This is a genomic window from Massilia sp. Root133 (assembly GCF_001426525.1).
In the GTDB taxonomy this organism is placed as follows: domain Bacteria; phylum Pseudomonadota; class Gammaproteobacteria; order Burkholderiales; family Burkholderiaceae_D; genus Telluria; species Telluria orientalis.
The window spans coordinates 1-56,137 of the sequence record NZ_LMEW01000016.1 but is presented as its reverse complement, the minus strand read 5'-3'; the positions used below and the strand labels follow the sequence as shown (position 1 = coordinate 56,137).

Genomic DNA, 56,137 nt, shown 5'->3' with positions numbered 1-56,137 from the left:
CAGTTCGTACAGGCCGGCGTACGGCGTTTCCTTGATCGACTCGATCTTGGCGCCGCCAAGGCGCGGTTCGATCGCCTTCTTGATGTTCGCCTCGACCGAATTCTGCGCGCCGACGCACGACGTGATCAGGCCGGTCGCCAGCAGGACGGCGAGCTTCGTTTTACCCATGAATGAATTCCTTAAAGATGTGCCGCGTTACCTGCCCATCGCGTGGGCGATCAGCCGTCGCTTGACCAGAGGCAACTTATCCAGCAAGTTTAATCCTAAATTGCGAACGACGCGCACGGGCTCAAGATTTGCGCCGAACAGGCGCTCCAGGCCATCCGTGGCAAGTTGCATCAGCAATACGTCTTCCTTGCGCGCTCTCGCGTAGCGCGCCAGCAGCCGCTCGTCGCCGAGGCCCTGGTGGTCGTCGCGCGCGGCGAGCGTGTCGAGCAGCCCATTGATGTCGCCGAAGCCCAGGTTCATGCCGTGCCCGGCCAGCGGATGCACGGCGTGGGCCGCGTCGCCGATGAGCGCGACGCGCGGCGCCGTGATCGCGTGCGGGCGCACGAGCGCCAGCGGGATCGCCTTGACGTCTTCCGGCTGCAGCGGCTTCAGCAGGCCCAGCTTGTTCTCCGAATACTCGCCCAGGCGGATCGCCAGCTCGCCCAGCGATTCGTTCATGATCGTGTCCGCCAGCGTATCCGGCGCGGACCACACGAGCGACACTTTATTCCCCGGCAGCGGCAGCAGCGCGACGATGCCTTCCTTGCACGTGAACCATTGATAGGCGACGTTGTGATGCGGCTGTTCGCACGCAAAATTCGCCACGATGGCGCGCTGGTGGTACGAGCGGTAATCGATGCCGATGTCGCACTGCCCGCGCACCCAGGAATCGCGGCCGTCGGCGCCGACCAGCAGCTGGGCCGCGAGTACCTTGCCGTCTTCCAGCTCGACCTCGACGTCTTCCGCGCTGCTCACGATGCGGCAGGCGCGTCCCGTGACGGTCTCGACGTTCTGGGCGAAGCGCAGCGCCGCGTCGAGCGCCTGGTTCAGGTTGCTGTCCTCGACGATCCACGCGAGCGAGCCCGCATGGGCGCCGAACGCATCGAAGCCGAGATGGCCGCCCTGCTCCCCGTCGCCCTGCACGTCCATGGCGTCGACGGGCGCCACGCGCGCCATGTCGAGCGCGCCCCAGACTTTCAGCGACGACAATAACGTATGCGCCGTATGGTTGAGCGCATACACGCGCACGTCCCACGGCTTTTCGCCACCGGCCGGCGCTTCCGGCGCGTCCGGCCGCGCGGGCGGCACGAGCAAGGTGACGCTGTGCCCGGCCTGCGACAGGCCCAGGGCCGCCGTCTTGGCGATGGCGCCATTGCCGACGATGCAGATGTCGCTGCGGCGGTCGACGTTGCGATGATGTGCGGAGGAAGTGGTGTGTGTGCTCATGATGAACATTATAGACCTTCGCAGTGGCCTGCTTCCGGCGAACGGGACGGGCATATCGTCCTGGCCGTTGCCAAAAACTGCTCGACAGGTCTTGCGGCTTCGCAAACCCGTCGCTATAATCATGCCTCCTTTGGCCTGGTAGCTCAGTTGGTAGAGCAGAGGATTGAAAATCCTTGTGTCGGTGGTTCGATTCCGCCCCGGGCCACCAAAGTTTCAAGCGAAAACGCCGACCCTTGCAGGTCGGCGTTTTTGTTTTCAGGCTATCGATAATAAAACGCCATCCGCGGATGGCGTTTTATTCATACCTGCTTTATTTAACCTGCTTGCGACGGCGCGAACGCAGCATTGCGCCGGCACCCAGCAGCATCAGCGCGGCCGATGCCGGTTCCGGAACTTTCACCGGCGGGATAACCGCGCCAAAACCGTCGATATAGGCGTAACCCGTGTGTGCGGACGGCTGGCAATCGGCAGCCAGAATCGACAGCGTGAAATCGTGGCCCGACAGCGACGAATCGATCGCGAGTTGTTCGATTTGCCAGGCCGAGGTATAAAACAGGTCGCCATTCATGGTGAAACGGCTGTCGACGCCGCCGCCGCCGTCGCCGGCATTGTAGACGCGATTGATCAGGACCGTGCCCGTCGTATCGTCGGTCAGCGTGATCAGCAATTCGGCCGATTCATCGGCGGTGTGGCCGCCATTTTCCAGCACGGCTTTCCACGCGAAGAAGATATTCGATTCGGTGTAATTCGTCACTTTCTGGCTGAGGACCGATGCATTACCGCCGTCCGAAGTGTCTTCGACACGATACGAGTACTGGCCCGAATAAACGGTCGAACCCAGCAACGAGCCCAGCAACGGATCGACCGTGCCAGCGGCGTTGACGGCCGAGCGGGTTGCCGGCCCCGTGTACTTGCTGCCGCCCGGCAGGAAAGTGGCGGGCGACAGGCTCGCATTCAGCGTATCCCAACGATACCCTTCCCCAGTCGTCCAGCCGTTTGCATTGCCATCTTCAAAACCACCATTGATAAAGGCGCCGGCGTGTGCGGTACCGGTAACGGCGGTGAATGCGAGGGCAGCGGCCAGCGCGAATTTTAATTTCATCTCTGCGGTCCTTTCAAGTCAATAAGAGTTATAGGTGCGTTTAATGCACTGCGACACCTTAGCAATTCCTGTGCCAAGCACTTATCTACTTGAAAGAAAATGAATTTTTTAAAGCCGCATTGATATATATCCTATAACTGTTAAATACTCCGACATTTAAATCGGGTAAATCGGCGATCAAATATAAAACATATGTATTCGTTATACCCGATACGGTTTCATATTATACGTATCCTTTTATTTAGCCCCGGAAAATATCGATTATCTCGATCAACTCTTGTATTCAAGCGGTACGCCATAATTGCAATACCTCTTCCGCAATTACATCGGGAAATTCCTCCTGAAAAAATAATTTTCCTTTTGGAACTCGATATATTCCCTGCGAGCGCGGGAATATACGGTCAAGATAAGCGGCATCCGCCATCGGAAAGATCATGTCGCTGGCGCCCCATACCATCCGCACCGGCACCGTGGTGCGTTTGAGCGCCGCCTCGATGCCCGCCAGCGGATTCGGCGCGAGCGCGTTGTGGAATGCGTGGTACTGCCTGCGCCGCAACGGCGTGCTCACCATCGGTGCCACGTAGTAGTCGATGATGTCGTCCGTGAGCAGCGCCGGATCGTGGTACGCGGCCGCGCCGAACGTCGCGCGCGCCAGGCTCCCGTCGGCCAGCCACCGCGCGGTGTCGTCGGCCAGCGTGCCCGCACGGGCCATGTTGAGCACCGGCTGGATCAGCGGCGGCGGGCTGCTGGGCTCCGTGTCGCAGTTGGTGAGCACCAGCGTGCGCACCCGTGCCGGAAAGCGGACCAGGAACAGCTGCGCGACCGCGCCGCCGCTGTCGGAAGCGACGATGTCGGCCTGGCCGACGCCCAGCGCGTCCAGCAGCGCCGCCAGCATCGCCACCTGGGCGGCGGGCGCCACCGACTGGTTTTCGGGGACCTGCGAGTAGCCAAGGCCCATGAAATCGGGGGCGATGCAACGCCGGTACGGGGCGAGGCGGTCGAGCGCTCCGCGCCACTGGAAGCCGTTGAGCGGCGCCCCGTGCAGGAACAGCGCCGCCGCGCCCGTGCCACGCTCGACGTACGCGATGCGGCCGCACGGCAGGTCCACGTGGCGCCGCGCGTGGCGATAGCGTTCCACCTCCGTCTGCGCGGCCTGCGCACGGCCGGCCACGACGGCTGCCGCGGTCACATACAAGAAATCCCTGCGTTTCATGCTCGACTCTCCTTCGATGCGTTGGACATGGAAGGATGCTAGCGGCGCGCGCCGGTCCCCGCGCGCACCGGCGGCCGGCGGCGGACACAAACGGATGATTTCCTTGTACATTGGCGGAACGCGTACCGGAGGATACGATGACCGACCGACCCTCTTGCTATCCCAGTCCAGCGACGGCCCCGCTGCCGCTCCTCGACGTGCTGACGTCGCCGGTGCCGTCGGGCCGGTTCGATTCGCCCGTGGACGAACGTCATGTGCTGTGCCTTCACCTGGGCGGGCCGGTACCGGTGTCGTACCGGGCCGGCAAGGCCGAGCGGCAGGGCATGCGCTTGCACGGCCAGTTCTGCGTCGTGCCGGGCGGCTCCAGCACCCGCTGGACCCTGTCCCGGCCGGCCACCTCGCTGCTGCTCCGGCTCGCGCCGGCGCACCTGCGCGCGACGGCCGACGACATGGGACGCGGCGCGCGCGCCTTCGACCTCGCGCCGGCGATCCACGTCCGCGATCCGCAGATCGAGCGCATCGGCTGGATGATGCAGGCCGAAGACCACGACGCCCACCCGGGCGGCCGCCTGTTCGCCGACAGTCTCGCATCGGCGCTCGCCGTGCGCCTCGTCGCGCTGCAGTCGCCTTCGAGGATCGCGCCGGCGCGGGCGCTGCCCGCCTGGCGCCTGCGCCACGTCATCGACTATATCGACGCCCACCTGGACCAGGACCTGACGCTCGCCGAACTGGCCGCCGTCGCGGGGTTCAGTCCTTCGCATTTCAAGGCCTTGTTCCGGCAGGCGACCGGTACGCCGGTCCACCGGTTCGTGCTCGAACGGCGCGTGGAACGGGCGCGGCTGCATCTGCTCGAGGGGCGGCTCAGCGTCACGGAAGTCGCGCTGGAAACCGGCTTCGCGCATCCGAGCCACATGGCGCGCTGGATGCGCCGGCTGCTGGGACTCAGCCCTTCGCAGGTTCGTGCAAGCTAGGGGCGCGCGACAGCAATCACGTGCGCCTGGATCTTTCCATCCACCGGTCCTGGCCCGAACCGCTGCGCGATGGCCGCCGCCGCGTGCGCGGTCGCTTCCGCCAGACTGGAGGCCGCGATCTCGTTGCGCAGCGGCGTGCCCTGGCAATAGGCGATGGCCGGTATGTCCGATGCGGCAGCCCGGCTGCGCGCGGCCAGCGTCGAACACACGGGCGGCGTCGTGAAGCCGGCTCGCGCCAGGTCGTCCGCGATGATGGCCAGGTCGTGGTAGCCATGCGGCGTGCGCGCGAGGAATCCGGGCGGGTCGAGAGGAAACGCCTGTGCCAGCGCGTCCGTGACGACGTGCGCGAAGTCGTTGTCTTCGATGCGGTCCCAGACGTTGAAGATGAATTGCCCGCCGGGACGCAGCACGCGTCGCGCCTCGGCATAGGCGGCCGCCTTATCGGGGAAGAACATGGCGCCGAACTGGCACACGACGGCGTCGAACGCGGCGTCGGGAAACGGCAGGCGCATGGCGTCCGCCTGCTGCCACTGGACGGGCCGCGCCGTGCCGGTGGCGACGGCCTGGTCGAGCATCGCCTGGTTGAGATCGGTCGCGACGATCGTACTGGCCGCCGGCAGGCACGCGGCCAGCGCTCGCGTGACGACGCCCGTGCCGGCCGCGACCTCCAGCACGTGCGCCGGCCGCTCATGTGCGACCCGCGCCGCCAGGTCGTCCGCATAGGGCTGGAAGATGAGCGGCACGAGCAACCGGTCATAGAGCTGCGGAATGGAACCGTCAAACTTCGTATCGGCAAGCGTCATGGGACCTCCCCGGCATCGAAGCGGACAGCTTACGCCGTTTCGCTAGCGTTTGGGCGGCTGTCCGAACATCGAAAAATTCGGCAGCCCGCCGCGCGCCTGCAGGTCGGCCGCGTCGCCGATGCGCAGAATGGTCGCCGGCCGGCCGTCGAACGCGGACCAGGCGGGCAAGCCCTTGCCGTTCGGCGTGCCCGTGCGCGCGAAGTTCGCCCACGTGTCGGCCAGGCGCGCGGCCAGCTGGCGGTCGTACGCGGACCACGGCCGCGGATCCTGGCCGAGATGATCGAACACGTACTGGATCTCCGCGCCATGCCCCGCTCCGCAGCCATAGCCGCACGGCGTCAGGGGTTCGGCCGGCCGGTGCGTGAAATAGTAGAGGTAGGGCCTGGCCTTGCCGTACTGCGCCTGCAGCCCCGCCCAGTACCACGTACGCCAGCCCCACCAGTCGGTCGTGAGCCTGTCGATGGACGCCCTGGCTTCGGCATCCGTCGCAGCGGGATACGCGGCCAGCACGGCGGCGGACGGCGCATGGCCCAGCAGCTTCGCCACGAGCGCCTTGTGGCTGGCGGCCGTGAACTTGTCGGTGCCGAGGATTTCCGGCGCGAGGTCCTTGCCCTCTTCCGCATTCCAGCCCGCGAGCAGCGGCACGTCGTTCTGGCGATGGTTGCGGTACGTCGTCGTCAGGTCTTCGCGCAGCAGATGGCCGTCGACGATGGGATGCGGCGCCCACGCCGGTTTCTGCAGCGCGGCGACGGGCAGCGCGCGCAGGTCCGCCAGGCGCTTCGCGCCGACCGTCCTGGTGAACGCCACGCCCGCCTGTTCCGCGGCCGTGCGGTCGAACAAGGCGTTCTCGCTGGCGTCGATCGGCATCGCGAAGTTGCCGCTCTGCGAGATCGCGCGCTGGAACAGGCCCTTGGCCAGCGGTGACGCGACGAGCACCGCCACCGATTCGCCGCCCGCCGATTCGCCCATGATCGTGACGCGCGCCGGATCGCCGCCGAAGGCCGCGATATTCTGCCGCACCCAGCGCAGCGCCGCGACCTGGTCTTCCATGCCCTGGTTGCCCGACGCCTTGTCCGGCGACTCCGCCGTCAGCTCGGGATGGGCGAAGAAGCCGAAGATGCCGAGGCGGTAGTTGATGGTGACGACGACGACACCGCGCCGCGCCAGGTTGCCGCCGTCATAACCAGGCTGGGCGCCCGTACCGCCGTAATAGCCGCCGCCGTGGATCCAGACGATGACGGGAAGCTTCTGCGCCTGCGCGGGCGCCCACACGTTCAGGTACAGGCAGTCTTCGCTTTTCGGATCCGGGATCCACGCCGCCGTCTGCGCGCAGGCCGGCGCGTAGGCCTGCGCGGTCTTCACGCCCTGCCACGGCACCACCGGCTGCGGCGCCCGCCAGCGCAGTTGGCCGACGGGCGGCGCCGCGAACGGCACGCCCTTGAACGCGTTCACGCCGTCGGCCGCCGTGCCGACGATCCGCCCTCCCGTGACCTGCACCGGGTCCGTCACCTGGGCCGCCTGGGCCATTCCAGCCAGCAGGCATCCGGCGACAACAGCCGCACCTTTCATGTCGTCTCCTCATATTTGTCGAAAAGACATTTTAGCGGGGCCAGTTTCTGGCAGGCCAACGTGTCAAAAATAATTATCGAAATAATGGTTTTCGCGCTTGCAAAGCTTCAAAAGCTCGGATACAGTTATCGACATAATGATTATTACGATAATCAATTTACGGCAGCAGACCATCTGACCAATTACCGGAGAATCGACATGAACCAATCCATCGCCCGCACGCTGCGCAACGTGTTCGGCGCAGCCGCCCTCGCCGTCGCGGCCATCGGCTCGGCCCACGCACAAACGTCCGACGCCTTCTCGTCCGTCAAGCAGATCAAGGCGGGCGTGCTGAACGTCGGCTACGTCGACGCGGGTCCCGCCAATGGTCCCGTCGTGATCCTGCTGCACGGCTGGCCGTACGACATCCACAGCTATGTCGACGTCGTGCCGCTGCTGACGAAGGCCGGCTACCGCGTGATCGTGCCCCATCTGCGCGGCTACGGCACGACCCGCTTCCTGGATCCGAAGGCCGTGCGGAACGGCGAACCGGCCGCGCTGGCGCAGGACGTCGTCGACCTGATGGATGCGCTGAAGATCGACAAGGCTATCCTGGCCGGCTACGACTGGGGTGCGCGCAGCGCCGACATCGTGGCCGCGCTGTGGCCCGAACGTGTCAAAGGGCTGGTGTCCGTGAGCGGCTACCTGATCGGCAGCCAGGAAAGCGGCAAGCAGCCGCTGCCGCCGGCCGCCGAGCTGCAATGGTGGTACCAGTTCTACTTCGCCACCGACCGCGGCGCCGCCGGCTATGCGAAGAACCATCACGATTTCGCCAAGCTGATCTGGAAGACCGCCTCGCCGCAATGGCAGTTCGACGACCGCACGTTCGACCGCAGCGCGGCGTCGCTGGAGAACCCGGACCATGCCGCCATCACGATCTTCAACTACCGCTGGCGCCTCGGCCTCGTCCAGGGCGAAGCGAAATACGACAAACTGGAACAGCGCCTGGCGACCTTCCCGGCGATCACCGTGCCGACGATCACCCTGGAAGGCGACGCCAACGGCGCCCCGCACCCGGAACCGGCCGCGTACGCCAAGCGCTTCACCGGCAAGTACAAGCATGAACTCATCAAAGGGGGCATCGGCCACAACCTGCCGCAGGAAGCACCGCGCGCGTTCGCCGATGCCGTCATCGCCGTCGACCACCTGTAATCACTTTATTCAACGAAAGGACATACCATGAGCAAGATCGACAAGGTTCTCTACACCGGCAAGACCCGCACCACCGGCGGCCGCGAAGGCAGTGCAAAAAGCGACGATGGCCGCCTCGACATCACGCTGTCGCCGCCGGGCAGCCACGGCAAGGGCACGAACCCGGAACAGTTGTTTGCCGCAGGCTGGTCGGCCTGCTTCATCGGCGCGCTGGGCCACGCCGCGCGCGACCGGCACGTGACCCTGCCGGCAGACACGGCAGTCGATGCGGAAGTCGACCTCGGCACGGGCACCGGCGGCTATTCGCTGCAGGCACGGCTGACCGTGAGCCTGCCCGGCGTGCCGCGCGAGGTCGCGCTGGACCTGGTCCATGCCGCGCACCAGACGTGCCCGTATTCGAAAATGTCGCGTGGGAATATCGACGTGAACATCACCGTGGCGTAAGCCTGAGAATGACAACGCCACCGGTTGGTGGCGTTGTCATCAGTGGAAGAACAGGTACAGGATGACCAGCACGATGGCCGGTACGCCCATGATCCAGGCCAGGAAATATTTGCCCATGATCGTACTCCTTTCGTTTGCGATTGATCACGGGTTCAGGATGCCGCAGGCGGGCGCGGGCGTCCGTACGGTAATGCACGAAGCGCGCGTGCCGGCCTAGGGTTGCGCGAACAGCACCTGCAGATCGTCCCGGACGATGGCCGCCGCGAGCCCGCCTTCGGCATCGAGCACGGCATTGGCCAGTTCGCCCTTGCGGCGCTGCATGTCCTGGATTTTTTCTTCGAGCGTGCCCTGCGCGATCAGCTTGTAGACGAACACGGGCTGATCCTGGCCAATGCGCCAGGCGCGATCGGTCGCCTGGTTCTCGCTGGCTGGATTCCACCATGGATCGTAATGAATGACCGTGTCGGCCGCGGTGAGATTCAGGCCGACACCGCCCGCCTTCAGGCTGACCAGGAACACGCTCACGTCCCCCCGCTGGAACGCGCCGACGGGAGCGTCGCGATCGGCCGTGTCGCCTGTCAGTTGGACGAATGTGATACCGCGCGCGTCCAGTGCGGCGCCGATCAGTGCCAGCATGCTCGTGAACTGGGAAAACACGAGGACGCTGCGTCCCTCGCTCAGCAACGTGTCGAGCAGTTCCAGCAGCGTGTCCAGCTTGGCCGACCCCACCCTGGCGGCCGCGTCCAGCAGGCGCGGATCGCAGCAGACCTGGCGCAATTTCAACAAGGCATCGAGAATGATGATCTGGCTGCGCGCGAGGCCCTTGGCATCGATGGCGTCGCGCACCTTCCTGTCCATCGCCACGCGCACGGTCTCGTACAGGTCGCGCTGGGCGCCGTCGAGTTCGATGGGCAGCACGATCTCCGTCTTGGGCGGCAATTCGGTGGCGACCTTGTCCTTGGTCCGGCGCAGCATGAATGGTTTCACGCGGCGTGCCAGCAGGTTCTTGCGCTGGACATCTCCACGCTGCTCGATCGGTTTACGGAACACGGTATTGAACTGTTTGTCGTCACCCAGCAGGCCCGGCATCAGGAAATGGAACTGCGACCACAATTCACCGAGGTGGTTCTGCACCGGCGTACCGGTCAGGCACATGCGGTGACGGGCATCGAGCAGGCGCACGGTCTGCGCCGCCTTCGAGCGGCTATTCTTGATGTACTGGGCTTCGTCGAGGATGAGGAGGTGATAGCGGTGCCTGCGCAGCGCCGGCTCGTCGCGCCCCAGCAGGGCATACGTCGTGAGCACGAGGTCGGCGTCGCCGACCAGGTCGAACGATGCCTTCCTGTCCTTGCCATGCAGGAGCAGCACGCGCAGGCCGGGCGCGAAGCGCGCTGCTTCGGCCTGCCAGTTGCCCATCAGGCTCGTCGGCGCCACGACGAGCGCCGGCGCATCGAGGCGCCCCGCCTCCTTTTCGGCGAGGATGTGGGCGAGCGTCTGGATGGTCTTGCCGAGTCCCATGTCGTCGGCCAGGATGCCGCCGAAGCCGTATTCGCGCAGGAACTGCATCCAGTCCAGGCCCGCACGCTGGTAAGGGCGCAACTGCGCCGTCAGGCCGGCCGGCACGTCCACGGGCCGGATGCCGTCGAAATCGTGCAGCTTGCGGCCCAGTTCACGCAAGCGATCGCCGCCCAGCCAGCGCAGGCGCGCGGCCCGCTCCAGTTCCGCCAGGCGTGCCGCATCCAGCGCCGGCAGCTGGATCTTCGCGCCGATGCGGTCGCCGAAATACAGCTCGCCCAGCGTGGCCAGGATCGGTTTGATCCGTCCCCAGGGCAGGGCCACGCGCCTGGACGGGGTCAGTTCCACCAGCATCTCGTCGGTATCGGGGCGCGCGGCCAGTGCGTCGGCGCCGAACTGCCATGGCGTGTTGCGGATCATGTCCACCAACAGCGGCAGCAGCGGATGGCGTTCGCCATCGACGACGATGCCCAGTTCGAGGTCGAACCAGCCGTTGCCGTCCCCTTCGCCTTCGTCGAGGTCGGCATACCATTCCTGCACTTCCGCGAGGTCGTAGCGGAAATCGTCGCCGATCTCGACCTGCCAGCCAGCCTCGCGCAGGCGCGGCAGCTCGTCGCGCACAAAGGCGAGCCATGCGGCCTCGTCCGCTAATGCCAGGGCGTCCGGCCAGTCGTCGCGCAATGGATCGCCCGGCGGCGGCGAACCGAAGCCGGACGCCGCGAGTCGCGCGGCGGCGGCGGCTTCGGCCGTTGTGTCGCGCACGATCACGTCGACGCCGCCGTCGAGCACGCTGCGCAATACGAGCTCGTCGACGCCTTCCGTGGAGAGACCGTCGTAGTCGAACGTCAGGATGGCAATGTCGCGCCAGTCCCAGTCGCGGCGCGTCGGTATCTGCAGGCTGTCCAGCATGAGGTGGGGTACGGGCGCGATGTCGCGCCGCTCGCGCACCTCGAGCGCTGCCGGCGCGGGCAAGAGGCCGTCCAGGCCCAGGTCGATCATGCGGCCTGCGACGCCGTTGCGCTGTTCCCCGCGCAGCGCAGGCGCCTGCGCGACGAGGTCCAGGAGGATCGCCGGCGGGATGGCCGCCAGCTGTTCCGGCAGCGCCACCTCGCCGACCGCGAGGCCGTCCAGGTAGACGATGGGGTCGGTGGGATACATGTGCTCGGGCAACTGGCCCCCATCCGCACGCCAGCCCAGGCTCACGGCCTCACGGTCGGCGCCATGCTGCAGCCAGTCGAGCGCCAGCGTACGCCGCGGCCCCGGCGCCACCCGTTCCAGGTGGCCGTACCCGGCCGCCTTCAGCGAACGCGCGCGCCACAGCCAGCCTGCGGCACTGAGTTTTTCCAGCAACGCGGCGCCGAGGGCGCCCGCGGGTTCCAGCGTGTGATGGCTTACCTGCATGGCGCCCAGCAGGCGCAGCGGCTCGTCGTGCTCGCGTCCCACGTGGGACGGTCGCATCTTGAGCAGCCGCAGCGGATCTGCCTCGAGCATGGCTTTGTCGATGCTGCCGTCCTGCCGCAGGCGGACCGTGTGCGGATGCAGGCCCGGCACCTGGCCCGCGCGGTCCGGGGCGAGCACATAGATGAGCCCCAGCGGGGCGCCGCGCGTCGCGTCCGCCGCGTCCTGCAGGACGTTCCGGATCGCCGCCATTTGCTGCAGCCAGCGCTCGGCCGCCGCCGGCACATCCAGCGGGCGGTGCGCGAGTTCGGCCAGGAGCACGGCCACGACGTGCTTGCAGTTGCGGGTCATGGGGCAGCTGCAGTCGCCGCGGAAACGCACGCCGCGCTTGTCGCTCGTCACGCGTATTTCCTGGCGGTACGTCTTGCCGCCGCTACCTTCCACCTCGCCGTGGAGCGTGTCGGGAAACTCGATGTCGATGGAGATCACGCGCCCCTTGCGGGCATACTCCTCGCCCCGGGCAAACGTGCCGGGGTCGAACTGGCGCCTGATGTCGTCGTGCGTGAATTCCATGTGAACGTGTGTGTGTCGAACGAATCGAGGCGCCATTATCCCCGATCGCCGCGCCGCTGCCGGCAGGCGGCGTTGACGGACCTCAGGCCGGCTGCGCCACCCGCGCCGCGCGCGCCATGCGCCAGATCGTCGTGCCGTTCACGACCGCCATCACGATCTCGAGCGCCGTGCCGCCGATCGAGCCGGCGATGATGTTGTTCGCGATCCATAGAAAAGTCCCGCACAGCATCGCGAGGCGCATCGGCACGCCGCGCAGGAGAAACAGCGCGAGCGTGCCGATGCAGGACGCGCCCAGGGGCAGCCAGTCCGTCATGCGCGTGGCGAGCGTCAGGCCCAGGGCGAGGTTCATCGCGACGACGCCAACCGCCACCCACACCGAACGCGTGTACAGCGCCAGCACGGAGCGCAGCAGCGACATGGTCGTGCTGGCGACGGGCGTCGGGTTGCCGAGCAGGGCGAAGTGGACGATGTAGGCCAGGCATTCGCCGGCCATGAACAGCTTGAAGCGGCGGTCGTCCTTTTGCAGCGCGCAGGCGACGCCGAGGACGAACGCGATGTAGCCGACGCATTGCGCCGGCGCGAACCAGTCGAGGGACATGGAAAACTCTTCGGGAAGGAGCGGCATTATAGCCCGCATCCTGGACTAGAATGTCCGGGCAGTCCTGACAACCGATGTCTTCCAAGGAGCTACCATGAAAGCACTGAAATTCGGTATCGCCTGTCTGTCCGCCCTCTTCGCCCTCTCTGCCCATGCCGCCGACCAGGCGCCGGTCAAGAAAGTGAACGGCGTCCTCGCCGACGCCCACGGCATGACAGTCTACACGTTCGACAAGGACGTCGCCGGCAGCGGCAAGAGCGCCTGCAACGGCCCATGCGCGGAGAACTGGCCGCCAGTGAAGGCCGGCGACGCGGCCGTGTCCGCGCCGTATTCCACCGTCACGCGCGACGACGGCAGCAAGCAGCTCGCCTACCAGGGCAAGCCGCTGTACACGTTCGTGAAGGACAAGAAGGCGGGCGACCGCGCAGGCGACAAGAAGATGAACGTCTGGCACGCCGTGACGGACTGACGGCCGCGCCGCGGCATCAGGCGGCGGGGTCGTGATTGTCGCGATGGCCCAGCGCCAGTCCGGCGCCCAGGCCGCCGCCGCCGTCCATGCCGCCACCTCCACCACCGCCACCACCGCGACCTCCGCCCTCCCCTTTGCCGCGGCTGCCCGCACCCTGCGTGCGCGTGGGCCCCTGCAGCGGGATCGCGACGCCGTCCGGGACCGGCCCCAGGTCGAGCGCTTCGCGGATGAAGGCGCGCAGCGAGATCACCAGTTCGGCCGTGTGGATCGGCCGTCCCGCCGCGAGGTCGCTCGCGGCCTGGCCCGCGAGGCGGCAATGTTCTTCCGTGCCGAGCAGCAAGATGTCGGCCAGTGCCGCCTCGACGGCGTCGCGGATGCGGCGCGCGCGGTCCGAACCGGCGTCGAGACCGGCGGCGCGCAGGTCGCGCAGATGCTTCGGATCGACCGTCAGCTCGCCCGTGAACGAGCCGCCCAGCGTGCGGTACGCGGCGATCAGGGTGCGCAGGCGCTCGTTGATCTGGCGGTTCATGCGCTCGCGCCGCTGCTGGATCGTCTGCATCATGAGCACGCGGATGCCGACGCCGATCAGGGTGAACACGGCGAGACCGAGGAAGGTCGTCGCCAGCGCCTGCCACGAACTGAAGTCCAGGTAGCGCATCGTTCGCTCAGTTTACGCTGTCGCGCACGACCCGCAGCTTCGTCAGCTGGCCGCGGCGGTAGGTATATAGCGTAAGAGCCGCATCGCGCAGGTCGCCGTTCGCATCGAAGGCGATGGTGCCGGTGATGCCCTGGTACTTGATCTTTGCGAGGGCGGGCAGGAACTTCGCCGGGTCGGACGATCCGGCCGCGCGCATGGCGGCGGCGAAGGTCATCGTCGCGTCGTACGCGTACGGCGCATACGTCTGGAAGCCCATGCCGTAGCGCTTCTTGTAGCGGTCCGCAAAAGCCGCCATGCCCGCCTCCAGCGGCGCATCGACGCCGCCCGCCACCACGCACACCACCTTGTCGTCGCCGAGCGCGCTGCCGGCCAGCTGCGGCAGCTTTTCCGAGCATACGCCGTCGCCCGACACGAACTTCGCGGTCATTCCCAGCGCCTGCATCTGCTTGAGCATCGGGCCGGCTGTCGCGTCCATGCCGCCGTAGAAGATCACGTCCGGCCGGCGCGCGCGGATCTGCGTGAGGATCGCATTGAAATCCGTCGCGCGGTCGTTGGTGAACTGGCGGCTGACGATCTCCGCGCCTTTCAAACGCTTGACGTCTTTCGCGAACTGGTCGGCGAGGCCCTGGCCGAACGCGGTGCGGTCGTCGATGATGGCGATCTTCTTCGCCTTCAGCGTGTTGATGGCGTAGCTGGCCAGCACGCGGCCCACGAGGTCGTCGTTGGCGACGATGCGGAATGCCGTTTTATAGCCCTGGTGCGTGTACAGCGGCGTGGTGGCCGCCGGGGAGATTTGCGGAATGCCGGCGCTGTCGTAGATCTTCGAGGCCGGCACCGTCGTGCCGGAATTCAGGTGGCCGACGACCGCCACGACGCCGCCGTCGACGAGCTTCTGCGCGACGGCCGTGCCGAGCTTCGGATCGCTGCCGTCGTCCTCCGCCTGCAGCCCCCATCTGACCTTCTTGCCGGCTATCGCCGCGCCCTGCGCGTTCAGATCGTCGATCGCGAGGCGCGCGCCGTTCTCGATGTCCTTGCCCTGGTGCGCGCTGGGACCGGACAGCGGCGAGGCGCTGCCGATCTTCACTTGCGATTGGGCGTGGGCGGCCGGCACACAGGCCAGCGACAACAAGGTGGCGAAGCAGATCAGACGCATGGGCTATTCCTTCAGGGTGATGTCTCGATTGTAATGCCCAGCGACCCCGTTTACGACAACCAAAAGTCACACACTATTCTTGACTTCCCGCGCCGTGCGTCTAGGCTGCATGAAGCGGCCCCGCCGCACCACAATCACAAGGAGAAAGAGACATGGACGCACAAGACAACAAACGGCTCGTCCTGGAAGGCTACCGGCTGTTCCAGAGCGGCGACATTCCCGGCATGCTGGCCTATGCACACGACGACGCCGAGTGGATCGGCCCCGACGCCGACGCCGTGCCCTTCGCCGGCAGCTTCCACGGCAAGGCGGAAGTCGGGCGTTTCTTTTCCGAGCTGCTCACGGCCATGCATCCCACGCGCTTCGTCATCAAGGACGTCATCGCCGAGAACGACAAGGTCGTCGTCCTCGGCGAAGCCATGTGGATGGTCAGGGCCACCGGGCACACCTACGACAGCCAGTGGGTCCACGTGTTCACCATGCGTGACGACAAGTTCATCCGCGTCGACTCGCTGTACGACACGGCGTCGGCCGAGCGCGCGTTCCGCCCCGACCGGCCGGACCTGACGGCCGCGGCGAGCGCGCTGCGGCACTGAACCGGACGCGTTACCAGAACACGACGCGGTCCTGCGGCGCCAGGTACATCCGCTCACCCGGCTTGACGGCGAACGCGTCGTAGAAGCCCGGGTGGTTGCGCAGGCTGCCGTTGACGCGGCATTCCGACGGCGCGTGCGGATCGGATTTCACCTGGGCGATCGGCGCCGCATCGCGCGCCTTGCCGCGGCGCGCCGGCGTCCCCATCTGGGTGAGGACCATGCCTGCCCTCACCCGCCTACTCCTGCTCGCCGCCACGCTGGCCGCCGCCGCGCCCGCGCGTGCGGACGAGCTCGCCAATCTGATCAATGCGTACCGTACCGCGCCCGGTACCTGCGACGGCGCGCCGGCAGCGCCGGTTTCCGTGCTGAACGTCGAGCCGGCGCTGTCCCGCATCCGCATCGGCCCCGGCACCTTCCTCGAATCCGCCCTGCAGCGCGCCGGCTACGAGGCCGCGCATGCCGAGGCGATCACGGTCACGGGGCCGCCGGATGCGCGCGCCGCAATGGACGTCATCGCACAAAAATACTGCCGCACCTTGCGCGCCGCGGAATTTGCGGCCGTGGGCACCGCGCACGTGGGCGACGACTGGCAGGTCGTGCTGGCGCGGCCCGTCGTCATTCCGCCGCTGCCCGAATGGCCGGACGCCGGCCGGGACATCCTCGCGCTCGTGAACGCGGCGCGCGCGCAACCGCGCACGTGCGGGACGCAGGCGTTCGGCCCGGCCGGTCCGCTCACGTGGAACCCGCTGCTGGGCCAGGCCGCCCTCATGCACAGTACGGACATGGCACAGAAGCACTACTTCAACCACAAGCAGCCGGACGGCAGCGTGCCGGCCGACCGGGCAACCAGGGCCGGCTACCGCTGGGCGCGCGTCGGGGAAAACATCGCATCGGGCCAGCGCACGCCCGAGGACGCCGTCGCGTCGTGGCTGGACAGCCCCGGCCACTGCGCCAACATCATGAATCCCACGTTCACGGAAATGGGCGCGGCCTACGCGATCAATCCGCAGAACCGCAACCGCACCGCCTACTGGACGCAAGTCTTCGGCACGCCGCGCTGATCATTGAGCCAGGCTATGGCGTTCATAAAAACAAACATATTGCGCACAATTGAATTGCACGCTATAGTTCAACCCATGGAAACGAACGACGCAAACGCAGCTCTCCTGCTCGACAACCAGTTGTGCTTCGCACTCCATTCGGCATCGCTGGCGATGACGAAGGTGTACAAGCCGCACCTGGACAAGCTGGGCGTGACGTATCCGCAGTACCTGGCGCTGCTGGTGCTGTGGGAGCGCGACGGCCTGAGCGTGTCGGACATCGGCGAGCGCCTGTACCTCGATTCCGGGACGTTGACCCCGCTGTTGAAGCGGCTCGAGGCCCAGGGCCTGGTCGACCGGTCTCGCGACCCGCAGGACGAGCGCCGCGTGGTGATCCGGCTGACGGCGGCGGCGCGTGCGCTGAAGGAACAAGCGGCCGGCATCCCGGCCTGCATCCTGGGCGCCACCGGTTGCGACGTGCAGGACGTTGTAAGACTCGTCGGCGAAATCAAAGCGATGCGCGCCAGGCTCGCCGGCGCAATGTAAGACGATTTATGTGCAGTACGAACTCAACCACTGAAAGGATAACGCCATGACCACCAAACTCGATAAAGTCCTGTACACCGCCAAGGCCCACACCACCGGCGGCCGCGAAGGCGCCTCCCGCACCGACGACGGCCTGCTGGACGTCCGCCTGGCACCGCCGAAGGAAATGGGCGGCAAGGGTGATGCCACCAACCCGGAACAACTGTTCGCCGCCGGCTACTCGGCCTGCTTCATGGGCGCCATCAAGTTCGTCGCCGCCCAGAAGAAAGTGGTCGTCCCGGCCGATGCGTCGATCGACGCCAGCGTCTCGATCGGCCCGATCCCGAACGGTTTCGGCCTGGCCGTAGAACTGGCCGTGAGCCTGCCGGGCCTGGACCGCGCCGTGGCGCAGGACCTGGTCGACGCGGCCCACATCGTGTGCCCCTACTCGAACGCGACCCGCGGCAATATCGACGTCACGCTGAGCCTGATCTAAATCAAACCGGGGTCAGAGCCCTGATTTGGGAAATTTACCAAAATCGGGCTCTGACCCCGGTGTTCGAGCAATAGTCCGCTGCTACGAGGATGCTTTTAGGTAATTAATTTTATCTATTAGATCCATATAAACGGATAGTTTGCACGAATGCCCCGCAAGCTCTACCATGGTTATGAATAGATCACAGCTATCGATGAATATTCGTCGATAGCTTAACCATGAAAGAGCCGCCATGACCCAACTGACCACCGCCTCCGGTATTCCCGTCACCGACAACCAGAACTCGATCACGGCCGGTCCGCGCGGCCCCGTGCTGCTGCAGGACTTCCACCTGATCGAGAAGCTGCAGCACTTCAACCGCGAGCGCATCCCGGAGCGCGTCGTGCACGCGAAGGGTTCGGGCGCATACGGCACCTTCACCGTCACCCACGACGTCAGCAAGTACACGAAGGCGAAACTTTTCGCGGCCATCGGCAGGCAGACGGAGACGTTCCTGCGCTTCTCGACCGTCGGCGGCGAAAAAGGCTCGGCCGACACGGAACGCGATCCGCGCGGTTTCGCCGTCCGCTTCTACACCGAGGAAGGCAACTGGGACCTGGTCGGCAACAACACGCCGACGTTCTTCCTGAAGGACGGCATCAAGTTCCCGGACTTCATCCACACGCAGAAACGCGATCCGCAGACGAACCTGAAATCCGCGCAGAACGTGTGGGACTTCTGGAGCAAGGCGCCGGAGAGCCTGCACCAGGTGACGATCCTGTTCTCGGACCGCGGCACGCCGGACGGCTACCGCCACATGGACGGCTTCGGCAGCCACACCTACAGCCTGATCAACGACGCGGGCGAGCGCGTGTGGGTCAAGTGGCACTTCAAGACGCTGCAGGGCATCAGGAACCTGACGGCGGCGGAAGCCCAGCGCCTCGCCGGCGTCGACCCGGACTATGCGCAGCGCGACCTGTTCAACGCGATCGCAACAGGCGACTACCCGCGCTGGAGCGTGGAGATCCAGGTGATGGACGACGCCCGGCGCGCCGCCTGGGAAGCGCAGACCGGCTGGGATGCGTTCGACCTGACCAAGGTGTGGCCGCAGGGCGAATTCCCGCGCATCCCCGTCGGCATCCTGGAGCTGAACCGCAATCCGGACAATTACCACGCCGACGTCGAGCAGGCCGCCCTGTCGCCGTCGAACATCGTGCCGGGCCTGGGCTACAGCCCGGACAAGATGCTGCAGGCGCGCCTGTTCGCCTACCACGACGCCCAGCTGTACCGCGTCGGCACGAACCACCAGCACCTGCCGGTGAACCGTCCGCGCTGCCCGTTCCACAACCAGCAGCGCGACGGCGCGATGGCCGTCGCCAACGGCGGCGCGGCGCCGAACTATGACCCGGTGCATGCGGACGTCCCGGCCGTCGGCGGCTTCGGCCACGGCGACGCCGGCTGGCCGGTGGAAGGCAACGCGGGCCGCTACGACACCCGCGCCACCGACGACCACTTCACGCAGGCGGGCAACCTGTTCCGCCTGCTCACCGAAGAAGGCAAGCGCAACCTCATCGCCAACATCGCCGGTTCGCTGTCCAATGCGGATGCCGCCACGCAGGATCGCCAGATCGGGCATTTCCTGAAAGCGGACACGGCGTACGGCCAGGGCGTGGCGGAGGCGATCCGCGCGCTGCAGAACCAGGCGTAAGCGTCAGCCTTCCGCCTGCGCGGCCAGCCAGGGCACAATGACGTCGAGCAGGCGCTGCGGCGCCTCGATGGGAATCATGTGCCCCGTGTCCTCGATGACGGCGAGCGTGGCGCCGGGGATGGCGGCCGCCATCTCCTGCGCTTCCGCCAGGCTGCGCAACTGGTCGTTTTCCGCCGCCACGACGAGCGTCGGGCAGCGGATCTCGCCTGACCGTTCGAGGTCGCCCGGCCGGTCCAGCAGCGACTGCCGCCGGAACACCTCACCGCCGAGGCGCATGCCCATCGCGCGGATCCGCTCGATCAGCGCGTCGTTGTCGCGCTGCTTCGGATGCAGCGACGTGGCGACGGCCGTGCGACTGAGGCCGCTGAAGGCGATGGACGGCGCCGCGTTGCCGATCGCGCCCTTGCGCTTCTGCAGCGCGGCCGTGTCGCCGCGGGTGGACGTCGACATCAATACGAGCGCGCGCACCCGGTCGGGCGCCTGGCGCGCGATCGCGCGCGCGACATAGCCGCCCATCGAAAAACCCACGAGCAGGAAGGTCGGCGGCGCCGCCGCGAGGACGCGGCGCGCCATCGCCTCGACCGACGTGTCGTGGCGCAGGTCGGCATGGACGACGGGACCGAAGCGCGCCAGCGCCGGCACCATGTCGTCCCATAACGTTTCATCGGCCATGAAGCCGGGCACAAGAAGGATAGCCATGGTGCCATCCTAGCCGATTTCACCCGCGCCGGATGGGCATGCCATCTATCCGGCACTGTCCTGAGTCGCCTCAAGGCGGACCGGCCCCGTTGCGATTTTCATTGACTCTTGTTGCCCGGAAACTCAAGGAGTCCCATGAAATCCATCGCCACCATCGGCGTGCGCAACCAGCTCAGGTTCGCGTTCGCCGTCGTCATCGTGCTGTCGTTCCTCGCGACGGCCATCGCCATCTGGCGCCTGCAGGTCCTGTCGGACGACACCCAGGCGCTCACGCAGCGTCCGCTCGTGAAGGAGCGGCTGATTTCCGGCTGGCTGCTGAACACGTCGGTCGCCGCCAAGCGCACCGGGGCCATCGCCCGCTCCGCCGATCCGGAACTCGCGACCTACTACGCCGCCGAAACGCAGGATTCGACGACGCGCACCACCGCGCTGCAGAAGCAGGTCGGCGACCTGCTCGGCACGCCGGAAGAACGCGCCGTGTTCGAGCGGATCGGCACGGCGCGCCAGCGCTACATCGTCACGCGCGACCGCGTGATGGCGCTCAAGAAGGCGGGCAACGATGCCGAGGCCCGCAAGTTCTTCGACGACGAATTCGTGCCCGCCGTGACCGCGTACCTCGGCCAGGTCAAGGCGCTGCTGGAGCTGCAGCAGAAGGAGATCGATACCCGCGTCGCCACCGTGCTCGCGTCCGCGGACCGCAGCAGCCACGTCCTCACCGCGCTGTGCCTCGCGACGCTCGTCTTCAGCATAGCCGCCGGCACGTTGTGCGCGCGCGTCCTGTTCCGGCGCCTGGGCGGCGAACCGGCCCGCGCCGCGCAGGTGGCGGCCGCGATCGCGGGCGGCAACCTGTGCGTGGCCGTGCCGGTGGCCGCCGGCGACAAGGACAGCCTGATGGCCGCCCTCGAGCGCATGCGCGCGAGCCTCGCCGGCATCGTCGCGGACGTGCGCGCGGGCACCGGCACGATCGTCGTCGCGGCCACGACGATGGCCGGCGAGGCGCAGGACCTGTCGCACCGCACGGAAAGCCAGGCGCAGGCGCTGGAAGAGACGGCGTCGTCGATGGAAGAACTGACGCAGGCGGTCGGCCAGAACGCGACGAGCGCCGAGGAAGCCAACCGCATGGCCGGCGACGCCGCGCGCGTGGCGCAGCAGGGCGGCGCGATGGTCGGGCAACTGGTCGACACGATGGGCGCGATCAATGCGTCGTCCGCGCGCATCGTCGACATCATCGCCGTCATCGACGGCATCGCCTTCCAGACGAATATCCTGGCCCTGAACGCCGCCGTGGAAGCGGCGCGCGCCGGCGAGCAGGGGCGCGGCTTCGCCGTCGTCGCCGCCGAGGTGCGCGCCCTCGCCCAGCGCTCGGGCGCCGCGGCGAAGGAGATCAAGGACCTGATCGACGCTTCCACCCAGCGCGTGGCCGACGGCGCGACCCTGGCGGGGCAGGCCGGCCAGACGATGCGCGACATCGTCGACAGCATCGGCCGCGTCACCGGCATCATGAACGAGATCGTTGCGTCCAGCCGCGAACAGGCCAGCGGCATCGGCCAGGTCAACCAGGCCATCGTGCAGATGGACGGCGTCACGCAGCAGAACGCGGCGCTCGTCGAGGAATCGGCGGCCGCGACGCGGGCGATGCATGAACAGGCGCAGGCGCTGGCCGGGCTGGTGGAAGTGTTCCGGGTCCAGGCGAAGGCCCAACCGGCGCCGAGGCCGGCGCTGCCGTCGGCACGCCGCGCGGCGCCCGCTGCCGCGCCCGCGCCCCCAGCCCGGCCGGCACGGAAGCCCGTTGCCGCCCGCAAGACCCCTGCCACGGTGGAGGCGGACTGGTAAGAGTTCTGACCAAAGGATAGGGGTTGTTGCCGCAACCGGGTTTCTCAGGCAACATCCTCCCTATTCTTCATCTTTACGCTCGACGCCATGAACCTGCCAGCCCACCAACTCACCATGACGGTCCTGATGACGCCGGACACCGCGAACTTTTCCGGTAACGTGCACGGCGGGAACATCCTGAAACTGCTCGACCAGGTGGCCTACGCCTGCGCCAGCCGCTATGCCGGCACCTATGTCGTGACGATGAGCGTCGACCAGGTGACGTTCCGCCAGCCCATCCACGTGGGCGAGCTGGTGACGTTCCTGGCCGCCGTGAACTACACGGGCCGCACGTCGATGGAAATCGGCATCAAGGTCGTGGCCGAGGACATCCGCACGCAGCAGGTGCGCCACGTGAACAGCTGCTTCTTCACGATGGTGGCCGTGGGCGACGACAAGCAGCCCGTCCCCGTGCCGCCGCTGCGCCCGTTCGGACCGGACGAGCTGCGCCGCCACAAGGAAGCGAAGGCCCGCAAGGAGCTGCGCCTGGCGCTCGATCGCCAGCATGAGGAACGTGCCGCAGCAAAAAATTAGGGTTTTTTGTTAAGCCGTGCTATACTGCGCCGCCTTGGCCTGGTAGCTCAGTTGGTAGAGCAGAGGATTGAAAATCCTTGTGTCGGTGGTTCGATTCCGCCCCGGGCCACCAAGAATTCCAGCAACGCCAACCCCTGCGGTTGGCGTTTTGCATTCCACTATCCCTTTCGCACACTGCCATGACGACCTTGCCTCCCTGCCCCACCTGCGGTTCCACGCTGACTTACGAAGACGGCACGGGCAACTACGTTTGCCCGGAATGCGCGCACGAATGGCCCGTCAAGGCCGACGCAGCGGCTGAAGAGACGGCCCGCGTGTGGCGCGATGCGGCCGGCAACGTGCTGCAGGACGGCGATACCGTCACCGTCATCAAGGACCTGAAACTGAAGGGCGGCGGCGGCGTCGTCAAGCAGGGGACCAAGGTCAAGAACATCCGCCTCGTCGACGGCGACCACGACATCGACTGCAAGATCGACGGCTTCGGCGCGATGAGCCTGAAGTCGGAATTCGTCCGCAAGAGCTGAGCGGGCGATATCCGATCCGGTATCGACACCGGAAAAACCGTCATTGGACGGCCATCGTGGATCGGCCTAGCATCATCCCATCGGACCGATCCACGAGAAAAAAATGAAGAGACACCTCGCCGCCCTCCTCCTCGCGGCCTGCGCGCCGCTGCACGCCGCCGAACCTTCCACGCCACAGCCGGTCAGGCTGGCCATCGACGCCACGCAGGTCAAGGGCCCCATGACGCCCATCTGGGCCTGGTTCGGCTACGACGAACCGAACTACACGACGGCGCCCAACGGTAAAAAGCTGCTGAGCGACATCGCCGCGCTGAGCCCCGTCCCCGTGTACGTCCGCGCGCACAACCTCATGACGTCGGGCGACGGCAGCTATGCGCTCAAGTGGGGCTCGACGAATATGTACAGCGAGGACAAGGACGGCAAGCCGGTCTACGACTGGACGATCATCGACGGCATCTTCGACACGTACATCGAACGCGGCATGAAGCCGCTGGCGCAGATCGGCTTCATGCCGGAAGCGCTGTCGCAGCGCCCGCAGCCTTACCGCCACCACTGGAAGCCGGGCACGCCCTACAAGGAAATCATGACGGGCTGGGCCACGCCGCCGAAGGATTACGCCAAGTGGTCCGAGCTGGTCTACCAGTGGGTCAAGCACAGCGTGGCGCGCTATGGCCGGAAGGAAGTCGAGAGCTGGTACTGGGAAGTGTGGAACGAGCCGGACGGCCTCTACCTCATCGCGCCGGACACGAAGCGCGAGTACTTCAAGATGTACGACTACGCGGCCGACGCGGTGAAACGCGCGCTGCCGACGGCGCGCATCGGCGGGCCGCACACGGCCGGTGCGGGCCGCTTCATGGACGACTTCCTGCAGCACTGCCTGCACGAGACCAATTACGCGACCGGCAAGACCGGCACGCCGCTGGACTTCGTCGCCTTCCACGCCAAGGGCGCGCCGAAGGTCGTCGACGGCATCGTGCGCATGGGCATGGACGCGCACTTCCGCCACCTCGACGAAGGCTTCGCGCTCGTCGAAAAATACCCGGAGCTGAAGAACGTCCCCGTCATCATCGGCGAATCCGACCCGGAAGGCTGCGCCGCCTGCGGCATGCAGACCAACCCGGAAAATTCCTACCGCAACGGCACGCTGTACGCCAGCTACACGGCCGCGTCGATCGCACGCGAATACGACCTGGCCGCACGGCGCGGCGTGAACCTGATCGGCGCGGTGAACTGGTCGTTCGAGTTCGAAGACCAGCCGTGGTTCGCGGGCTTCCGCGACCTGGCGACCAACGGCGTCAACAAGCCGGTGCTGAACGTGTTCCGCATGCTCGGCAAGATGCGCGGCGAGCGCGTGGCGGTGACGGGCGACCGCGCCTACGACGCGGCCCGCATCCAGGCCGCCGGCGTGCGCGGCGCGCGCACCGACATCGATGCGCTGGCGGCGAAGGATGCACACAGCGTGTCCGTCCTGGTCTGGAATTACCACGACGACGACATCATCGACGCCGGCTCACCGGTCGAACTGCGGATCGCCGGCATTCCCGCGCAACGGGTGCAGATGCGCCACTACCGCATCGACCAGGAGCACGGCAACTCGTACGCCGCGTGGAAGCGCATGGGCTCGCCCGCAAACCCGACGCCGGCGCAGGTGGCCGAGCTGCAGAAAGCCAGCGAGCTGGCGGAGCTCGCTCCCGCGTCGACGCTGCAGACGACGGACGGCACGGCGACCGTCAGGATGCAGTTGCCGAGGCAGGCGGTGTCGCTGGTGACGCTGACCTACTAACATTACCGGAGGATTAACTTTGTAACGTAATGTGCCGCCAGGCCCTGCTGTCACGAACCTGTCACGCCCCTCGCCCATCCTGCGCTCGATTCCCACCCGACCAGGAGATCCCTCGTGAGGTTAGCAACGACCTTCATTACCCCGCTCGCGCTCGGCATCCTGCTGGCTGCCTGCGGCAGCGACAGCGACGGCGGCACCACGACCGCATCCACCACGCCGAATACCAGCACGACCGCGCCGGCCACGCCGACTGCGACCCGCACCATCGTCATGGTGTGGGACGGCCTGCGCCCCGATTCCGTCAACGCGACGGACACGCCGAACCTGTACGCGCTGCGCCAGAGCGGCGTGAACTTCAGCGACAACCACTCGACCTACCCGACCTTCACGATGATGAATTCGTCGTCGTTCGCGACGGGGTCGTTCCCGAAGACCAGCGGCTTCTACGGCAACACGTTCTGGACGCCGCCGCAGGGCAGCGCCAACACGATCCCGGCCGGCAGCGGCGCGGGCGGCAGTGCCCAGGATTACCAGGACCCCGTGTTCACCGAGGACTACGCGGTGCTGGCCACGCTGAACGATTACTACGGCGGCCAGCTGCTGCTCGTGAAGAGCCTGTTCGCCACCGCGCAGGCGGCCGGCCTGACGACCGCCACCATCGGCAAGTCGGGCGCCGCGTACCTGCAGGACCTCGGCAAGGGCGGCGTCTTCCTCGACGAGAACACCGTGCAGCCGCGCAGCCTCGTCACCGAGCTGCAGGGAGCGGGCTTCGCGCTGCCCTCGAACGTCGTCAAGAATTATTCGGGCAGCGACGCCGTCACGCTCGCCGGCAATAACGGCAACCCGACGGCGCGCGCCGGCTACGTCACGTTCAACACGACGGCGTTCGACCCGGACGGCAAGGTCGCCATCGCGGCGCGCGATTCGGCCGACACGACGCAGGGCGCGCCGGAAGACGCGGCCAACAAGTACATGATGTCGGTGTACACGCAATATATTCTGCCGCAGAAGAAGCCGATGCTGTCGCTGATCTGGTTCCGCACGCCGGACAACGTCGAACACGGCTACGGCCCGGGCAGCGCCAACATGAAGGCCGGCCTGCGCTCGCAGGACGCACGCCTCGGCGAACTGATCGCCGCGCTGCGCGCCAACGGCTTGGACAGCTCGACCAATATCGTCGTCGTGTCCGACCACGGCCACTCCAGCGTTTCCGGTCCGGTGGCGACGTTCCCACTGCGCGCCATCACGGCCTCAAGCACCGTGCCCAACGGCGGCGTGAGCGGCGCGGCAATCGGCGCCGCGGATCCGAACGGCTACTCGTTCTCCGGCGACGTGCGCTCGGCCGACCTGCTGACCTACCGCGGCTTCGCGGCCTATGACGGTTCCGGATGCTCGACGAGCGCGATGTATGGACTCACCGCCGACGGCAAGCCCGTCATCCCCGTCAAGGTCGACACGAGCGGCAGCCTGTGCGGCAGCGCGAACACGAAGTACCAGGCGATCAGCGCGGCGCTCGCGAAGCCGGTGGCCAGCTTCAAGGTGCCCGCGCCGGGCAGCCTGCCGGCCAACGGCATCGTCGTCGCGGCGAACGGCGGGTCCGACTACTTCTACGTGCCGGGCCACGACGCGGCCACCGTCCAGAAGCTCGTGACGTTCCTGCAGCAGCGCGAGGAATACGGGGCGATCTTCGTCGACAGCCGCTACGGCAGCATCCCCGGCACCTTGTCGCTGGCACAGGTGAACCTGGAAAACGCGAAGCGCCAGAACAATGGCCAGCCGGACGTCGTCGTGTCGTTCTCGTGGGACTACAACACGGCGGTGCAGGGCATGCCGGGCATCGAGTTCGAAAGCGTCGGCGGCCAGCGCGGCATGCACGGCAGCTTCGGCATCTCGGACGTGCACAACACGCTGATCGCCAACGGCCCCTCGTTCCTGACGAATAAAGTCGTGACGACGCCGTCCGGCAACGTCGACGTGGCACCGACCGTGGCCTACCTGCTCGGCCTGTCCATGCCGCAGGCCGACGGCCGCGTGCTGAACGAAGGCCTGGCGACGCCCGCCACGAAGGACCAGCCGACGGTGACGCCGTCGACCGTGACCCCGGCCGCCGCCGCGACCGGCCTCACGTTCGAGCTGCCGACGGATCCGACCGGCGCCGCGAAGGACACGGCGCTCGCCAGGGGCATGTACAGCATCGAGCTCTCGGTGAAAGACCTGACCGTGGGCGGCAAGTCGTACCGCTACTTCGACTCGGCCCGCGCGGTGCGCAACTGACATGAAGTACGCCCTTCCTGTCTGCATGGTGGCCGCGGCCGTCTTGTCCGCGCCCCCGTCCAGCGCCGCCACGCTGGACTTCGACCACGTCTTCAGCACGCGCGGCGAGCCGGCGGCCACCCATTTCGAGGCCACCTATCTCGCCGGCGGTGCCGAACACCACGTGGAAGTCTGGCGCGACGGCGAGCGCCGCATCCGCCGCCGCACGGACGACAAGGCCGAGAGTTTCGCGCTGCGTACGCCGGGCAGCCCGGACTACCGGCTGTCCGTGCTGGATCTCGGCAAGAAAATCCGCACGGACATCGACCGCGACAACCTGTACCGCATCGGCCAGTTCACCGACTGGTTCGATCTCGGCCATGGCCTGCGCCACCCGAAGGGCGGCTACCGCCTCGTGCCGGCCGCCTCGCCGCACGAGGCCGCACGCGCCATCGGCGCCTGCGAATGGGTCGCGCTCGTCCAGGGCACGCAGACGACGCACGTGTGCTGGAGCACGACGGCGAAGCTGCCGCTGCTGATCCAGGCCGCGGACGGCCGCACCGTGTGGCGGGTGACGCACGTCGATCACAAGACGATCCCGGACAAGGTGTTCGCCATCCAGGATGCCGGCTTCATCCGCAACGACGCGAACGCGGATATCGAGCGCGATTGAGTTGGATCAGGCGAGCCTGTCGCTCGCCTGGCACCGCCGCAGGCGTTCTGCTGCAATGACAGGGTTGCGCGTTGTGATCGCGCGCCCTTTCACTGCGGAGTCCGCCGATGCGCTGGATCGTCCTGTTGCTGTTCGTCGCCAGCGCGGTGCACGTGCACCTGCGCGGCCGCGTGCGCCATGGCGTGTTCCGGCAGCTGTCCGACCACTCCACGTTCACGGCGCCGCTGAACTGCTTCTGCTATCTGTTTTCCGCCGTGCCGACGACGCCGTTCGTGCCCGCATCCTGCTTTCCCGAACTGGCGGATCTCAAACAGGAATGGCGCACGTTCCGCCAGGAAGCGCTGGCGCTGTACGAGATGCAGCGCATCCGCCCGTCCGACAAATACGACGACATCGGCTTCAATTCCTTTTTCCGGCGCGGCTGGAAGCGCTTCTACCTGAAGTGGTACGACAATCCACATCCATCCGCGGCGACATTGTGTCCGCGCACCGTGGCCATCCTGGAGCGCATCCCATCGGTCAAGGCGGCGATGTTCGCGCTGCTGCCGGCAGGCGGCACCCTGGGCCTGCACCGCGATCCGCTGGCCGTGTCCGTGCGCTACCACCTCGGGCTCGTGACACCCAACGACGACCGCTGCGCCATCGTCGTCGACGGCATCCCGTATGCGTGGCGCGACGGCGAGGACGTCGTGTTCGACGAGACCTATCTGCACGACGCCGCCAACCGGACGGCGCACGACCGCATCATCCTGTTCTGCGACGTCGAGCGTCCGCTGAAATACCGCTGGGCGCAGGCCGTGGGCCGCGCGGTTGGCGGCTTCATCCTGCGCGCGTCGGCGGCGCCGAACGAGATCGGCGACCGCACGGGCGGCCTGAACCGCGCGTTCCGCTACCTGTACGCGTTGCGCCGGTTCGGCAAGCGGTTGAAAGCCTGGAACCGCACCGTCTACTACGTCTTCAAATGGTTCCTGTTCGGCGCGCTCGCGTTCGTGCTGTTCTGGCGCTGATCTGTCATACGCCGGTAACGTGCTGGTGAGTATGATGAGGCAACGGAATCCGGCCACGACGCACATGTACAAATCCAGGAAACGCCTGCTGATCCTTGACGCGGACGGCACCACCATCGACGCCTTTTCCGCCATCGAAGCGGCCTTTTCGCGGCATGGGCTGGACATCGGCGACGAAGCCCGGTTCCAGAAGCGCCACAACCTGTTCAAGTACCTGGGCGGATTGAAGGAATTCCCGGCTATCATCAAGAAGAACCTGCGCAGGAACAGCCGGTCCAGGCTCGTCGACAGCCTCACGGAGGTCTATCGCCAGGAAGCGACGATGTACGAAGGCATCCCCGACCTCGTGCGGGAACTGGTCGCCGCGCCGGACGTCGTGGTCGGCATGGTCACGCGCAACATCACGAACGAACCGCTGGAGACGCTGCGCCAGCTGTTCCAGCGCCACGACATCGACATCAATGCGCTCGACTTCCTCGTCCACATTCCGCTCTCGGAAAAGAAGACGAGCCAGTTCCGCGCCATCCGCGAACAATTCGGCATCAATCCGGCGCGCGCCTACGTGTGCGGCGACGAGCACAAGGATTTCACTGCCGCGATCGGCTCGGGCATGCATCCGTTCATGGTGTCGTACGGCTTCGAGGACTACGACCGGCTGACCGAGAAATTCGAGATTCCCCACGAGCTGATCTCGCGCACGTCCGGCGAACTGTGCCAGCGCATCCGTCACGCGCTGGACCTGGGCAAGGGTCGTGGCGGACCAGTCAGTACGCGTACCAGAACAGCAGCGCGCTGACGACGCCGAACATCCAGTAATCGACGGGCGCACCCGCGAACCAGCGCTTGTGCCAGGGGACCAGTTCGCGCTTGAAGCGGCGCCAGCCGAAAGCAGGATTGACGACGAACCACAGCCAGTCCTCGACGATCCAGAACAGCATCACGGCGCCCAGCGCGCGTGCTTCCAGCGGCAACGACCATCGTCCCACGAAGGCCAGCGGGAAGTGAAAAATGACGCCGATGAAGGAGAACATCCACGCGTGGTAGCCGGTCAGCGCGCGGCCGCCCCAGAAGATGTCGAGCAGCGGATGCTCTTCGATGCGCCAGGTGGGCAGGTTCGCGGCCCAGCCGGCGTCGCCTTCGATCTCCACTTCGACGCGGGCAAAAAAATAAGCGGCAACGACGATGGCGGCCAGCGTCGCGACGAACTGGCCGGCATGGGAAAGTTCAAACACAGGCATCGATGGGTTCGGTCTGCTTCAGGATGGCCGCCAGCACGGCGGCCGCGGCATGGGGACGGCCCAGCGCGAGGGCGCGGGCACGCATGGTGTCGAGTTCGGCCGGATGGGCCATCAGGTAGCGCACGCGGTATTCCAGCGATGGCGCATCGAACGCTTTCATCGCGGCGCCATGTTCGAGCAGGAAATTGGCGTTGCGTTCCTCTTGCCCGGGAATCGACGCATTCACGATCATGGGCAGGCCCAGCGCCAGGCACTCCGCCGTCGTCGCGCCGCCCGGCTTCGTGATGGCCACGTCGGCGCAGGCCATCAGGCGCTCGACCTTGTCCGTAAAACCTTGCGGCACGAGCCGGCCCGGGTATGCGGCCGCCAGTCGCTGCAGCGCGGTCAGTTCGGCGGCATTGCGGCCCGCCAGCGCGATCAACTGGAACTGACCGGGGATCGCCAGCAGGCGCTGCGCCAGCGTCGACAGGCCGCCCAGCCCCGCACCGCCGCCCATCAACAGGAAGGTCATGCGGCCGGGATCGATGCCGAGTTCGCGTGCACACGCGGCGCGATCGGGCCGGCACGTAAAGGTCGGCATGACCGGGATGCCGGTGACGTGGATGCCGTCGCGCGCGATGCCGTGTTTTTCCATCAGGAACGCCACTTCGTCATTGCCCGCGAAATAGCCGGCCATGTGCCGGTGCACCCACATGCGGTGCAGGTCGAAGTCGGTCACTTGCACCCACACGGGGCAGCGCAGCATGCCGTCGGCAACCTCGCGCGACAGGATCTCGGCCGGCAGGAAATGTGTGCAGACGATGGCATCCGGGCGCAGCGCGGCGATTTTCGCCAGCAGCGGCGCGCAATCGCGCTGTTCGATGCGGCGCCGCAGCCGGTGCGCCCAGCCGTCCGGCGCGGCCGTATTCGTGTAATCGTAGACCCAGCTCCACACCGCCGGCGCGCGGCGCACGAGCATGATGTAGAGGTCGGCGTAGACCTGGCGCAGGCGCGGCGTCGCGTAGGCGGTCGCGTCCAGGTGGATCACTTCGGCGATGCCGGGGACGGCGGACGCGCTGGCGCGGATCGCCTCGGCCGCGCGCGTATGGCCGGCGCCCGCGGGCACGCTCAGCACGAGGATGCGCTTGCCTGCCCTGCCTTCGTCCATCCAACGCCCACCCATCGCGCTCGCCTTGCCGTGCATATTGATGAGGGCAATGTAGCGGTTGAATATGACGGTGCCGTGACGACGCGTGCGCCCCTTGCCAAGCGCTTCCGTGCACGCGATCATGGGCCCATGAACCCGCTCAACCTACCCCGCACCTTTGCCCGCCTGGCCGGCCTGGCCCTGTTGCTCGCGAGCAGCGCCTGCCGCAGCGATGCGCCGCAGGTCCCCTCCACCGCCACGGGCAGCGCGCCCCTGCTGGCCCGCATCGAGGCCGAGCGCGGCGCCGCCGCCTGCGACACGGACGACCAGTGTCACACGATCGGCGTGGGCCACAAGGCCTGCGGCGGCCCCGAGCGCTACCTCGCGTGGTCCAGCAAGAACAACGACGGCACGCGCCTGCGCGCGCTCGTGGCCGAACACGCGGCCGCGCGCCAGGCCGAGGACACCAAGAAGGGCATGATGTCGACCTGCTCCGTCGTCCCCGATCCGGGCGCGACGTGCGCCGCCGGCCAGTGCGTGCTGCGCGCCACGAACAGCGGTCCCGGCGGGACGGCACCCGTGGCACGCTGATACTTCATCACAAACGACAAAGGCCGCGGCATGCACCGCGGCCTTTGTCTTTCGGGCCGCTTGTGGCGGCCCATGGTCGAGCTGTAACCCGCCGATTACTCGACCTTCGCCTGCTTGTTGCCGGCGTTCTGGAACAGCGGGATCGGATCCGTCGTGTCGACTTCGACGATCGTCGTGCCGACCGTGGCGCCGCCGGTCACGTAGGCGACCGAACCCAGGTGACGCTTGCCGGTCGCGAGACCGGACCACGACAGCGCCACCGATGCCGTGCCGCCCAGGGCGACCTGGGTCGGTGCGACGGCCCTGAAGTTGCCGCCGGTGACGCCCGGGCTCAGCACCCAGGTCGACAGCTTGTACGTGGCGCTGCCACCGACCGGATCGTAGCCGACGACGCACACCTTGTACTCGCCTGCCGGCGGGTTGGCCAGCGTGACCATTTCGTTGGCCGTCTGGCCGCCGCTGGTGCCGACGACGGTCGTGCCGCGCGCCACGACGAGGTCCAGGTCGGACAGGCCGGTGCCGGTGCCGACCGTGTCACTGTCGTACAGCGCGAAGCGGGCCGTGGTCGTGCCGGCCGGGATGGTGACGGTGTGCACGTTCACGCCCGTGCCGCCGCCGCCCGTGCACACGCTGTTGGCCGTGTTCGTCGCCGTGACGACCGTCGAGCTGAACTCGGTGGCCGGGATCAGGCCGGCCTTGGCGAGCGACAGCGAGCCGGCGTAGCCGGTACCGATGGTGACGACCTTGGTGCCGGACGTCGCTTCGCTCTGCACCGTGGCCGGTACGGCGATCGTGGAGGCGCGCACCGTCAGCGGGCTGCGCACCGTGTGCGTGCCGTCGCTCCAGGTCAGCTTGCCGTACACCCACGTGTTCATCGGCGCGCTGGTGCGGGTCAGCTTGACGGTGTACGTGCCGCTCGCGCCCGGCGCCAGGTTCAGCGTGGCCGGCTGCACGTCGACCGTGTAGCCCGGCAGCGTGGTGCTGACGTTGTACGTCGCCGCGCTGCCGCCCACGTTCTTCACCGTGCGGGTCAGCGTCTGGATGCCCAGCACGTTGGCGGCCGTCAGCGACGGCAGGTTCAGGTTGTACGGCTGGATCGAGCCGACGGCCGGGCAGGTGCCCGGGCTGAACACGTTGGTGATGCCGAGGCCGCACAGGAAGCGCGCGTAGTCGATCGTGGCCAGGTCGTACACGAGACCCGGATCGACGGCAGTGGACGGCGCCACGTGGCCGGCGCCCTGGCCCCACGGCAGCGTGCCGGTCGTGCGGGCCGTGCTGTCCCAGGATACCGAACCGTTCAGGCCATCGTTGAAGGTGTCGTACGCGGTCGTCATCAGGGCCGACTTGATCATCGCCGGCGTCCAGTCCGGATGGCGCTGTTTCAGCAGCGCGGCGATGCCGGCCACGTGCGGCGACGCCATCGAAGTGCCGGTGTAGAACGCGAAGTCCTTCGACGGCGCCGGTGCGCCGCCGGCGACCGCGTCGCGCTGGGCCTTGGTCAGGTCGGCGCTGACGGCCGCCAGGATGTCCGTGCCCGGCGCGGTGACGTCCGGCTTCATGATGTTGGCGTTGGCCACGTTCGGGCCGCGCGACGAGCTGCTGTTCATCTGCGGTGCCACGATGGTCGGATCGACGATGCCGCGCAGGTTGTTCAGCGCCGCGGTGGCGCCCGGGGTCGAGGCATAGTAATCCTTGACCTTCTGGCCGTCCGCGGCCGTGATGTGCACGGTCGAGATCGAGTGGGCCTGGTTCAGGATCGTCGATGCGCTGGTCGGCGTGTTGGCGATGATGACGCCGACGGCGCCGGCCGTCTTGCCGTTCGCGCTCTTGTTGACGAGCACGTTCGAGCCGCGGTCGCAGACGAGGATCTTGCCCGTCACCTTGGCCGGATCGAGGTACGTGGTCGGACCATCGGCCGGGCCGAAGCACAGGTTCAGGCTTGGATCGGCCGGGTCGATGCCCGCCAGGCCGGCATCCTTCGCCAGGATCAGCGGCGACGACGGGGTGTTGGCATTGCCGGACGCGCCGGTGACGGTCACGCCGTTGCCCAGCGCGACGTCGCCCGCATAGGTGCGGTTGTGCGTCGAGTTGCCGACGGTGGTGAGCCACGGGCTGATGTGGGCGACCGGTGCCGTCGCCGGACCGGAGTTGCCGGCCGATGCCGCCACGAACACGCCCGCCGCGGCCGCGCCGAGGAAGGCGACTTCGGTCGGTTCGTTGAACTGGCCGCCGCCGGCGTTCGGGCCGATCGAGAAGTTGATGACGTTCACGCCATCCTTCACGGCCTGTTCGATCGCGGCCACGCTGTTCGACGTCGCGCAGCCGTTCAGGCCGGTCACGCCGTCGGTCCAGCAGACTTTATAGGCGGCGATGCGGGCGCGCGGCGCCATGCCGGTGATCTTGCCGAGCGAGATCCCGTTGGTGGTGGCCGTCACGTGTGCGTTGCCGCCGGCCGTGCTGGCCGTGTGGTCGCCGTGGCCGCCATGGCCTTCCGCGCCGGCGACGGAGTCGCGCGCCGACAAAAATTCGGTCCAGTGCAAGGTCTGCGTCGGCTGCTTGAAGTAGCGCGCGCCGATCAGCTTGTTGTTGCAATCGGTGACCGCGAAGCCTTCGCCCACCTGGCAGATACCCTTCCAGGACGCCGGCGGGGCATCGTAGGCGAGCTTGGTGCCGTCGCGGCTCGGATTGCCGTTCGCGTCGACGCGGTCGGCGAAGCTGTCGTGCTCCGGCCAGATGCCGCCGTCGACGATGCCGATGATGATGCCTTCGCCGGCCTTGTCCTGGCCGCCGAGCTGGTCCCACAGGCCGCCCGGTTTATCGAGGCCGAGGAACGTCGGGGTATAGCTCGTGTCGAGCTGCAGGATCGAGTCCGCCGAGATGCTGGCGACGCCCGGGTTCTTCTTCAGCGCGCGGACCTCGGCGTCGGTCAGCAGGGCCGAGAAGCCGTTGAAGACGACCTTGTATTCGTTGGTGACCTGGGCCTTGTTGACAGTCGACAGGACGTCGGACTGCTTGGTCTCCAGGTAGGTGATGTAGTTCTGGACGCTCGTCGCGTCGACGTTCAGGCGCTGCCCGGCGGCCGGCTTGGTGGCCGTGAGGCCGCTGACGCCGCCGTCATAGGTGGCGACCGGCTTGTCGGCCAGCTGGACGATGTACGAGCGGCGGACTTCGCCGTCGGCATAGGCGTGGGTGGCGGCCGCGACGGTCAGCGCGAACAGGACGGCCGAAGTGATGGGACGCAGTTTCATGGTCGATACCTCGGCGGCTTAGGCGTTGTTGGACGAAGGAGCGGATTTGCGGCGGCGCGCCAGGAACGCGCCCATGCCCAGGCCGATCAGCGCGAGGCTGCCCGGCTCCGGCACTTCGGCCAGTGCGAGGTTGTCGATGGCGAACTGGGCCTGGTAGATCGACGGATCGGAGATGTCCGGCGCCACCGTGCAGCCGCCGGCGCCGTCGAACAGGCAGGCGCGGATCGTCAGGCTGGTCAGTTCGGCATAGCCGAAGCCGGCCGGCAGCGTGGCGGTGTCGAACAGCGGGTTGCCGTTGTTGTCGAGGCCCGGGAAGTCGAGCGCGTAGCCGAGCGTGCCGCCGTTCGCGAACGTGCCGGTCAGCAGCAGTTGGCCATACGAGAAATTCGGCAGGCCGCCGAACGGGGCGACGAAACCGAAGTCGAGGCGACGCAGGCTGAACTTGCCGCCGTCGTCCTTCTTGATCGTGACGCCGCCGTCGTTCAGGCCCAGGTAGGAATGGCTCGTGTTGTTGGTAGGACAGCCGCCCAGCCAGCAGGAGGTCGGGTCCATGCCGTTGACGAGCAGGCCGACGACGCCGCTCGTGCCGCCGTGATTGTCGATGGCTTGCAGCGTGTAGCCGGCCTCGCCGAGCGTGTCGCCGTCCACGTAGATGCCGTCGGGGCTCAGGGATTCGAAGTTCACCACGGACGCCATGGCAGGTGCCGTGCCCAGCAGTGCAAGCGCTGCGGCTGCACCCAGGACCAGTTTGTTCAGCCCGGATTGGGCATGGGAAACGCAAGAAGTCGGATTGGTTGTCATGTCTCTCGCCTTGAAATGGAAGCACCGATGGGTATCGGGCCTACGTGTTTTTTTACCAACTGCACGACTTTCCAATGTAGCAAGAAAACAATATTTATTCGTAAAAAATTATCCGAATTAACTATTGTGCTGATCCTTTGATATTGAACAAAATTTGGATTTCCCTATGAAAACAGCGATGTCAAAACGCAAGAAATTGTCGCTTTTTAATTACAATTCATTGCAAATAGAAAAATTGCTAGACAGACATCTTTTCTTGTGCTAATTCTTTTACAATGTATCCGCAAGGAAATGGATTCCATATTTGCAACTGAATGCGGATGCGCCTTTGCCAAGAACCATGTCAGTCCTCGCAAATGTTCATGCTTGATTGAAAACTTGGGTACAAACGGTTGATGCCAATCGGTTGCTCACAGGCCACAAACGTTCGCTGGAGACACTCTGACAGAGTATGATTACGCTTCCCCGAAGCAGACTCGAGAGACCTATCCAGGATGAATGTTCCCGCGCACACCGATGCTTTGTTCCGTCAGGCCGAACGCGGCGTGCTGCCGCTCGGTGAACTGTTCCAGGGTGCGCAGACGCTGGTCGAACTGGGCATGCAGCAGGAAGCCATCCGGTTGTACGCCAGCTGGATTGCGCACACGGCCTCCCCGGCCGCGTACGCCGCCTGTTTCAACCTCGCCGTCGCGCGCGGCAACGTGGGCGACGATGCGGGCGCCGCCCGCGATTACCTGAAGGCGATCGAACTCGCGCCCGGCTTCGTCGAGGCGCGCCTGAATCTCGGCACGCTGTACGAGCGCATGAACCGGCCCGATGACGCGCTCGCCGCATGGCAGAGCATCCTCGCCGACATCCCGGACCTGGCCGCGAAGCCGGCGCTGCACGTGCAGGCCCTGAACAACCTCGGCCGCCTGTGCGAGATCCGCAAGCGCCTGCCGGAAGCGCTGGACTATCTCACGCGCAGCCTCGAACTCGATCCGGACCAGCCCAAGGTCATCACCCACTGGGTGCACCTGCGCCAGAAGCTGTGCGTGTGGCCGGTCTACGAAGCGTTCGGCGCCGTCACGGTGGAAGAACAGCGCCGCCACACGTCGGCCCTCGCGATGCTGGGCGCGTCGCCGCATCCGGCCGAGCAGCTGGCCGCATCGCTCAACTTCGTCGAGCGCAAGGTGCATGCGGCGCCCGAGCAGCTGGCGCCGCCCGAGGGCTATGCCCACAGGCGCATCCGCATCGGCTACCTGTCGTCCGACCTGTGCTCGCACGCGGTGTCGATCCTGACGGCCGAACTGTACGAGCTGCACGACCGCGCGCGTGTCGAGGTCTACGCGTTTTCCTGGAGCCGCGAAGACAATTCGCCGCTGCGCGCCCGCGTGGTCGGCGCGATGGACCACTACATCCGCATCGACCGCATGACGGACGAGGAAGCGGCGCGCTGCATCCGCTCGCACGAGATCGACATCCTCGTCGACCTGCACGGCCTCACGCTGGGGGCGCGCGCCGACATCCTCGGCTGGCGTCCCGCGCCCGTGCAGCTGACGTGGCTGGGCTTTCCCGGCCCGACGGCGGTGCCCGGCATCGACTACGTGGTGGCCGACGACTTCGTGCTCCCGCCGGAGCTGGAACCGCATTTCACGGAACGGCCGCTGCGCATGCCGCACACGTTCCAGATCAACGACCGCCGCCGCGCCATCGGCCCCACGCCCACGCGCGCCGCGAACGGCCTGCCGGAAGGCGCGTTCGTGTTCTGCTCCTTCAACAGCAATTTCAAGGTCACGCCCGAGGTGTTCGACAGCTGGATGCGCATCCTGAAACAGGTGCCGGACAGCGTGCTGTGGATGGTGGCCGACAGCGACGCCACCCGCGCCAACCTCGTGCGCGAGGCCGAGACGCGCGGCGTGGCGGGCAGCCGCCTGCTGTTCGCGGGGCGCGTGGCGCCGGCCGATTACCTGGCCCGCTTCCGCCTCGCCGACCTGTTCCTCGACACGAATCCGTTCAACGGCGGCACCACCGCGAGCGACGCCCTGTGGGCCGGCTTGCCCGTGCTGACATGGGCCGGCCAGACCTTCTGCTCGCGCATGGCGGGCAGCCTGCTGCGCGCGGTGGGCCTGCCGGAACTCGTCACGCACGCGCTGGAAGACTACGAGGCGCTCGCCATCGCCCTCGGCAACGACCGCCCGCGCATGGACGCGCTGCGCGCGCGCCTCGCGGCCAACCGCGACGCGAGCCCGCTGTTCGACACGCCGCGCTTCGTGCGCGACTACGAAGACCTGCTGGCGACCGTCGTCAGGCGCCCGGCCGGCGTCGAACCCGTGGACGAACCAGCCGTCGCCCGGCTGCAGGAAGTACCGCCTCCCGCGCAACTGACCTTGCAGCAGGAGAGCATGCTGTCGCTGCTGCGTCCCGGCATGCACAGCATCGTCGAAGTGGGCGGCGCGACCCTGGCCCAGGCCTGGCGTGCCCGCGTGCCGAACTCGCACTATATCGCCATAAGCGCCGCCGTCGGCGCGCCGGCCGCAAACGCAGGCTGGAGCACCGCCGCCATCGAGCGCGACGCCGAACTACTGACCGACGCCGACTGGCAGCAGCTGGCCGCGGCCCAGTGCTGGCTGTTCCCGGAAACGCTGGAACGCCTGCGCGACCCGTGGACCTTCCTCGCGCGCCTGCGCCGCCAGGCGCTCGGCCCTGTGGAACTGGTCGCGTGCGTCAACAACGGCCAGCACTGGCTGCTGCAGACGCTGCTCGCCGCCGGCAACATGCCGGACCGCCGCAACCTGCACCTGTTCACGCGCGCATCGCTCGCGGCGCTGCTGGCCGACCACGGCTTCACGCTCATCGCCATGACGACGGTGAACGCGCAACAGCCGCCGCAAATCGTGCTGGACGCGATCCGCGCCCTGGCCGCGGCGGCCGGCGCCGACCCTGAACTGGCCGTGCAGGACGCCCTGCCCTACCAATATCTGGTGCGCGCCATCGCCGCCTGATCAGTCGAGCCGCACGACGTCGATCGGGTCCGGCAGGAAGCGGGCATACCGCCCCATCGACGCGAGGATGGCATCGTGCGCCAGTTCGAAGCGGTACTCGACGTCGTCTTCCGCCACCCGTTGCGCGCCGAAGCGCTCGTGGAACGTCCACACGCTGCGATTGTCCTTGCGGACCTCGAAATGCGCGTTGCGAAAGCCGAGATGGTCGAGCGCATAACGATAGACGATCAGCGCCGATTCGATCCCCACATAGGTAGGAGCACCGTCGGCGACGATCCAGCTCCCCCACGAAAAGCTGTCGCCGACGGCGTTGTACAGCCGCACGGTGCCGACCGGCTGGCCGGCACCGCCCGCCTCGTCCTTCAGGCAGATGATGAAATAAGCCTGGCTGCCGTCCGCCTTGTAGCGCTCGATCCAGGCAGCCTGCCTGGCCACGTCGGCGTCGACCGCCGACAGGTACGCCGCCTTTTTGGGATCGAGCCGCAACGACAGGATATAGGCCGCATCGGCGACCTCGACCTCGCGCAGCACGAGCTTGTTGCCGACCAGGCGGGCGGCGGGTCGGATGGTTGGTTGTTCGCTCATGACTCCCCGTATGAACGTTGATGGACGAAGGCATGATTACACACAACAATCGCCATAGGAATGACATGGTTGCAATCAAATTGCCCTTCTGAAAACCAATCGCAAAATTGTGCCAACTATTGGTTGCTCACAGGCCACAAAATTTCGCTGGAAACAGGTCAACAGAGTATGATTACGCTTCCTTTGCGATCGGCAGGACGACGTTCGGCCTCTTCGAAACACACCATGCAAACGAATCAAATTCCCGTCATCACGGTGTCGTACAACTCGCCCGACCTGATCGAGGCGCTGCTGCGCACCTTCCGCCAGTTCTATTCGAACAAAGTGTACGTGATCGACGGTTCGCGTCCCGAGGTCGCAACGCAGATCGGTGCCATCGCCGCACGTTTCCCGGACGTCGAGTTCATCCCGTTCGGCTACAACATCCACCACGGTCCCGGCATGACCTGGGCCGTGCACAATCTGAACCTGCAAGGCCAGGCGCTGTTCCTCGATTCGGACGTCGAGATCGTCAAGGACGGCTTCCTCGAAACCCTGCAGGCCGAGCTGGAGCCGGGCATGTGGGGCGTCGGCAGCACCCAGCGCGTCAACGAGCGCGGCTACGACGAGCCGGAAGACGGGCCCATCCACTACCTGCACCCGGCCTGCATGCTGGTCAACCTGGACGTGATGCGTCAATGGCCGCTGCCGATCAAGCACGGCGCGCCGAACATCCAGACGATGCTGGCGCTAAACCACAGCGGCAACGCCCACCTCTACAAGCACGTGCAATGGGTCCGCGAAGATTTCGAAGGCCGCACGACGCCGCACTACATCAAGCACCCGTGGCAGGGTACGGTCAAGCGCACGGGCGGCTACCACTACGACATGCCGGCGCCCGACGGCAGCGTCGATCCCTATCTGCTGCATTTCGTGCCCACCGACGCCGCCAAGGTGATCGACGTCGGCTGCGGCAACGGCCTGTTCGCCAAGGCCTACCGCGCCCGCCATCCGATCTGCCAGTACCTCGGCGTGGAGCTCGATCCGCAACTGGCCGACCAGGCGCGTCCGCATTGCGATTTCGTGTTCAACATGGACATCACGAAGCCGACCAAGCAGTTCGACACCTACGCGGCCGGCGCCGATTGCTGGATTCTCGGCGACGTGCTGACCAGCCTGCCCGATCCGTGGGCCCTGCTGCGCGACATCCGCCGCCGGAGCGCGCCGGGCACCCGCGTCGTCGTCTCGGTGCGCAACGCCCAACACTGGAGCGTACAGGCCCGGCTCGCCGTCGGCGACCTGCACTACCGCGACGACACGCCCGTGCGCCCGCACGACCTGCGCCTGTTCACGCGCGCCACCATGCTCGACCTGCTGCGCCAGACCGGCTTCGAACTGGCCACCGGCTCGCCCGAGGTGCGCGACGAGCCGGCGCGCGAGCAGTGGCTGCCCGCCATCCGGGCGCTCGCCGCGGCCGGCGGCAACGATCCGGAGCAGGCGGCGCAGGACGCGCTGGCGTGGCAGTATGTGTGCGTCGCGACGCTCGTCTGAATCCAAACATGCAGGAGAATTCCATGTCCCGTTCCTTCTCCGCCCACGTCCATGACGGCGCCACCGTCGCCGCCGATGCGCAACTGGGCGACTTCGTCGTGGTCTACGCGGGCGCCGCGATCGGCACCGGCTGCCGCGTGCGCGGCTTCACCCAGGTCTGGCCCGGCGTGCGGCTGCACGAGGGCGTCGACCTCGGTCCGGGCGTCACCATCGAGGCGCCGGACGGGGACGGCAGCGACGTCGTGATCGGCGCCGGCACCCGCGTCGGCGCCGGCGCCCTGCTGCACCGGGGCGTGCGCATCGGCCAGGGCGCCGAAGTCGTGGCCGGGGCCGTGGTCACCCATAACGTGCCGCCGTACGCGATCGTGGCCGGCGCGCCGGCTCGCGTGGTCAACTACGTCCAGCAGGCCGAACGCAAGCCGGCGGCCGAGTGGCACACCATCACCACGCCGCCAAAAACGCCGTCGGCCGTGCGCCTCGGTGTCGGCGACGTGACGTTGCACCGCTTCAAATTCGTCGGCGACCCGCGCGGCGACCTGTCGGTCGGCGAGTTCATGCGTGAAATCCCGTTCATGCCGAAACGCTACTTCCTGGTCATGAACGTCCCCAACGACAAGACCCGCGGCGAACACGCACACTACAAGTGCCACCAGTTCCTGGTCTGCGTTAAAGGCAGCTGTTCGGTGGTTGTCGACGACGTGGCCTCCCGCTGCGAAGTGCGCCTCGACGCACCGGACATCGGCCTGTACCTGCCGCCGATGACCTGGGGCATCCAGTACAAATATTCGAGCGACGCCGTGATGATGGTGTTCGCGTCGGACTATTACGAAGCGGAAGACTACATCCGCGACTATGACGAATTCGTCGCCGCCAAACGCCGCATGGGCGACAGCGGCGCCCTTCCTGTGGAGCACGCATGAGTATTCCCTTCCTCGACCTGAAGGCCATCAACCTCGAGCAGGAAGACGCCATCGAACAGGCCATGCGGCGCGTGCTGCGGTCCGGCTGGTATGTCCTCGGCAAGGAAGTGGAAGCGTTCGAGCAAGCCTATGCCGCCTGGTGCGGTACGCGCCATGCCATCGGCGTGGCCAACGGGCTGGATGCGATCTTCCTCGTGCTCAAGGCATGGGGGGTGGGCCCGGGCGATGAAGTCATCGTTCCCAGCAATACCTATATCGCCACCTGGCTGGCCGCCTCGCATTGCGGCGCCACGCCGGTCCCGGTGGAGCCGGTGGTGGGCACGTACAACCTCGATCCGGCCCGCGTGGAAGCGGCCATCACGGCGCGTACCAGGGCCATCGTGCCGGTCCACCTGTACGGCCAGTGCGCCGACATGGCGCCGCTGATGGACATCGCCCGTCGTCACCGCCTGAAGGTCGTCGAGGACGGCGCCCAGGCGCACGGCGCGCGCTATCGCGGCCGGCGCGCCGGTGCGCTGGGGCACGCCGCCGCGTTCAGCTTCTATCCCGGCAAGAACCTGGGCGCGCTGGGCGACGGCGGCGCGATCACGACCGACGACGACGCACTGGCACGGCAACTGCGCGCGCTGCGCAACTACGGCTCCCAGAAGAAATACCACAACGAATCCATCGGCTTCAATTCGCGCCTGGACGAGCTGCAGGCGGCGATCCTGTCGGCCAAGTTGCCCGTGCTGGATGACCAGAACGCCCGGCGGCGCGCGCTGGCGGCGATCTACGATGCCGAGCTGGCCGGCATCCCCGGCCTCGTCCTTCCCGTCGTGCCCGAGTGGGCCGAACCGGTGTGGCACCTGTACGTCGTGCGCCATGCGCAGCGCGACGCGCTGGCCAAGGGGCTGGCCGAGGCCGGCATCGGCACGCTGGTGCATTATCCGATCGCCCCGCACCTGCAGCCCGCCTACGCCGATCTCGGCATGACCGAGGGCCGATTCCCGATCGCCGAGACCATCCATCGCGAGGTGCTCAGCCTCCCGATGGGCCCGACGATGACGGCGGCGCAGGCGGTCGAGGTCGCGCAGGCGGTACGGCGCATCGCCGCGGCGCTGTGAACGGCGCCATCGCGTACTTTTTCTCACGAACGACAACGAACTCCGGTCTCCATGACGCTCCCCAAAGTCAGCATCGTCATCCCGTCGTACAAGCCCGAGCACTTCGAGCAATGCCTGCGCTCGGCCATCGGCCAGACATACCCGAATATCGAGATCCTCGTCAGCGACAACTGCCCGACCGAGGCCATCCGCGACATCTGCGCGCGCTTCCCCGAGGTGATCTACCAGCGCTGCTCGGTGACCAGGGACGGCAACATCCACGCCGCTTTCTTCTCGGGCAAGGGCACGTACATCAAGCCGCTGTTCGACGACGATATCCTGCATCCGTTCTGCGTCGAGCGCATGGTGGCCGCGATGACTGCGCAGCCGCGCGTCCAGATGACGTTCTCGGCCTCGCAGGTCATCGACGCCAACAACCTGCGCGTCGAAACCCGCCGTGCGTTCGAGGCCAGCGGTTCGATGACGGGCCTGGAACTGCACCGCAGCATGGTCCTCGGCATGCGCAACTTCGTCGGCGAATTCTCCACCGTGATGTTCACCCGCAAGAAGCTGTGGGAGATCGGCCACCTGCGGCTGTTCACGCTGGCCGGCCATGACTGCACGATCGGGCTGTCCGACGTGTCCGCGTACTGCAACCTGGTCGAAGGCGGCGATGTGTTCTACCTCGACGAGGAGCTGAGCTACTTCCGCCGCGATCCGCGCCTGCAGTCGGAATCGAATCCGGCCGTGAACAAGAATTTCGGCTATTGCTTCTCCGACTACTTCGACCTGCTGCTCGCCTCGCACCGCTTGGGCGTGATCAGCACCCAGGAACTGCTGGACAAGCGCGACCAGGTGCACACCGCCTACCTGCAGCTGCGCGGGGTCTTCTTCCAGATCGAGGAAGCCTGGCAGCGCTACACCGCCTACACGGAGGGCCTCGCCGCATGACGTCCCCGCCCCCCTTCTACTGCATCAGCCACAAGGACCCGGGCTGGCCCCTGCCGCCGTTCCTGACGCTCGTCGGCACCGGCGGCTACGTGCCGGAGCGCGGCATCGGCATGAGCGTGTACGCGCCCCAGCTGGCGTACAAGAACATGAAGCTGGGCGAATACGCGGCCCTCTTCATGATCCGCCGCCTGCTGGAAGAAGCGCATGCCGACGGTTTCGTCGGCGTCTGCCATTACCGCCGCTACGCCCTGGTCGCCGAGATCGGCCAGCTGCGCGGCTTCAACTACCACGCGCATCCGAGCGAGCTGCAGGACCTGCCCATCGAAGCCTTCATCGGCGACGGCACGACCCCGATCATCTCGGCGCCCATCAATTTTCCCGGCTCGGTCATGCAGCAGTACTCGGCGAACGCGGTCGGGCGCGACCTGCTGATGTTCTTCGGCGACGCGGTCGACTGCGGCGTGATCGACAGCGACGAGGCGATCAACTTCCTGTCCGGCACCAGCTTCATCACGGCGGGCAACGTGGGCTATATGCCGGTCGCCTGGTTCGTCGAGACCATGCGCCAGCTCGAAGGGGTCGTGGCGCGCTTCGCCCACAACCATTACATCCGGCGCGAAGGCTACGAAGAACGTACGATGGGGCTGTGCTGCGAACGGCTGCACGGCCTGTTGCTACGCAAGAAGGCGCTGGAATACGGCGCGGACAAGGTGATCACGCGTCCCCTGACGGTGCTGACCGAGACCGGGCGCCTGAACTGAAAAAACGGCAAGGACATCGCATGAAAGCAGTCATCCTCGCGGGCGGCCTCGGCACCCGCATCAGCGAAGAAACCTCGGTCAAACCAAAACCGATGGTGGAGATCGGCGGCAAGCCCATCCTCTGGCACATCATGAAGGGCTATTCCACGCACGGCGTGAACGATTTCGTGATCTGCTGCGGCTACAAGGGCTACGTGATCAAGGAATACTTCGCCAACTATTTCCTGCACACGTCCGACGTCACGTTCGACATGCAGAACAACCGCATGGAAGTGCACACGCGCAGCGCCGAGCCGTGGAAGGTGACCCTGGTGGACACCGGCGACGACACCTTGACCGGCGGCCGCCTGAAACGCGTGCGCGACTACGTGCGCGACGAAGAGGCGTTCTGCTTCACCTACGGCGACGGCGTCTCGAACGTGAACGTCACGGAACTGATCGATTTCCACCGCGCCCACGGCAAGCTGGCCACGCTGACGTCCGTCCAGCCGCCGGGCCGCTTCGGCGCCCTCAACCTGCAGGGCGACGAGATCACCAGCTTCCAGGAGAAGCCGCAGGGCGACGGCGCCTGGATCAACGGCGGCTTCTTCGTGCTCTCGCCGCAGGCCATCGACTACATCGACGGCGACGCCACCACGTGGGAGAAGCAGCCGATGGAAGGACTGGCGCGCGACGGCCAGATGCGGGCGTTCTTCCACCACGACTTCTGGCAGCCGATGGACACCTTGCGCGACAAGATGCATCTCGAAGAGCTGTGGAAATCCGGCCGCGCGCCCTGGAAGACCTGGGAGTGATCATGTTCGGCGACATCTACCGCAACAAGAAGGTGCTGGTCACGGGCCATACGGGCTTCAAGGGTTCCTGGCTCGTCATGTGGCTGCTCAAGCTGGGCGCGCGCGTCGCCGGCCTGTCCGACGGCATCCCGACCCAGCCCTCCATCTTCGAGGAGACCGGCCTGGCCGGGCATATCGAGCACCACCTGGGCGACGTGCGCGACCTGGCCGCCGTCCGCCGGGTCCTCGCCGATTTCCAGCCCGACTTCGTGTTCCACCTGGCCGCGCAGCCGATCGTCTCGACGTCGTACAGCGATCCCGTGGACACGATCACGACCAACGTCATCGGCACCACCAACGTGCTGGAAGCCCTGCGCCTGCACGACCGCCCCTGCGTCGCCGTGATGATCACGTCCGACAAGTGCTACGAGAACGTCGAGTGGCTGTGGGGCTACCGCGAGACCGACCATATCGGCGGCCGCGACATCTACAGCGGCTCGAAGGGCGCGGCCGAAGTGGTCATCCACGCGTACTACTGGTCGTTCTTCCGCGCGCCCGATTGCAAGGTGAAGCTGGCCAGCGGCCGCGCCGGCAACGTGATCGGCGGCGGCGACTGGGCCAAGGACCGCATCGTCGTCGACTGCATGCGCAACTGGTCGGAAGGCCGCAAGGTCGAGATCCGCAGCCCGCAGGCCACGCGGCCGTGGCAGCATGTGCTGGAGCCGCTGTCGGGCTATCTGGCCCTGGGCGCGGCGCTGCAAGAACGCCCGGAACTGTCCGGCGAAGCCTTCAACTTCGGACCGCGCGCGGAGCAGAACCGCACCGTGCTGGAGCTGCTGGGCGACCTGTCGCGCCACTGGCAGTTCGCGAGTCCCGAACAGGCGTACGAGGTCACCGGCAATATCCCGTTCCACGAGGCGGGGCTGCTCAAGCTGAACTGCGACAAGGCCCTGTTCCACCTGCGCTGGGAAGCGAACCTGAACTACGAGACCTGCGTGCGCCTGGTCAGCGAATGGTATTACCGCTACTACCGCGAGCAGGCCGACATGCACGCGCTGACGCTCGCCCAGATCGGCGAATACGAAGCGCTGGCCGCGGCCCGGGGGCTGGCATGGACGCGCTGACGCCCTGCACGCTCACGCCGCTGGCGCGCATCGCCCACCCGAAAGGCGACGTGTACCACGCGATGAAGGCGACCGACCCGGGCTTCGCCGGCTTCGGCGAGGTCTATTTCACCACCGTGCATCCGGGCGTGACGAAAGGCTGGAAGCGGCATACGCGCATGACCATGAACCTCGTCGTCGTCGCGGGCGGCGTCACGTTCCACCTGCACGATGCCGGCACCGGCCGCACGACCTCGCACACGCTGGGCGACGCCAACTACGGCAGGCTCACGGTGCCGCCGGGCTGGTGGATGGCGTTCACCGGCACCGGAGACGGGACGAACCTGGTCTGCAACATGGCCAGCATCCCGCACGATCCGGCCGAGGCAGTCAACGTCGACCTGGCCACCTACCCGCTCGCATGAAGATCCTGCTGACCGGCGCCCGCGGCCTCCTGGGAACGGCGATCGGCAAGGCGGCCGCCGCGCGCGGCTGGCACTGCGCGCCGCTGGCGCGTCCGGCGCTGGCGGACGCCCCGGCCCATCTGCCCGCCGAACTCGCTGCCGGCTGGGATCTCGTGATCCATGCCGCCGCCAACACGAACGTCGAGCAGTGCGAGCTCGACCCGTCCGCCTGCTACCGCGACAACCTGCTGCTGACCGAACTGGTCGCCACCGCCTGCGCGCGCGCCGGCACGAAGCTGCTGTTCGTCTCCAGCACCGGCGTCTACGGCGCCCACGGCACGGCGCCCTGGCGCGAATACGACGCCGCGCGGCCGACCACGCACCACCACCGCAGCAAGGTCCTGGCCGAGGAACGCGTGCTGGCGGCGAGCCCGGACAACCTCGTCGTCCGCACCGGCTGGCTGTTCGGCGGCGCGCCGGACATCCCGAAGAATTTCGTCGCCCGCCGCATCGACGAGGCCCGCGCCGCGCTGGCGAGCGGCGCGACGATGCGTTCGAACGTCCAGCAGCGGGGCGTGCCCTGCTTCAGCGGCGACGTCGCGGCGCGCATGCTCGACCTGGGCGCGAGCGGCCTCGCGGGCGTCTTCAATTGCGTGAACGGCGGTTCGGCGTCGCGCCACGAGTACGTGCAGGCGATCGTGCGCCTGGCCGGCTTCGATCTCGAGGTCGGTCCCGCCGACGCCGCATCGTTCAACCGCAAGGCCAACGTCTCGGACAACGAAACGGCGGACAACTGGAAATGCGACCAGCTGGGCTGGCCGGCCATGCGCGACTGGCGCGCCGCCCTCGCCGCCTATCTCGAGGGCGAACTCGCCCCTTACCTCGCAGCGAACTGACATGGAAACCATCGATATCGTCATCCTGGGCGCGGGCATCGCGGGCCTGGGCGCCGCGCTGCGCGCGCGCGAATTGAACCGCCAGGCCGTCGTCTTCGAGGCGCGCGACCGCGCCGGCGGCCTGCTCGACAACTTCACGGTCGACGGCTTCCGTTTCGACCACGCCGTGCACCTGTCGTTCGCGAACGAACCGGAAGTGCGCGCGATCTTCGACCGCACGCCGTATCTCACGCACCCGGCCGATTCGTATTGCTGGGATGACGGCTACTGGCTCAAGCACCCGGTGCAGAACAACCTGTATCCGCTGCCGCCGGAACAGCGCGTGGCCCTGATCAAGTCCTTCCTCGCGCGTCCCGACACGCTCGCGCACGACGATTACGAAAGCTGGCTGCGCCACCAGTACGGCGACGCGATCGCCGAACGGTACCCGCTGCGCTACACGCAGAAATACTGGGCGGTGCCGGCCCGCGCATTGTCCACGACGTGGATCGGCAACCGCATGCGCCGCGCGGAACTGGACGAGATCCTGTTCGGCGCCCTGACGGGCGATACGCCGAACACGTACTACACCAAGGAGATGCGCTACCCCGTCGCGGGAGGCTACAAGGCGTTCATCCAGCCGCTGCTCGACGCCGCCGAGATCCGCACGGGCCACGCCGCGACAGGCATCGACACCGCGGCGCGCACCGTAACGTTCGCGAACGGCGCGACGGTGCGTTACCGGCAGCTCGTCAGCACGCTGCCGCTGCCCGTGCTCGTGCGCCTGGCCGGCGACGTCCCGGACGACGTGCGCGCGGCCGGCGCCGGCCTGCACGCCACGTCGATCGACCTGGTCTCCGTCGGGTTCGACAAACCGCTCGTGAAGGACCTGTGGTTCTACATCTACGACGAGGACATCGTCGCCAGCCGCGCCTATTCGCCGTCCGTGAAATCGCCGGACAACGCGCCGCCCGGCTGCAGCTCGCTCCAGTTCGAGATCTACAACTACGACACGGGCAGCGCCCATGCGCCCGACGCGCTCAAGGAGAACACGGTCTACGCGCTGCGCAAGATGGGCATCGCGACGGCGGACGACATCGTCGTGCTCGACCATCGCCGCCTCGCCTACGGCAACGTCATCTTCGAGCAGGGAATGGAAGAACGGCGCGCCCGCGTGCGCGGCTGGGCGGACGCGGCGGGCATCGCCACGTGCGGCCGGTTCGGTGAGTGGGATTATTTGTGGAGCAACCAGTCGCTCCTGAGCGGCTACCGCGCCCTGCCTTGAGGACAGGCGCGCGGCGCCGGGCGATCACGGCTCCCGGATCGCTTCGTCCAGCCCCTTCGTCAGGGGCCACAGCAGATACGACAACACGGTCCGCTTGCCGACCACGATTTCCGCGGTCAGCGTCATGCCCGGCAGCAGGCGCGCGTGCGGGTCCATGTTCTTCAGCTTCCCGCCGCCCAGGTCGATGCGGCTGACGTAGTAGGCATCCGTGCCCGATTCCGCATTCGCCGTGTCGCGCTTGAACGCGTCCTCGGACAGGGTGCGCACCTTGGCGTCCAGGGTGCCGTGCTTCTGGAACGGGAACGCGTCGAGCTTGATGTGGGCGACGTCGCCCGGCTTCACGTGGCCGACGTCGAGCGAATCGATCTGCACCTCGGCGTCCAGCGCGGTCCCCAGCGGCACGAGCGTGAACATCTTCTCGGCCGCCTGCGCGACGGAACCCTGCGACAGCTTGGCGATGTCCTGCACCATGGCGTCGGCCGGCGCGGTCAGGATCACCTTGTCGCGGCGCAGCGTGCCCTTCTTGATCTGCTCGGCCGTCGCGTCGCGCTCGCGCGTGAGGTTCAGCAGGTCTTCCATGATCTTCTGGCGCCAGCCGTTCACGAACGCGCGCTTCTCCGCCTCCAGGCCGGCCAGGGTGCGCCGGATCTCCGGTTCCTGGTTCTTCGCCAGCGTGTAGTCGCGCTCCACTTCCATGCGCTTGTTGCGCGCGTCCAGCAGGTTGACCTTGGCGCCGAATTTCTGGTCGACGAGGCGTTCCTGCATCGTCTCCACCTCGCGCAGCGATCTCGTCCTGTCGCCCAGCACCTGCTGGTCGCGCACGTTCGTGTCGAGCGAGGCGCGCGTCTTGGCGATGTTCTCGTCCAGGCGCGCCATCTGCGCGGCGAAGTTGGCGCGGCGCTCGCCCGCCAGCTTGTCCTGCAGTTGCGTGTCGGCCGACACCTTGCCCGTCTCGGCCGGCGTACCGCGGCCGGTCAGTTCGGCCTCGAGGCGTTTCACCTGCGTGTCCAGGCTGTCGAACTTCAGGCGGAGTTGCGCCTGGTCGGCATCCGCGTCCGTCGGGTCCAGGGTGGCGAGGCGCTCGCCCTTCTTGACGACCTGGCCGATGCGCACGTCGATCGAGCGGATGATCGACGTCTCGATCGGCTGCACGACGATATTCGACAACGGGGTGGTCAGCCTGCCCTGCGCCTTCACCACCTCGTCGATCTCGGCGATGCTGGCCCAGCCGAGGAAGCACACGAGCATCGCGGCCAACGCGTGCACGGTGATGCGCGCGTACGGCGGCAACGGCCGGCGTTCGATCTCGTCGGCGTCCGGCAGGAACTCGATGTCGGTCGGATCGAGCGCGGTCACAGATGACTTGTTTGCTGGTTCCATAATTGAATGTAAGTAGAGCAGCGCGTCAGGAGTTCTTCATGGCGGCCCGCGTCCATCAATTGGCCGCGCTGCATGACCAGGATCGAATCGGCTTTGACGAGCGTCGACAGGCGGTGCGACACCATGATCACGGTGCGGCCGACGGCGATGCGCGACAGGTTGTTGATGAAGATCGCTTCGCTTTCCGGGTCGAGCGCGCTCGCCGCTTCGTCCAGCACGAGGATGCGCGGCTTGGCCAGCAGCGCCCTGGCGATCGACAGGCGCTGTTTCTGGCCGCCGGACAGGTTCGACGCATTCTCTTCCAGCATCGTGTCGTAGCCCTGCGGCATGCGCTCGATGAATTCGTCGGCGCCGGCCGCGCGGGCCGCCTCGACGATGTCCTCGAAGCTGGCCTCGGGCATCGTCGCGGCGATGTTCTCGCGCACCGTGCCGTGGAACAGGAAGTTCTCCTGCAGGACGACGCCGACCTGGCGGCGCAGGTGCGACAAATCGATCTCGCGGGCGTCGTAGCCGTCGAAGCGGACGATGCCTTCCTGGATGCGGTACAGGCCGTGGATGACCTTCGTGATCGTCGTCTTGCCCGAGCCGCTGCGGCCCACGATGCCGATCACGCTGCCTTCCTTGATCTCGAAGCTGGCGCGGTCGAGCGCGTTGTTCTGCGCGCCCGGGTAGCGGAACACGACGCCGTCGAACGTGATGTTGCCGCGCAGTTCGGGACGCAGGCCGCCGCTGCGGCCTTCCGGCGCGCGGTTCATGACCTCGCCCAGCATGCGGATCGACAGCGCGGTTTCCTGGTATTCGTTGACGAGGCCCACCAGGGCGATCAGCGGCCCGCTGACGCGGCCGGACAGCATCTGGAAGGCGATCAGGGCGCCGACGGACAGCGTCTGGTCGAACACGTCCTGGGCGCCGATCACGATGATCACGACGGGCAGCAGCTTGCCGAGGAAGTCGGTGATGGCATTGCCCGTGATGGAGATCTGGCCCACGCGGAAGTGCTGGATCAGCGCATTGGCCGAGCGCTGGTCCCAGGCGCGGCGCTGCATCGGCTCGATGGCCAGCGCCTTCACCGTGCGCATGCCGTGGATCGTTTCCACCATCAGCGCCTGGCGTTGGCCCTCGGCCGTGTACAAATCGTTCAGGCGGCGCTGGAACGTGGGCACGAGCACCGCGACGATGCCGCTGATGAGCATCGTAAACAGCAGCACGATCATCGCCAGCTTGACCGAATAGCTGAACAGGATCGGCAGCAGGATGAACAGCGCGGTCAGGTCCAGCGCCGTGAAGAACATGCGGCCGGTGAGGAAGCCGCGGATCTTTTCCATCTGCTGCATGTGGCGCACGACCACGCCCGCGGACGTGGTCTCGAAATAATCGATGGGCAGCGACAGCAGGTGCGCGAACGTGCGCCGCGTGAGGCGGATGTCGATCTTGTTCGTGGCCCACAGCGTCAGGATCTGGCGCATGAAGCCGAACGTGGACTCGAACAGCAGCGCGATGCCGATGCCGGCCGCCAGCACCCACAGCGTGGACACGCTATGGTGCACGAGCACCTTGTCGATCACGAGCTGGAAGAAGATCGGCGACGCGAGGCCGAGGATGTTCATGGCCATCGCCGCGATGGCGATGTCGCGGAACGCGGCCTTCTGCAGCAGGATCTCGGGAATGAACCAGCGCAGGCCGAACGGCTGGCGCGTGTCGGACAGCTTCGACGTGCGCTTGAGGAACAGGACTTCGCCGCTCCACAGCGACTGGAATGAGGCCGGATCGAGCATCTTGACGGCCCCGAGGTCGCCGAGCGGATCGAGCACGGCGAAAACGCCGCCGTCGTCTGCACGGGCACCGACGACGATCATGCTGTTGCCGTCCTTCAGGCGCGCGAGCAGCGGGAACACGCCCTTCTGCCCCAGCAGCTTGTCGACCGTCAGCTGGCGCAGCTTGGCCTTCAGCCCGATGCTCGAGGCCATCCCCAGCAGCATGGACGACGAGGGCTCCTCCGCGTTCAACGCGTAGTCGTGGATCAGGCGCTCCGGATTCACTTGCAGGCCATGATGCTGCGCGATGGCGGTCAGGCATTGCAGAGTTGTATGAGGAAATTTGTCGGCCATTAGGGAACTAATAGAAGCGAAGTGCGGCAGACCGAGAGATTACCTTGTTGTTGACCAGAATTGTTGCTGAACAGCACTGTGTTACGCCCCTTATTCTTGGTTTGTCGCAATTTGGACGCAAAAAAAGGCAAGACCGATAACGGTCTTGCCTTTTTGATGTCGCGGCGGGGCCGGCGCGAACCGGCCCCTGTGTTGCATTACTTGCGACCGCCGGTGGTGAGGAAGCCCGAGTCCTGCGGCGTCGTCACCGACTTGGCCAGCGATTCGGCCGTCGACGTCATCGCCGCGTTCGCACCGCTCACCTTGTTGCCGTTGACGTCGAACTGCTTCATCACGTCGACCATCGTGCCGACCGAAGCCAGCAGGCCGGTCTGCGCACCCGCCAGGTTCGGCAGGGTCAGGCCGCCGGCCGCCACGCCCGCATCGCCGGCGTTGAAGGCGGTCATCGCCTGGACCATGCTGCCGACCTTGCTGCTCAGCGAGGTCGCGGTCGCCGCGGCTTCCGCGGCCGACTTGTCGGTCGTGAACCAGACGTCGCCCGTGGCGGCCGTGGAGCCGTCGGTCTTCGTGAAGGTCGACTGCATGCCGATCCAGTTGCCGTTGTCCTTCGCCGCGGTCTTGTCGCCGTTGACGTTGATGCTTGCCACGTTCAGCGATGCCAGGCTCTTCAGCTCGCCCGATTCGCTGACGCCGTCGCCGTTCGCGTCGACCCACACCTTCAGGTTGCTGTAAGCAGCATCCTTCGTGTCGATCACGCCGTCGCCGTTCGCATCCAGCTGGGCCAGGGCTTCGTAGCCGTTGGAAGCGTTCTGGCCGTTCGCCAGCTTCGTCGACGTACCGAACAGCTCGCTACCGTCGTCGATCGAACCGTTGCCGTTGCGATCCAGTGCCAGCAGGCCGTCGGTCGCGTCCACCCAGCCCGTCGTGACCTTGCTGCCGGTCGCGAACAGGTCGAACTGCACGCCCTGGGCGATGCTCTTCGTGTGGATGCCGTCGCCGTTCAGGTCCAGCACGATCGGGCTGCCGACCTTGAGCTGCTGGATCTGTGCCGTCGTCATCGCACCCACCTGGGCCGAGGTCAGCGCATGCACCTGGCCGGTCGTCAGCGCGGCGACCTGCGTCGTCGTCAGACCGTTCTGGATCTGGCTCGTCGTCAGTGCCTGGATCTGGTTCGTCTTCAGCACGGCGATGTCGCGGGTTTCGAGCGACGAGAGCTGGCTGGTCGTCAGCGACGACAACTGGCCCGTCGTCAGCGCCTGCACCTGGCTGGTGGACAGCGCGACGATCTGGTTCGTCGTCAGGCCGTTTGCCACCTGGCTCGTCGTCAGCGCGCCGATCTGCGCCGTCGTCAGCGAGGACAGCTGGTTCGTCGACAGGCCGGCCGAGATCTGCGCGGTGGTCAGCGCCGAGATCTGGCTGGTCTTCAGCGCGATCAGGTCGCGGGTCTCCAGCGCGGCGACCTGGTTCGTCGTCAGCGCGCCCAGCTGGGCCGTCGTCAGGGCGGCGGCATCGGCCGACGTCAGGGCGACGATCTGGTTCGTCGTCAGGCCTGCCTGCACCTGGGTCGTCGTCAGCGCGGCGATCTGGTTCGTCTTCAGCGCGGCGACGTCGGCGGTTTCCATCGCAGCGACCTGGTTCGTCGTCAGGGCGGCGACCTGGGCCGTCGTCAGCGCGCTGGCCTGGACCGTCGTCAGCGCGACGATCTGGTTGGTCGTCAGGCCTGCCTGCACCTGGCTGGTCGTCAGGGCAGCGATCTGGGCGGTCGTCAGCGACGCCAGTTGCGAGGTCTTCAGGCCGGCCGAGATCTGGTTCGTCGACAGTGCCTGGACCTGGTTGGTCTTCAGCGCGGCGAGGTCGGCGGTTTCCATTGCCGCCACCTGGTTCGTCGTCAGATTACCGACCTGGGCCGTCGTCAGCGCGGCAGCCTGGGACGTCGTCAGCGCGACGATCTGGTTCGTCGTCAGGCCTGCCGAGACCTGATTGGTCGTCAGCGCGGCGATCTGGCTCGTCTTGAACGCGGCGAAGTCAGCCGTTTCCAGCGCGGCCACCTGGTTCGTGGTCAGCGCGGCGGTCTGGGCGGTCGTCAGCGCGCCTGCCTGGTTCGTGGTCAGCGCGACGATCTGGTTCGTCGTCAGGCCAGCCGACACCTGGGCCGTGGTCAGCGCGGAGATCTGAGCCGTCGTCAGCGACGCCAGTTGCGAGGTCTTCAGGCCGGCCGAGATCTGGTTCGTCGTCAGTGCCTGCACCTGGTTCGTCTTGAACGCGGCGAGATCGGCGGTTTCCAGCGCAGCGACCTGGTTCGTGGTCAGGTTGGCGGTCTGGCCGATGGTCAGCGCGCCTGCCTGGGCCGTGGTCAGGGCGACGATCTGGTTCGTCGTCAGGCCAGCGGACACCTGGTTCGTGGTCAGCGCGGCGATCTGGGCCGTCGTCATCGCCGCCAGGTCACGGGTCTCCAGCGCGGCGACCTGGTTGGTCGTCAGGTTGGAAGCCTGTGCGGTCGTCAGGGCGGCAGCCTGGGCCGTCGTCAGGGCGACGATCTGGTTCGTCGTCAGGCCNCGGCGACCTGGTTGGTCGTCAGGTTGGAAGCCTGTGCGGTCGTCAGGGCGGCAGCCTGGGCCGTCGTCAGGGCGACGATCTGGTTCGTCGTCAGGCCAGCCGAGACCTGGGCCGTGGTCARCGCGGCGATCTGGGCGGTCGTCATCGACGACAACTGGTTCGTCGACAGGCCGGCCGAGATCTGGTTCGTCGTCAGCGCGGCAACCTGGYTCGTCTTGAATGCGGCGAGGTCGRCGGTCTGCAGTGCGGCAACCTGGTTGGTCGTCAGCGCGGCGGTCTGGCCGGTGGTCAGGGCGCCTGCCTGGGACGTGGTCAGGGCAACGATCTGGTTCGTCGTCAGGCCTGCGGACACCTGATTCGTCGTCAGCGCGGCGATCTGGTTGGTCTTCAGCGACGCGARGTCGGCCGTTTCGATCGCGGCGACCTGGTTCGTCGTCAGCGCGCCGACCTGGCCGGTCGTCAGGGCACCCGCCTGGTTCGTGGTCAGGGCRACGATCTGGTTCGTCGTCAGGCCAGCCGACACCTGGGCGGTCGTCAGCGCGGCGATCTGCGCGGTCGTCAGCGAGGAGAACTGCGCCGTGGACAGGCCGGCCGAGATCTGGTTCGTSGTCAGCGCGGCAACCTGGCTCGTCTTGAACGCGGCGAGGTCGACRGTCTGCAGTGCRGCAACCTGGTTCGTGGTCAGTGCGGCGGTCTGCGCGTTGGTCAGCGCACCTGCCTGGGACGTGGTCAGGGCAACGATCTGGTTCGTCGTCAGGCCAGCCGAGACCTGATTCGTCGTCAGCGCGGCGATCTGGTTCGTCTTCATGGCGGCCAGGTCGGCCGTTTCGATCGCGGCGACCTGGTTCGTCGTCAGSGCRCCGACCTGGCCGGTCGTCAGSGCGCCTGCCTGGTTCGTGGTCAGGGCAACGATCTGGTTCGTCGTCAGGCCAGCGGACACCTGGGCGGTCGTCAGCGCGGCGATCTGGGCGGTCGTCATCGACGCCAGCTGGTTCGTCGTCAGGCCGGCCGAGATCTGGTTCGTCGTCAGCGCGGCAACCTGGCTCGTCTTGA

At 66.8% G+C, this 56,137-nt stretch carries 49 protein-coding genes, 2 tRNA genes and 1 pseudogene (1 of these 52 cut by a window edge); 31 read left to right on the top strand and 21 right to left on the bottom strand.

Annotated features, from left to right (window positions below; all coding sequences use genetic code 11):
• Both ASD28_RS15020 and ASD28_RS15015 read right to left on the bottom strand, forming a co-directional pair.
• Positions 1–168: the 5' portion of a DsbC family protein gene (locus ASD28_RS15020; protein WP_056129318.1), read on the bottom strand. It extends 555 nt beyond the left edge of the window; the window shows 168 of its 723 coding nt (coding positions 1–168); it begins with the start codon at positions 166–168; its stop codon lies beyond the left edge, outside the window.
• 27 nt (positions 169–195) lie between these two features.
• Positions 196–1,434, bottom strand: a complete 1,239-nt coding sequence (locus tag ASD28_RS15015) for an FAD-dependent monooxygenase (protein WP_056129395.1) — start codon at positions 1,432–1,434, stop codon at positions 196–198.
• Positions 1,435–1,566: 132 nt separating this feature from the next.
• Here ASD28_RS15015 and ASD28_RS15010 point away from each other — a divergent pair.
• Positions 1,567–1,642 (top strand) — tRNA-Phe (locus ASD28_RS15010).
• A 102-nt stretch (positions 1,643–1,744) separates the two neighbouring features.
• Here ASD28_RS15010 and ASD28_RS15005 read toward each other — a convergent pair.
• Both ASD28_RS15005 and ASD28_RS15000 read right to left on the bottom strand, forming a co-directional pair.
• Positions 1,745–2,536, bottom strand: a complete 792-nt coding sequence (locus ASD28_RS15005) for a PEP-CTERM sorting domain-containing protein (RefSeq protein WP_056129316.1) — start codon at positions 2,534–2,536, stop codon at positions 1,745–1,747.
• Positions 2,537–2,819: 283 nt separating this feature from the next.
• Entirely contained in the window at positions 2,820–3,749 is a 930-nt protein-coding gene (locus tag ASD28_RS15000; RefSeq protein WP_056129313.1) for an alpha/beta fold hydrolase, read from the bottom strand.
• Positions 3,750–3,886: 137 nt separating this feature from the next.
• Here ASD28_RS15000 and ASD28_RS14995 point away from each other — a divergent pair, with 137 nt between their 5' ends.
• A complete protein-coding gene (locus ASD28_RS14995) occupies positions 3,887–4,720 on the top strand; it encodes a helix-turn-helix domain-containing protein (protein WP_056129310.1) in 834 nt (277 codons plus the stop codon).
• Here ASD28_RS14995 and ASD28_RS14990 read toward each other — a convergent pair.
• The gene (locus ASD28_RS14990) at positions 4,717–5,523 is read right to left on the bottom strand and encodes a class I SAM-dependent methyltransferase (RefSeq protein WP_056129307.1); all 807 of its coding nucleotides are present in this window, start codon (positions 5,521–5,523) and stop codon (positions 4,717–4,719) included. The two genes, ASD28_RS14995 and ASD28_RS14990, sit on opposite strands and share 4 nt — an antisense overlap.
• Positions 5,524–5,565: 42 nt before the next feature.
• The gene (locus tag ASD28_RS14985; RefSeq protein ID WP_082576989.1) at positions 5,566–7,092 is read right to left on the bottom strand and encodes a carboxylesterase family protein; all 1,527 of its coding nucleotides are present in this window, start codon (positions 7,090–7,092) and stop codon (positions 5,566–5,568) included.
• 198 nt (positions 7,093–7,290) lie between these two features.
• On the opposite strand from ASD28_RS14985, the gene ASD28_RS14980 reads away from it, so the two are divergent.
• Positions 7,291–8,283 (top strand): alpha/beta fold hydrolase, encoded by a 993-nt coding sequence (locus tag ASD28_RS14980; protein WP_056129304.1) that lies wholly within the window; start codon positions 7,291–7,293, stop codon positions 8,281–8,283.
• Positions 8,284–8,310: 27 nt separating this feature from the next.
• Positions 8,311–8,727, top strand: coding sequence for an organic hydroperoxide resistance protein (locus ASD28_RS14975; RefSeq protein WP_056129300.1), 417 nt, complete (start codon positions 8,311–8,313; stop codon positions 8,725–8,727).
• Positions 8,728–8,940: 213 nt separating this feature from the next.
• On the opposite strand, the gene ASD28_RS14970 is transcribed toward ASD28_RS14975, so the two are convergent.
• Both ASD28_RS14970 and ASD28_RS14965 read right to left on the bottom strand, forming a co-directional pair.
• Entirely contained in the window at positions 8,941–12,213 is a 3,273-nt protein-coding gene (locus ASD28_RS14970; protein ID WP_056129296.1) for a DEAD/DEAH box helicase, read from the bottom strand.
• Between the two features lie 82 nt (positions 12,214–12,295).
• Positions 12,296–12,811: a YgjV family protein gene (locus ASD28_RS14965; RefSeq protein ID WP_056129391.1), complete on the bottom strand. Its 516-nt coding sequence runs from the start codon at positions 12,809–12,811 to the stop codon at positions 12,296–12,298.
• A 94-nt stretch (positions 12,812–12,905) separates the two neighbouring features.
• Here ASD28_RS14965 and ASD28_RS14960 point away from each other — a divergent pair, with 94 nt between their 5' ends.
• Entirely contained in the window at positions 12,906–13,280 is a 375-nt protein-coding gene (locus ASD28_RS14960; RefSeq protein ID WP_056129292.1) for a hypothetical protein, read from the top strand.
• Between the two features lie 16 nt (positions 13,281–13,296).
• Here ASD28_RS14960 and ASD28_RS14955 read toward each other — a convergent pair whose 3' ends face one another.
• Both ASD28_RS14955 and ASD28_RS14950 read right to left on the bottom strand, forming a co-directional pair.
• Complete coding sequence (locus ASD28_RS14955; protein WP_056129289.1) at positions 13,297–13,938, bottom strand: hypothetical protein; 642 nt, start codon at positions 13,936–13,938, stop codon at positions 13,297–13,299.
• A gap of 7 nt (positions 13,939–13,945) precedes the next feature.
• Entirely contained in the window at positions 13,946–15,091 is a 1,146-nt protein-coding gene (locus tag ASD28_RS14950; protein ID WP_056129286.1) for a branched-chain amino acid ABC transporter substrate-binding protein, read from the bottom strand.
• A 152-nt stretch (positions 15,092–15,243) separates the two neighbouring features.
• Here ASD28_RS14950 and ASD28_RS14945 point away from each other — a divergent pair, with 152 nt between their 5' ends.
• Positions 15,244–15,687 (top strand): nuclear transport factor 2 family protein, encoded by a 444-nt coding sequence (locus ASD28_RS14945; protein ID WP_056129282.1) that lies wholly within the window; start codon positions 15,244–15,246, stop codon positions 15,685–15,687.
• A 10-nt stretch (positions 15,688–15,697) separates the two neighbouring features.
• Here ASD28_RS14945 and ASD28_RS31845 read toward each other — a convergent pair whose 3' ends face one another.
• On the bottom strand, positions 15,698–15,907 hold the full coding sequence (locus ASD28_RS31845; RefSeq protein WP_056129281.1) for a M13-type metalloendopeptidase: 210 nt from the start codon (positions 15,905–15,907) through the stop codon (positions 15,698–15,700).
• Here ASD28_RS31845 and ASD28_RS14935 point away from each other — a divergent pair.
• The 4 genes from ASD28_RS14935 (at position 15,906) to ASD28_RS14920 (ending at position 19,435) form a co-directional block, all read left to right on the top strand.
• Entirely contained in the window at positions 15,906–16,748 is an 843-nt protein-coding gene (locus tag ASD28_RS14935) for a CAP domain-containing protein (protein ID WP_056129277.1), read from the top strand. The genes ASD28_RS31845 and ASD28_RS14935 overlap by 2 nt on opposite strands.
• A gap of 75 nt (positions 16,749–16,823) precedes the next feature.
• A complete protein-coding gene (locus ASD28_RS14930; protein WP_056129274.1) occupies positions 16,824–17,273 on the top strand; it encodes a MarR family winged helix-turn-helix transcriptional regulator in 450 nt (149 codons plus the stop codon).
• Positions 17,274–17,319: 46 nt separating this feature from the next.
• Positions 17,320–17,748 carry an organic hydroperoxide resistance protein gene (locus ASD28_RS14925; RefSeq protein WP_056129272.1) on the top strand — a complete coding sequence of 143 codons (429 nt, stop codon included), beginning with the start codon at positions 17,320–17,322 and terminating at the stop codon, positions 17,746–17,748.
• Between the two features lie 232 nt (positions 17,749–17,980).
• A complete protein-coding gene (locus tag ASD28_RS14920) occupies positions 17,981–19,435 on the top strand; it encodes a catalase (protein WP_056129269.1) in 1,455 nt (484 codons plus the stop codon).
• Between the two features lie 3 nt (positions 19,436–19,438).
• Here ASD28_RS14920 and ASD28_RS14915 read toward each other — a convergent pair whose 3' ends face one another.
• Entirely contained in the window at positions 19,439–20,134 is a 696-nt protein-coding gene (locus ASD28_RS14915; RefSeq protein WP_056129265.1) for an alpha/beta fold hydrolase, read from the bottom strand.
• A 135-nt stretch (positions 20,135–20,269) separates the two neighbouring features.
• Between ASD28_RS14915 and ASD28_RS33195 the strand changes: the two genes are divergently transcribed.
• The 9 genes from ASD28_RS33195 to ASD28_RS14870 all read left to right on the top strand — a co-directional run bounded on the left by ASD28_RS33195 (position 20,270) and on the right by ASD28_RS14870 (position 29,576).
• Complete coding sequence (locus ASD28_RS33195; RefSeq protein WP_056129262.1) at positions 20,270–21,967, top strand: methyl-accepting chemotaxis protein; 1,698 nt, start codon at positions 20,270–20,272, stop codon at positions 21,965–21,967.
• 87 nt (positions 21,968–22,054) lie between these two features.
• Positions 22,055–22,540, top strand: a complete 486-nt coding sequence (locus ASD28_RS14905; protein WP_056129259.1) for an acyl-CoA thioesterase — start codon at positions 22,055–22,057, stop codon at positions 22,538–22,540.
• A gap of 36 nt (positions 22,541–22,576) precedes the next feature.
• A tRNA-Phe gene (locus ASD28_RS14900) sits at positions 22,577–22,652 on the top strand.
• Positions 22,653–22,719: 67 nt separating this feature from the next.
• Positions 22,720–23,064 (top strand): zinc ribbon domain-containing protein YjdM, encoded by a 345-nt coding sequence (locus ASD28_RS14895; protein WP_056129256.1) that lies wholly within the window; start codon positions 22,720–22,722, stop codon positions 23,062–23,064.
• Between the two features lie 103 nt (positions 23,065–23,167).
• A complete protein-coding gene (locus ASD28_RS14890; RefSeq protein ID WP_056129250.1) occupies positions 23,168–24,847 on the top strand; it encodes a beta-xylosidase in 1,680 nt (559 codons plus the stop codon).
• 114 nt (positions 24,848–24,961) lie between these two features.
• A complete protein-coding gene (locus ASD28_RS14885; RefSeq protein ID WP_229411855.1) occupies positions 24,962–27,121 on the top strand; it encodes an alkaline phosphatase family protein in 2,160 nt (719 codons plus the stop codon).
• A 1-nt stretch (position 27,122) separates the two neighbouring features.
• On the top strand, positions 27,123–27,773 hold the full coding sequence (locus ASD28_RS14880; RefSeq protein ID WP_056129245.1) for a hypothetical protein: 651 nt from the start codon (positions 27,123–27,125) through the stop codon (positions 27,771–27,773).
• 107 nt (positions 27,774–27,880) lie between these two features.
• Positions 27,881–28,780: an aspartyl/asparaginyl beta-hydroxylase domain-containing protein gene (locus ASD28_RS14875; RefSeq protein ID WP_056129242.1), complete on the top strand. Its 900-nt coding sequence runs from the start codon at positions 27,881–27,883 to the stop codon at positions 28,778–28,780.
• Between the two features lie 64 nt (positions 28,781–28,844).
• Positions 28,845–29,576 carry an HAD family hydrolase gene (locus tag ASD28_RS14870; protein WP_056129240.1) on the top strand — a complete coding sequence of 244 codons (732 nt, stop codon included), beginning with the start codon at positions 28,845–28,847 and terminating at the stop codon, positions 29,574–29,576.
• Here ASD28_RS14870 and ASD28_RS14865 read toward each other — a convergent pair.
• Positions 29,545–30,018 (bottom strand): hypothetical protein, encoded by a 474-nt coding sequence (locus ASD28_RS14865; protein WP_056129238.1) that lies wholly within the window; start codon positions 30,016–30,018, stop codon positions 29,545–29,547. The two genes, ASD28_RS14870 and ASD28_RS14865, sit on opposite strands and share 32 nt — an antisense overlap.
• On the bottom strand, positions 30,005–31,288 hold the full coding sequence (locus ASD28_RS14860) for a glycosyltransferase (protein WP_307168035.1): 1,284 nt from the start codon (positions 31,286–31,288) through the stop codon (positions 30,005–30,007). Before ASD28_RS14860 ends, ASD28_RS14865 begins: the two co-directional genes overlap by 14 nt.
• A gap of 6 nt (positions 31,289–31,294) precedes the next feature.
• On the opposite strand from ASD28_RS14860, the gene ASD28_RS14855 reads away from it, so the two are divergent.
• Entirely contained in the window at positions 31,295–31,735 is a 441-nt protein-coding gene (locus ASD28_RS14855; protein WP_056129235.1) for a hypothetical protein, read from the top strand.
• 95 nt (positions 31,736–31,830) lie between these two features.
• On the opposite strand, the gene ASD28_RS14850 is transcribed toward ASD28_RS14855, so the two are convergent.
• Positions 31,831–34,983, bottom strand: coding sequence for a S8 family serine peptidase (locus ASD28_RS14850; RefSeq protein WP_056129232.1), 3,153 nt, complete (start codon positions 34,981–34,983; stop codon positions 31,831–31,833).
• 18 nt (positions 34,984–35,001) lie between these two features.
• Positions 35,002–35,679 carry an NF038120 family PEP-CTERM protein gene (locus ASD28_RS14845; RefSeq protein WP_056129230.1) on the bottom strand — a complete coding sequence of 226 codons (678 nt, stop codon included), beginning with the start codon at positions 35,677–35,679 and terminating at the stop codon, positions 35,002–35,004.
• A 599-nt stretch (positions 35,680–36,278) separates the two neighbouring features.
• Between ASD28_RS14845 and ASD28_RS14840 the strand changes: the two genes are divergently transcribed.
• On the top strand, positions 36,279–38,768 hold the full coding sequence (locus ASD28_RS14840) for a tetratricopeptide repeat protein (RefSeq protein ID WP_056129227.1): 2,490 nt from the start codon (positions 36,279–36,281) through the stop codon (positions 38,766–38,768).
• Here the strand turns inward: ASD28_RS14840 and ASD28_RS14835 are convergent, their stop codons facing one another.
• On the bottom strand, positions 38,769–39,353 hold the full coding sequence (locus ASD28_RS14835) for a GNAT family N-acetyltransferase (RefSeq protein ID WP_056129224.1): 585 nt from the start codon (positions 39,351–39,353) through the stop codon (positions 38,769–38,771).
• A 225-nt stretch (positions 39,354–39,578) separates the two neighbouring features.
• On the opposite strand from ASD28_RS14835, the gene ASD28_RS14830 reads away from it, so the two are divergent.
• From ASD28_RS14830 to ASD28_RS14785, 10 genes are read left to right on the top strand one after another with little or no spacing between them, the layout of a single operon-like run.
• Positions 39,579–40,883, top strand: a complete 1,305-nt coding sequence (locus tag ASD28_RS14830; protein WP_056129220.1) for a bifunctional glycosyltransferase/class I SAM-dependent methyltransferase — start codon at positions 39,579–39,581, stop codon at positions 40,881–40,883.
• A 23-nt stretch (positions 40,884–40,906) separates the two neighbouring features.
• A complete protein-coding gene (locus ASD28_RS14825) occupies positions 40,907–41,803 on the top strand; it encodes a WxcM-like domain-containing protein (protein WP_056129217.1) in 897 nt (298 codons plus the stop codon).
• On the top strand, positions 41,800–42,909 hold the full coding sequence (locus tag ASD28_RS14820; protein WP_056129214.1) for a DegT/DnrJ/EryC1/StrS aminotransferase family protein: 1,110 nt from the start codon (positions 41,800–41,802) through the stop codon (positions 42,907–42,909). Before ASD28_RS14825 ends, ASD28_RS14820 begins: the two co-directional genes overlap by 4 nt.
• A 51-nt stretch (positions 42,910–42,960) precedes the next feature.
• A complete protein-coding gene (locus ASD28_RS14815; RefSeq protein ID WP_056129211.1) occupies positions 42,961–43,839 on the top strand; it encodes a glycosyltransferase family 2 protein in 879 nt (292 codons plus the stop codon).
• Positions 43,836–44,600 carry a hypothetical protein gene (locus tag ASD28_RS14810; protein WP_056129208.1) on the top strand — a complete coding sequence of 255 codons (765 nt, stop codon included), beginning with the start codon at positions 43,836–43,838 and terminating at the stop codon, positions 44,598–44,600. Before ASD28_RS14815 ends, ASD28_RS14810 begins: the two co-directional genes overlap by 4 nt.
• Before the next feature lie 20 nt (positions 44,601–44,620).
• Positions 44,621–45,394, top strand: coding sequence for a glucose-1-phosphate cytidylyltransferase (rfbF, locus tag ASD28_RS14805; protein WP_056129205.1), 774 nt, complete (start codon positions 44,621–44,623; stop codon positions 45,392–45,394).
• A complete protein-coding gene (gene rfbG, locus ASD28_RS14800) occupies positions 45,355–46,497 on the top strand; it encodes a CDP-glucose 4,6-dehydratase (RefSeq protein WP_229411853.1) in 1,143 nt (380 codons plus the stop codon). The genes rfbF and rfbG overlap by 40 nt, the downstream gene beginning before the upstream one ends.
• Positions 46,485–46,901 (top strand): WxcM-like domain-containing protein, encoded by a 417-nt coding sequence (locus tag ASD28_RS14795; protein ID WP_056129202.1) that lies wholly within the window; start codon positions 46,485–46,487, stop codon positions 46,899–46,901. The genes rfbG and ASD28_RS14795 overlap by 13 nt, the downstream gene beginning before the upstream one ends.
• On the top strand, positions 46,898–47,776 hold the full coding sequence (locus ASD28_RS14790; protein ID WP_056129199.1) for a sugar nucleotide-binding protein: 879 nt from the start codon (positions 46,898–46,900) through the stop codon (positions 47,774–47,776). The genes ASD28_RS14795 and ASD28_RS14790 overlap by 4 nt, the downstream gene beginning before the upstream one ends.
• A 1-nt stretch (position 47,777) precedes the next feature.
• Positions 47,778–49,040 (top strand): NAD(P)/FAD-dependent oxidoreductase, encoded by a 1,263-nt coding sequence (locus ASD28_RS14785; RefSeq protein ID WP_056129196.1) that lies wholly within the window; start codon positions 47,778–47,780, stop codon positions 49,038–49,040.
• A gap of 24 nt (positions 49,041–49,064) precedes the next feature.
• On the opposite strand, the gene ASD28_RS14780 is transcribed toward ASD28_RS14785, so the two are convergent.
• The 4 genes and pseudogenes from ASD28_RS14780 to ASD28_RS32285 form a co-directional block, all read right to left on the bottom strand.
• Positions 49,065–50,396, bottom strand: a complete 1,332-nt coding sequence (locus tag ASD28_RS14780; protein WP_229411851.1) for an HlyD family type I secretion periplasmic adaptor subunit — start codon at positions 50,394–50,396, stop codon at positions 49,065–49,067.
• Positions 50,393–52,528: a peptidase domain-containing ABC transporter gene (locus ASD28_RS14775; protein WP_056129190.1), complete on the bottom strand. Its 2,136-nt coding sequence runs from the start codon at positions 52,526–52,528 to the stop codon at positions 50,393–50,395. Before ASD28_RS14775 ends, ASD28_RS14780 begins: the two co-directional genes overlap by 4 nt.
• A gap of 197 nt (positions 52,529–52,725) precedes the next feature.
• On the bottom strand, positions 52,726–54,960 hold the full coding sequence (locus ASD28_RS14770) for an S-layer family protein (protein ID WP_056129185.1): 2,235 nt from the start codon (positions 54,958–54,960) through the stop codon (positions 52,726–52,728).
• A gap of 124 nt (positions 54,961–55,084) precedes the next feature.
• A pseudogene (locus tag ASD28_RS32285) lies at positions 55,085–56,063 on the bottom strand (heme utilization protein); the annotation flags it as partial.
• Positions 56,064–56,137: the final 74 nt, after the last annotated feature.

What these genes read in the sequence shown, in the direction of transcription:
- ASD28_RS14880 (WP_056129245.1), top strand. Translation starts at nt 27,123, where the DNA reads ATGAAGTACGCCCTTCCTGTCTGCATGGTGGCCGCGGCCGTCTTGTCC.
- ASD28_RS14850 (WP_056129232.1), bottom strand. Translation starts at nt 34,983, where the DNA reads ATGAAACTGCGTCCCATCACTTCGGCCGTCCTGTTCGCGCTGACCGTC.
- ASD28_RS14875 (WP_056129242.1), top strand. Translation starts at nt 27,881, where the DNA reads ATGCGCTGGATCGTCCTGTTGCTGTTCGTCGCCAGCGCGGTGCACGTG.
- ASD28_RS14925 (WP_056129272.1), top strand. Translation starts at nt 17,320, where the DNA reads ATGACCACCAAACTCGATAAAGTCCTGTACACCGCCAAGGCCCACACC.
- ASD28_RS14935 (WP_056129277.1), top strand. Translation starts at nt 15,906, where the DNA reads ATGCCTGCCCTCACCCGCCTACTCCTGCTCGCCGCCACGCTGGCCGCC.
- ASD28_RS14945 (WP_056129282.1), top strand. Translation starts at nt 15,244, where the DNA reads ATGGACGCACAAGACAACAAACGGCTCGTCCTGGAAGGCTACCGGCTG.
- ASD28_RS14965 (WP_056129391.1), bottom strand. Translation starts at nt 12,811, where the DNA reads ATGTCCCTCGACTGGTTCGCGCCGGCGCAATGCGTCGGCTACATCGCG.
- ASD28_RS14895 (WP_056129256.1), top strand. Translation starts at nt 22,720, where the DNA reads ATGACGACCTTGCCTCCCTGCCCCACCTGCGGTTCCACGCTGACTTAC.
- ASD28_RS15015 (WP_056129395.1), bottom strand. Translation starts at nt 1,434, where the DNA reads ATGAGCACACACACCACTTCCTCCGCACATCATCGCAACGTCGACCGC.
- ASD28_RS14810 (WP_056129208.1), top strand. Translation starts at nt 43,836, where the DNA reads ATGACGTCCCCGCCCCCCTTCTACTGCATCAGCCACAAGGACCCGGGC.
- ASD28_RS14770 (WP_056129185.1), bottom strand. Translation starts at nt 54,960, where the DNA reads ATGACGACGGCCCAGATCGCCGCGCTGACCACGAACCAGGTGTCCGCT.
- ASD28_RS14790 (WP_056129199.1), top strand. Translation starts at nt 46,898, where the DNA reads ATGAAGATCCTGCTGACCGGCGCCCGCGGCCTCCTGGGAACGGCGATC.
- ASD28_RS33195 (WP_056129262.1), top strand. Translation starts at nt 20,270, where the DNA reads ATGAAATCCATCGCCACCATCGGCGTGCGCAACCAGCTCAGGTTCGCG.
- ASD28_RS15000 (WP_056129313.1), bottom strand. Translation starts at nt 3,749, where the DNA reads ATGAAACGCAGGGATTTCTTGTATGTGACCGCGGCAGCCGTCGTGGCC.
- ASD28_RS14975 (WP_056129300.1), top strand. Translation starts at nt 8,311, where the DNA reads ATGAGCAAGATCGACAAGGTTCTCTACACCGGCAAGACCCGCACCACC.
- ASD28_RS14930 (WP_056129274.1), top strand. Translation starts at nt 16,824, where the DNA reads ATGGAAACGAACGACGCAAACGCAGCTCTCCTGCTCGACAACCAGTTG.
- ASD28_RS15005 (WP_056129316.1), bottom strand. Translation starts at nt 2,536, where the DNA reads ATGAAATTAAAATTCGCGCTGGCCGCTGCCCTCGCATTCACCGCCGTT.
- ASD28_RS14990 (WP_056129307.1), bottom strand. Translation starts at nt 5,523, where the DNA reads ATGACGCTTGCCGATACGAAGTTTGACGGTTCCATTCCGCAGCTCTAT.
- ASD28_RS14905 (WP_056129259.1), top strand. Translation starts at nt 22,055, where the DNA reads ATGAACCTGCCAGCCCACCAACTCACCATGACGGTCCTGATGACGCCG.
- ASD28_RS14920 (WP_056129269.1), top strand. Translation starts at nt 17,981, where the DNA reads ATGACCCAACTGACCACCGCCTCCGGTATTCCCGTCACCGACAACCAG.
- ASD28_RS14775 (WP_056129190.1), bottom strand. Translation starts at nt 52,528, where the DNA reads ATGGCCGACAAATTTCCTCATACAACTCTGCAATGCCTGACCGCCATC.
- ASD28_RS14950 (WP_056129286.1), bottom strand. Translation starts at nt 15,091, where the DNA reads ATGCGTCTGATCTGCTTCGCCACCTTGTTGTCGCTGGCCTGTGTGCCG.
- rfbF (WP_056129205.1), top strand. Translation starts at nt 44,621, where the DNA reads ATGAAAGCAGTCATCCTCGCGGGCGGCCTCGGCACCCGCATCAGCGAA.
- ASD28_RS14840 (WP_056129227.1), top strand. Translation starts at nt 36,279, where the DNA reads ATGAATGTTCCCGCGCACACCGATGCTTTGTTCCGTCAGGCCGAACGC.
- ASD28_RS14980 (WP_056129304.1), top strand. Translation starts at nt 7,291, where the DNA reads ATGAACCAATCCATCGCCCGCACGCTGCGCAACGTGTTCGGCGCAGCC.
- ASD28_RS14860 (WP_307168035.1), bottom strand. Translation starts at nt 31,288, where the DNA reads ATGATCGCGTGCACGGAAGCGCTTGGCAAGGGGCGCACGCGTCGTCAC.
- ASD28_RS14835 (WP_056129224.1), bottom strand. Translation starts at nt 39,353, where the DNA reads ATGAGCGAACAACCAACCATCCGACCCGCCGCCCGCCTGGTCGGCAAC.
- ASD28_RS14960 (WP_056129292.1), top strand. Translation starts at nt 12,906, where the DNA reads ATGAAAGCACTGAAATTCGGTATCGCCTGTCTGTCCGCCCTCTTCGCC.
- ASD28_RS14970 (WP_056129296.1), bottom strand. Translation starts at nt 12,213, where the DNA reads ATGGAATTCACGCACGACGACATCAGGCGCCAGTTCGACCCCGGCACG.
- ASD28_RS14995 (WP_056129310.1), top strand. Translation starts at nt 3,887, where the DNA reads ATGACCGACCGACCCTCTTGCTATCCCAGTCCAGCGACGGCCCCGCTG.
- ASD28_RS14890 (WP_056129250.1), top strand. Translation starts at nt 23,168, where the DNA reads ATGAAGAGACACCTCGCCGCCCTCCTCCTCGCGGCCTGCGCGCCGCTG.
- ASD28_RS14815 (WP_056129211.1), top strand. Translation starts at nt 42,961, where the DNA reads ATGACGCTCCCCAAAGTCAGCATCGTCATCCCGTCGTACAAGCCCGAG.
- ASD28_RS14820 (WP_056129214.1), top strand. Translation starts at nt 41,800, where the DNA reads ATGAGTATTCCCTTCCTCGACCTGAAGGCCATCAACCTCGAGCAGGAA.
- ASD28_RS14825 (WP_056129217.1), top strand. Translation starts at nt 40,907, where the DNA reads ATGTCCCGTTCCTTCTCCGCCCACGTCCATGACGGCGCCACCGTCGCC.
- ASD28_RS14985 (WP_082576989.1), bottom strand. Translation starts at nt 7,092, where the DNA reads ATGAAAGGTGCGGCTGTTGTCGCCGGATGCCTGCTGGCTGGAATGGCC.
- ASD28_RS14785 (WP_056129196.1), top strand. Translation starts at nt 47,778, where the DNA reads ATGGAAACCATCGATATCGTCATCCTGGGCGCGGGCATCGCGGGCCTG.
- ASD28_RS14845 (WP_056129230.1), bottom strand. Translation starts at nt 35,679, where the DNA reads ATGGCGTCCGTGGTGAACTTCGAATCCCTGAGCCCCGACGGCATCTAC.
- ASD28_RS14830 (WP_056129220.1), top strand. Translation starts at nt 39,579, where the DNA reads ATGCAAACGAATCAAATTCCCGTCATCACGGTGTCGTACAACTCGCCC.
- ASD28_RS14795 (WP_056129202.1), top strand. Translation starts at nt 46,485, where the DNA reads ATGGACGCGCTGACGCCCTGCACGCTCACGCCGCTGGCGCGCATCGCC.
- ASD28_RS14870 (WP_056129240.1), top strand. Translation starts at nt 28,845, where the DNA reads ATGTACAAATCCAGGAAACGCCTGCTGATCCTTGACGCGGACGGCACC.
- ASD28_RS14865 (WP_056129238.1), bottom strand. Translation starts at nt 30,018, where the DNA reads ATGCCTGTGTTTGAACTTTCCCATGCCGGCCAGTTCGTCGCGACGCTG.
- ASD28_RS14955 (WP_056129289.1), bottom strand. Translation starts at nt 13,938, where the DNA reads ATGCGCTACCTGGACTTCAGTTCGTGGCAGGCGCTGGCGACGACCTTC.
- ASD28_RS14855 (WP_056129235.1), top strand. Translation starts at nt 31,295, where the DNA reads ATGAACCCGCTCAACCTACCCCGCACCTTTGCCCGCCTGGCCGGCCTG.
- ASD28_RS31845 (WP_056129281.1), bottom strand. Translation starts at nt 15,907, where the DNA reads ATGGTCCTCACCCAGATGGGGACGCCGGCGCGCCGCGGCAAGGCGCGC.
- ASD28_RS14915 (WP_056129265.1), bottom strand. Translation starts at nt 20,134, where the DNA reads ATGGCTATCCTTCTTGTGCCCGGCTTCATGGCCGATGAAACGTTATGG.